The 57,671-nt window shown below is 35.0% G+C and carries 61 protein-coding genes and 3 pseudogenes (1 of these 64 running past the window's edge); 29 read left to right on the plus strand and 35 right to left on the minus strand.

The window, feature by feature from the left end; all coding sequences use genetic code 11:
* From C6H17_RS12895 to C6H17_RS05890, 5 genes are all read right to left on the minus strand, one after another.
* Nucleotides 1–854 (minus strand): HAMP domain-containing protein (locus C6H17_RS12895; RefSeq protein ID WP_233714098.1); only part of this gene is annotated, 854 nt, incomplete at its 3' end.
* Nucleotides 814–1,422 carry a cache domain-containing protein gene (locus tag C6H17_RS12900; RefSeq protein ID WP_104731376.1) on the minus strand — a complete coding sequence of 203 codons (609 nt, stop codon included), beginning with the start codon at nt 1,420–1,422 and terminating at the stop codon, nt 814–816. The genes C6H17_RS12895 and C6H17_RS12900, both read right to left, overlap by 41 nt.
* Before the next feature lie 231 nt (nt 1,423–1,653).
* Entirely contained in the window at nt 1,654–2,067 is a 414-nt protein-coding gene (locus C6H17_RS05880) for a hypothetical protein (protein ID WP_005217558.1), read from the minus strand.
* A 205-nt stretch (nt 2,068–2,272) separates the two neighbouring features.
* A complete protein-coding gene (locus tag C6H17_RS05885) occupies nt 2,273–3,571 on the minus strand; it encodes an RNA polymerase factor sigma-54 (protein WP_005217557.1) in 1,299 nt (432 codons plus the stop codon).
* 111 nt (nt 3,572–3,682) lie between these two features.
* Entirely contained in the window at nt 3,683–4,540 is an 858-nt protein-coding gene (locus C6H17_RS05890) for a flagellar hook-basal body protein (RefSeq protein WP_005217556.1), read from the minus strand.
* A 447-nt stretch (nt 4,541–4,987) separates the two neighbouring features.
* On the opposite strand from C6H17_RS05890, the gene C6H17_RS05895 reads away from it, so the two are divergent.
* The gene (locus C6H17_RS05895; RefSeq protein ID WP_005217554.1) at nt 4,988–5,374 is read left to right on the plus strand and encodes a tetratricopeptide repeat protein; all 387 of its coding nucleotides are present in this window, start codon (nt 4,988–4,990) and stop codon (nt 5,372–5,374) included.
* Between the two features lie 464 nt (nt 5,375–5,838).
* Here the strand turns inward: C6H17_RS05895 and C6H17_RS05900 are convergent, their stop codons facing one another.
* Complete coding sequence (locus tag C6H17_RS05900; protein WP_005217553.1) at nt 5,839–6,828, minus strand: sensor histidine kinase; 990 nt, start codon at nt 6,826–6,828, stop codon at nt 5,839–5,841.
* Entirely contained in the window at nt 6,822–7,505 is a 684-nt protein-coding gene (locus C6H17_RS05905; RefSeq protein ID WP_020995405.1) for a response regulator transcription factor, read from the minus strand. Before C6H17_RS05905 ends, C6H17_RS05900 begins: the two co-directional genes overlap by 7 nt.
* A 285-nt stretch (nt 7,506–7,790) precedes the next feature.
* Between C6H17_RS05905 and C6H17_RS05910 the strand changes: the two genes are divergently transcribed.
* From C6H17_RS05910 to C6H17_RS05940, 7 genes are all read left to right on the plus strand, one after another.
* Nucleotides 7,791–8,717, plus strand: coding sequence for a branched-chain amino acid transaminase (locus C6H17_RS05910; protein ID WP_005217551.1), 927 nt, complete (start codon nt 7,791–7,793; stop codon nt 8,715–8,717).
* A 102-nt stretch (nt 8,718–8,819) separates the two neighbouring features.
* Entirely contained in the window at nt 8,820–9,899 is a 1,080-nt protein-coding gene (locus C6H17_RS05915; protein WP_004084426.1) for a prohibitin family protein, read from the plus strand.
* 38 nt (nt 9,900–9,937) lie between these two features.
* Nucleotides 9,938–10,690 carry a bifunctional phosphoribosyl-AMP cyclohydrolase/phosphoribosyl-ATP diphosphatase HisIE gene (hisIE, locus tag C6H17_RS05920; protein ID WP_020995404.1) on the plus strand — a complete coding sequence of 251 codons (753 nt, stop codon included), beginning with the start codon at nt 9,938–9,940 and terminating at the stop codon, nt 10,688–10,690.
* Nucleotides 10,691–10,692: 2 nt separating this feature from the next.
* Nucleotides 10,693–11,667 (plus strand): DUF2393 family protein, encoded by a 975-nt coding sequence (locus tag C6H17_RS05925; RefSeq protein WP_005217548.1) that lies wholly within the window; start codon nt 10,693–10,695, stop codon nt 11,665–11,667.
* Nucleotides 11,668–11,861: 194 nt separating this feature from the next.
* Nucleotides 11,862–12,980: a hypothetical protein gene (locus C6H17_RS05930; RefSeq protein ID WP_005217547.1), complete on the plus strand. Its 1,119-nt coding sequence runs from the start codon at nt 11,862–11,864 to the stop codon at nt 12,978–12,980.
* Nucleotides 12,981–13,264: 284 nt separating this feature from the next.
* Nucleotides 13,265–13,978, plus strand: a complete 714-nt coding sequence (gene pyrH / locus C6H17_RS05935) for a UMP kinase (RefSeq protein WP_005217546.1) — start codon at nt 13,265–13,267, stop codon at nt 13,976–13,978.
* A gap of 140 nt (nt 13,979–14,118) precedes the next feature.
* Nucleotides 14,119–14,730 carry a GTP-binding protein gene (locus tag C6H17_RS05940; protein WP_005217545.1) on the plus strand — a complete coding sequence of 204 codons (612 nt, stop codon included), beginning with the start codon at nt 14,119–14,121 and terminating at the stop codon, nt 14,728–14,730.
* Nucleotides 14,731–15,300: 570 nt separating this feature from the next.
* On the opposite strand, the gene C6H17_RS05945 is transcribed toward C6H17_RS05940, so the two are convergent.
* Both C6H17_RS05945 and C6H17_RS05950 read right to left on the minus strand, forming a co-directional pair.
* On the minus strand, nt 15,301–15,963 hold the full coding sequence (locus tag C6H17_RS05945) for an AlwI family type II restriction endonuclease (protein ID WP_223808308.1): 663 nt from the start codon (nt 15,961–15,963) through the stop codon (nt 15,301–15,303).
* Nucleotides 15,964–16,299: 336 nt separating this feature from the next.
* Nucleotides 16,300–17,244 carry an aldo/keto reductase gene (locus C6H17_RS05950; RefSeq protein WP_020995403.1) on the minus strand — a complete coding sequence of 315 codons (945 nt, stop codon included), beginning with the start codon at nt 17,242–17,244 and terminating at the stop codon, nt 16,300–16,302.
* A gap of 156 nt (nt 17,245–17,400) precedes the next feature.
* Between C6H17_RS05950 and tgt the strand changes: the two genes are divergently transcribed.
* Nucleotides 17,401–18,525 (plus strand): tRNA guanosine(34) transglycosylase Tgt, encoded by a 1,125-nt coding sequence (gene tgt / locus C6H17_RS05955; protein ID WP_005217541.1) that lies wholly within the window; start codon nt 17,401–17,403, stop codon nt 18,523–18,525.
* Between the two features lie 75 nt (nt 18,526–18,600).
* Here the strand turns inward: tgt and C6H17_RS05960 are convergent, their stop codons facing one another.
* The 3 genes from C6H17_RS05960 to thyX are packed head-to-tail and all read right to left on the minus strand — an operon-like array spanning nt 18,601 to nt 21,720.
* Nucleotides 18,601–19,410, minus strand: a complete 810-nt coding sequence (locus tag C6H17_RS05960; RefSeq protein ID WP_020995402.1) for an outer membrane beta-barrel protein — start codon at nt 19,408–19,410, stop codon at nt 18,601–18,603.
* Nucleotides 19,391–20,992: a GspE/PulE family protein gene (locus C6H17_RS05965; RefSeq protein WP_005217537.1), complete on the minus strand. Its 1,602-nt coding sequence runs from the start codon at nt 20,990–20,992 to the stop codon at nt 19,391–19,393. The genes C6H17_RS05960 and C6H17_RS05965 overlap by 20 nt, the downstream gene beginning before the upstream one ends.
* Nucleotides 20,993–21,015: 23 nt before the next feature.
* Nucleotides 21,016–21,720 (minus strand): FAD-dependent thymidylate synthase, encoded by a 705-nt coding sequence (thyX, locus tag C6H17_RS05970; protein WP_005217536.1) that lies wholly within the window; start codon nt 21,718–21,720, stop codon nt 21,016–21,018.
* A 233-nt stretch (nt 21,721–21,953) separates the two neighbouring features.
* Here thyX and C6H17_RS05975 point away from each other — a divergent pair, with 233 nt between their 5' ends.
* The 6 genes from C6H17_RS05975 (at nt 21,954) to C6H17_RS06000 (ending at nt 26,595) form a co-directional block, all read left to right on the plus strand.
* Nucleotides 21,954–22,355 carry a hypothetical protein gene (locus tag C6H17_RS05975; protein WP_005217535.1) on the plus strand — a complete coding sequence of 134 codons (402 nt, stop codon included), beginning with the start codon at nt 21,954–21,956 and terminating at the stop codon, nt 22,353–22,355.
* A gap of 16 nt (nt 22,356–22,371) precedes the next feature.
* A complete protein-coding gene (gene coaD, locus C6H17_RS05980; protein ID WP_005217534.1) occupies nt 22,372–22,872 on the plus strand; it encodes a pantetheine-phosphate adenylyltransferase in 501 nt (166 codons plus the stop codon).
* Nucleotides 22,872–23,516, plus strand: a complete 645-nt coding sequence (gene tmk / locus C6H17_RS05985) for a dTMP kinase (protein WP_005217533.1) — start codon at nt 22,872–22,874, stop codon at nt 23,514–23,516. The genes coaD and tmk overlap by 1 nt, the downstream gene beginning before the upstream one ends.
* The gene (locus C6H17_RS05990; RefSeq protein WP_020995401.1) at nt 23,517–24,104 is read left to right on the plus strand and encodes a ComF family protein; all 588 of its coding nucleotides are present in this window, start codon (nt 23,517–23,519) and stop codon (nt 24,102–24,104) included.
* A gap of 81 nt (nt 24,105–24,185) precedes the next feature.
* A complete protein-coding gene (locus C6H17_RS05995; protein WP_020995400.1) occupies nt 24,186–25,718 on the plus strand; it encodes a sugar phosphate nucleotidyltransferase in 1,533 nt (510 codons plus the stop codon).
* Nucleotide 25,719: 1 nt separating this feature from the next.
* The gene (locus C6H17_RS06000) at nt 25,720–26,595 is read left to right on the plus strand and encodes a DMT family transporter (protein ID WP_020995399.1); all 876 of its coding nucleotides are present in this window, start codon (nt 25,720–25,722) and stop codon (nt 26,593–26,595) included.
* A gap of 94 nt (nt 26,596–26,689) precedes the next feature.
* On the opposite strand, the gene C6H17_RS06005 is transcribed toward C6H17_RS06000, so the two are convergent.
* Nucleotides 26,690–27,019 (minus strand): hypothetical protein, encoded by a 330-nt coding sequence (locus tag C6H17_RS06005; protein ID WP_004084473.1) that lies wholly within the window; start codon nt 27,017–27,019, stop codon nt 26,690–26,692.
* 160 nt (nt 27,020–27,179) lie between these two features.
* Between C6H17_RS06005 and flgA the strand changes: the two genes are divergently transcribed.
* From flgA to C6H17_RS06040, 5 genes and pseudogenes are all read left to right on the plus strand, one after another.
* Entirely contained in the window at nt 27,180–27,848 is a 669-nt protein-coding gene (flgA, locus tag C6H17_RS06010) for a flagellar basal body P-ring formation chaperone FlgA (RefSeq protein ID WP_020995398.1), read from the plus strand.
* A gap of 408 nt (nt 27,849–28,256) precedes the next feature.
* Nucleotides 28,257–29,426 (plus strand): annotated as a pseudogene (locus C6H17_RS06025) (thiolase family protein); the annotation flags it as partial.
* A 27-nt stretch (nt 29,427–29,453) separates the two neighbouring features.
* Nucleotides 29,454–30,146, plus strand: a complete 693-nt coding sequence (locus C6H17_RS06030; RefSeq protein WP_040462664.1) for a CoA transferase subunit A — start codon at nt 29,454–29,456, stop codon at nt 30,144–30,146.
* Nucleotides 30,146–30,784: pseudogene (locus C6H17_RS06035) on the plus strand (3-oxoacid CoA-transferase subunit B). Before C6H17_RS06030 ends, C6H17_RS06035 begins: the two are co-directional and overlap by 1 nt.
* A 1-nt stretch (nt 30,785) precedes the next feature.
* A complete protein-coding gene (locus C6H17_RS06040; protein ID WP_005217513.1) occupies nt 30,786–32,147 on the plus strand; it encodes a short-chain fatty acid transporter in 1,362 nt (453 codons plus the stop codon).
* A gap of 159 nt (nt 32,148–32,306) precedes the next feature.
* Here the strand turns inward: C6H17_RS06040 and C6H17_RS06045 are convergent, their stop codons facing one another.
* The 3 genes from C6H17_RS06045 to rpsT are packed head-to-tail and all read right to left on the minus strand — an operon-like array spanning nt 32,307 to nt 33,508.
* Entirely contained in the window at nt 32,307–32,831 is a 525-nt protein-coding gene (locus C6H17_RS06045; protein ID WP_020995396.1) for a hypothetical protein, read from the minus strand.
* Nucleotides 32,773–33,198: a class I SAM-dependent methyltransferase gene (locus tag C6H17_RS06050; protein WP_148374283.1), complete on the minus strand. Its 426-nt coding sequence runs from the start codon at nt 33,196–33,198 to the stop codon at nt 32,773–32,775. The genes C6H17_RS06045 and C6H17_RS06050 overlap by 59 nt, the downstream gene beginning before the upstream one ends.
* Nucleotides 33,199–33,235: 37 nt before the next feature.
* A complete protein-coding gene (gene rpsT / locus C6H17_RS06055; RefSeq protein ID WP_005217510.1) occupies nt 33,236–33,508 on the minus strand; it encodes a 30S ribosomal protein S20 in 273 nt (90 codons plus the stop codon).
* Between the two features lie 107 nt (nt 33,509–33,615).
* Between rpsT and glmM the strand changes: the two genes are divergently transcribed.
* From glmM to C6H17_RS06070, 3 genes are read left to right on the plus strand one after another with little or no spacing between them, the layout of a single operon-like run.
* Entirely contained in the window at nt 33,616–34,950 is a 1,335-nt protein-coding gene (glmM, locus tag C6H17_RS06060; protein ID WP_005217509.1) for a phosphoglucosamine mutase, read from the plus strand.
* 24 nt (nt 34,951–34,974) lie between these two features.
* Entirely contained in the window at nt 34,975–35,409 is a 435-nt protein-coding gene (locus C6H17_RS06065; RefSeq protein WP_020995395.1) for a hypothetical protein, read from the plus strand.
* A 10-nt stretch (nt 35,410–35,419) separates the two neighbouring features.
* Nucleotides 35,420–36,064 (plus strand): hypothetical protein, encoded by a 645-nt coding sequence (locus C6H17_RS06070; RefSeq protein WP_005217507.1) that lies wholly within the window; start codon nt 35,420–35,422, stop codon nt 36,062–36,064.
* A gap of 177 nt (nt 36,065–36,241) precedes the next feature.
* On the opposite strand, the gene C6H17_RS06075 is transcribed toward C6H17_RS06070, so the two are convergent.
* From C6H17_RS06075 to C6H17_RS06090, 5 genes are all read right to left on the minus strand, one after another.
* Complete coding sequence (locus tag C6H17_RS06075; protein ID WP_005217505.1) at nt 36,242–37,126, minus strand: bifunctional riboflavin kinase/FAD synthetase; 885 nt, start codon at nt 37,124–37,126, stop codon at nt 36,242–36,244.
* A complete protein-coding gene (locus tag C6H17_RS06080; protein ID WP_005217503.1) occupies nt 37,095–38,057 on the minus strand; it encodes an SAM-dependent methyltransferase in 963 nt (320 codons plus the stop codon). Before C6H17_RS06080 ends, C6H17_RS06075 begins: the two co-directional genes overlap by 32 nt.
* A 5-nt stretch (nt 38,058–38,062) precedes the next feature.
* Complete coding sequence (locus C6H17_RS06085) at nt 38,063–38,869, minus strand: EI24 domain-containing protein (protein WP_005217501.1); 807 nt, start codon at nt 38,867–38,869, stop codon at nt 38,063–38,065.
* Nucleotides 38,870–38,937: 68 nt separating this feature from the next.
* A complete protein-coding gene (locus C6H17_RS13280) occupies nt 38,938–39,060 on the minus strand; it encodes a hypothetical protein (RefSeq protein WP_004084506.1) in 123 nt (40 codons plus the stop codon).
* 11 nt (nt 39,061–39,071) lie between these two features.
* Entirely contained in the window at nt 39,072–39,281 is a 210-nt protein-coding gene (locus C6H17_RS06090) for a hypothetical protein (RefSeq protein ID WP_004084507.1), read from the minus strand.
* 114 nt (nt 39,282–39,395) lie between these two features.
* On the opposite strand from C6H17_RS06090, the gene C6H17_RS06095 reads away from it, so the two are divergent.
* From C6H17_RS06095 to ligA, 6 genes and pseudogenes are all read left to right on the plus strand, one after another.
* The gene (locus C6H17_RS06095) at nt 39,396–40,235 is read left to right on the plus strand and encodes a peptidylprolyl isomerase (protein ID WP_020995394.1); all 840 of its coding nucleotides are present in this window, start codon (nt 39,396–39,398) and stop codon (nt 40,233–40,235) included.
* 262 nt (nt 40,236–40,497) lie between these two features.
* Nucleotides 40,498–40,953 carry an SsrA-binding protein SmpB gene (smpB, locus tag C6H17_RS06100; protein WP_005217496.1) on the plus strand — a complete coding sequence of 152 codons (456 nt, stop codon included), beginning with the start codon at nt 40,498–40,500 and terminating at the stop codon, nt 40,951–40,953.
* Nucleotides 40,954–40,962: 9 nt separating this feature from the next.
* Nucleotides 40,963–41,394 (plus strand): annotated as a pseudogene (exbB, locus tag C6H17_RS06105) (TonB-system energizer ExbB); the annotation flags it as partial.
* Between the two features lie 193 nt (nt 41,395–41,587).
* Entirely contained in the window at nt 41,588–41,971 is a 384-nt protein-coding gene (locus tag C6H17_RS06110) for an ExbD/TolR family protein (RefSeq protein WP_005217492.1), read from the plus strand.
* A gap of 23 nt (nt 41,972–41,994) precedes the next feature.
* Entirely contained in the window at nt 41,995–43,281 is a 1,287-nt protein-coding gene (locus tag C6H17_RS06115) for an adenine-specific methyltransferase EcoRI family protein (RefSeq protein ID WP_020995393.1), read from the plus strand.
* 9 nt (nt 43,282–43,290) lie between these two features.
* A complete protein-coding gene (ligA, locus tag C6H17_RS06120; protein WP_005217486.1) occupies nt 43,291–45,351 on the plus strand; it encodes an NAD-dependent DNA ligase LigA in 2,061 nt (686 codons plus the stop codon).
* Between the two features lie 49 nt (nt 45,352–45,400).
* Here ligA and C6H17_RS12165 read toward each other — a convergent pair whose 3' ends face one another.
* The 14 genes from C6H17_RS12165 to C6H17_RS06190 all read right to left on the minus strand — a co-directional run.
* On the minus strand, nt 45,401–45,550 hold the full coding sequence (locus C6H17_RS12165; protein ID WP_005217484.1) for a hypothetical protein: 150 nt from the start codon (nt 45,548–45,550) through the stop codon (nt 45,401–45,403).
* 158 nt (nt 45,551–45,708) lie between these two features.
* A complete protein-coding gene (locus tag C6H17_RS06125) occupies nt 45,709–46,026 on the minus strand; it encodes a DMT family transporter (protein ID WP_005217483.1) in 318 nt (105 codons plus the stop codon).
* Nucleotides 46,026–46,535 (minus strand): DMT family transporter, encoded by a 510-nt coding sequence (locus tag C6H17_RS06130; RefSeq protein WP_005217482.1) that lies wholly within the window; start codon nt 46,533–46,535, stop codon nt 46,026–46,028. Before C6H17_RS06130 ends, C6H17_RS06125 begins: the two co-directional genes overlap by 1 nt.
* 13 nt (nt 46,536–46,548) lie before the next feature.
* Nucleotides 46,549–47,142, minus strand: coding sequence for a TetR/AcrR family transcriptional regulator (locus C6H17_RS06135; protein WP_020995392.1), 594 nt, complete (start codon nt 47,140–47,142; stop codon nt 46,549–46,551).
* A gap of 545 nt (nt 47,143–47,687) precedes the next feature.
* Nucleotides 47,688–48,944 carry a DUF2972 domain-containing protein gene (locus C6H17_RS06140; RefSeq protein ID WP_104731377.1) on the minus strand — a complete coding sequence of 419 codons (1,257 nt, stop codon included), beginning with the start codon at nt 48,942–48,944 and terminating at the stop codon, nt 47,688–47,690.
* Nucleotides 48,945–49,525: 581 nt separating this feature from the next.
* Nucleotides 49,526–50,362, minus strand: a complete 837-nt coding sequence (gene fliY / locus C6H17_RS06150; protein ID WP_020995391.1) for a flagellar motor switch protein FliY — start codon at nt 50,360–50,362, stop codon at nt 49,526–49,528.
* Entirely contained in the window at nt 50,355–51,425 is a 1,071-nt protein-coding gene (gene fliM / locus C6H17_RS06155) for a flagellar motor switch protein FliM (RefSeq protein WP_004084529.1), read from the minus strand. Before fliM ends, fliY begins: the two co-directional genes overlap by 8 nt.
* Nucleotides 51,418–52,140 (minus strand): RNA polymerase sigma factor FliA, encoded by a 723-nt coding sequence (locus tag C6H17_RS06160; protein ID WP_004084530.1) that lies wholly within the window; start codon nt 52,138–52,140, stop codon nt 51,418–51,420. Before C6H17_RS06160 ends, fliM begins: the two co-directional genes overlap by 8 nt.
* Before the next feature lie 26 nt (nt 52,141–52,166).
* On the minus strand, nt 52,167–52,481 hold the full coding sequence (locus C6H17_RS06165) for a hypothetical protein (RefSeq protein ID WP_004084531.1): 315 nt from the start codon (nt 52,479–52,481) through the stop codon (nt 52,167–52,169).
* A gap of 383 nt (nt 52,482–52,864) precedes the next feature.
* Nucleotides 52,865–53,602, minus strand: coding sequence for a hypothetical protein (locus C6H17_RS06170; protein ID WP_005217467.1), 738 nt, complete (start codon nt 53,600–53,602; stop codon nt 52,865–52,867).
* Nucleotides 53,603–53,610: 8 nt separating this feature from the next.
* On the minus strand, nt 53,611–54,363 hold the full coding sequence (locus C6H17_RS06175; RefSeq protein ID WP_005217466.1) for an ABC transporter ATP-binding protein: 753 nt from the start codon (nt 54,361–54,363) through the stop codon (nt 53,611–53,613).
* A gap of 265 nt (nt 54,364–54,628) precedes the next feature.
* Complete coding sequence (gene dnaK, locus C6H17_RS06180) at nt 54,629–56,533, minus strand: molecular chaperone DnaK (protein ID WP_005217458.1); 1,905 nt, start codon at nt 56,531–56,533, stop codon at nt 54,629–54,631.
* Nucleotides 56,534–56,553: 20 nt separating this feature from the next.
* Nucleotides 56,554–57,108, minus strand: a complete 555-nt coding sequence (gene grpE / locus C6H17_RS06185; RefSeq protein ID WP_004084537.1) for a nucleotide exchange factor GrpE — start codon at nt 57,106–57,108, stop codon at nt 56,554–56,556.
* A 66-nt stretch (nt 57,109–57,174) separates the two neighbouring features.
* Nucleotides 57,175–57,671 carry the 3' portion of a hypothetical protein gene (locus C6H17_RS06190; RefSeq protein ID WP_020995390.1) on the minus strand. 325 nt of this gene lie beyond the right edge of the window, so 497 of the gene's 822 nt are visible here — the last part of the coding sequence; the start codon falls outside the window, past its right edge; it ends in the stop codon at nt 57,175–57,177.

The raw sequence follows: 57,671 nt of genomic DNA on the forward strand, positions 1-57,671 counted from the left end.
TTTCTTATTTCTTCACCTAGAGTATTGGTTACTACTTCTACTCTACCATTTGCATCTCTTACTTCTGTAGTAAAGTCAAGATTGACATAGCTATCAAATACTCTTGCTATCTCATTTGTATCACTGCCTATCTTTTTCTCTAAATCATCTAGCATGTGATTTAATACATTTTTTAACTCATTTAATTGTGGATTATGTGGTGTTTCTGTGATTCTTGCTCTAAAATCACCTGCTTCTATTGTTTTAGCGGTTTCTACGGCTTGAGCTACTGCTTTAGAATCTTGCTCTAAACCTAGCTTTGTTTTTTCTATGTTTTCGTTTATGGCGTGAGCCATTACGCCTACTTCATCGTGTGAGTTAATGTTTAGTGGTTTTGGGGCAGTCTTGACTTCATGATTCAGATACCTAAAGAATGCCACTAAAGAATCTTTAATTGTATTAATAGGATTTGTAAAGAATCTAATAAGGAAGAAAATCGCCACAGCACCTAAGGCAATCATAGCAATTGCCAAGCCAATTGTCTGTATAAGACTTTCATTGATTGCTTCTGTATAGTCAGCCTTATCAGCAGTAGATACAACGGTCCAACCAAATGGAAATTGTTTATAATATCCAGACTTATCAACCACCTGCCCATTTTTCAGGGTTAAATCATAATCAATAAAGCCTTCTTTGCTTTTTGTAAGTGCATCTTTGAGTGCAACCTCCACATCTTTTGATAAACCGCTTCTCACAAAATCCATATCTTCATGTGAGAAAATCGCTCCACTTGAATCTGTTAAAAACACACTCATTGAGGGTAACTCTGGATTCTTATAAAGAACGGAATCTTTCTTGAAAATGATTAACGCCAATATCAAATCCTACAACACCGATAAATTTACCATTTTTGATTAAAGGCATTGTTGCGGTAGCAAACATTTCGCCTTTATATTTACCAACTTCACTTGCATATACAGGCGTAATGATTCCAGCTTGTTTTGCCTTTGTTTCTACATACCATGGGCGTTGCCGTAAATCTACATTACCTACATCTTCCCATTCTGATGAAAATTTCGCCGTTCCATTTGGATCATAATCTTGCAAAATCGCCTTGCCATCACTTTCATACACGATGAACATTAAAGGATACTTCACTAATGATGACGCTGAATTAAGAATAATTCTTTGCTGCACCACATTGTTTCTATCAGTATTAACAATATCCCTTGCTAATACCCTTAAATGCTCTTGGGCTTCATCACCCATTGTTATCATAATGCTACGATAGGCTGACTCTAGTGTTTGTGCTTGAATACCTTGATAGATGTCTGTTACATCATTCTTTGTCTTAATAAAGTTAAAAACGCTAATAATAACAATGATAACAGAAAATATTGCGACTGCACCGGCTGCGAGTTTTCCACTTAATGAACGAAACATTGCTAATTCCTTCTACATTCTTATCCAAAATCTTTTTATGTCATAAAAATAACATAAATCGTAAAATCCAGAATTATAACACAGATTCGTGTTAAATAGTGTGAATAAATAAGCATTATTATAATTAATTAGTGTAGATTCTAAGCATAAATCCATAATAACAATTGAGTTGTAAAGATTAATATATGAAAATTGGCAAAATATGGTTGTATCGATTTATAAAAATATCAATCATTTTGCGTGTTTTCTGTGATAGATTTTCCTGCAAAGATCATGCGATGGATTGCAGGTGATGACATAATGATTTGTGTTTGTTTGTCGTATTATCATATTGAGTTTCTTTTTGCCTATTTGTAAAACAAGGCGATTATTTTGCCATGTGAATGAGAAAAGATTTGTGTTTATTTGGGCGTTTTGTAGTAGTGAAGTTAGGGTTTGTTGATTTAGAATCTTTTTTTGCAGGAATGCGTAATAGGCTTGTTTGTTTATCTCTTGCTGCAAGGTTTGTATATGCAGGTTTGCTTGACGCAAGGCTAAAGAGTTTGTAGTATAGGGTTTTAGCATGAATATAGATAGGATTGATAGTAAAGCAAGGCTTAATAAAATCTCAAGTAAGCTAAACGCATGGGTATATTTTATCTGCATTTTATTCCTATTTTTATTTCTAGGGCTTTTTATCGTCCCTTATTATAGGATATTTTGTTTTGTTTGTGGAATCTTGATGGAATCTTTGGGTTATAGATTTTTGGATTTTTATTAAAGTATAGAATCTAAAATTAAAAGATTCTATAATGTGGATTCTGTATGGTGAGATTCTAAAGATTCTAAAAGATAGAATCCAAAAGCATATTTACATACTTATCGCATACATTCTTTTGCGTTCGCTTGAGCCTAAGATTCCAAGCTGTTTGCGGTATTTTGTGATTGTTCTACGCACCATTTTTAGCGCAAACTTTTTTTCTATGAGTTCAAGTATTTTTATATCTGATAGTGGCTTTTTCTTATCTTCATTGCGTATGAGTTCAAGCAAGAAGTCTTTAATACTCGCATTAGAAGTATCGCCATCAACTGCCGTTGTAAAAAAGCTTTTAATTGGAAATATACCGCGATTGCATTCTAAAAATTTATTGGCAATAGCACGCGATATGGTGCTTGGTGAGTGTCCAAACTCATCGGCTAAATCTTTTAGCTTCATGGGCTTTATCTCTCCGCCTGTGAAAAACTCATATTGATATTCAATGATCATAAGTCCTATTTTGCGTATAGTCGCCTTTCGCATGTCAAGGGCATCGACTAGATCTCTTGCTTCTTTGAGTTTGGTTTTAAAATATGAGTTCTCTTGTGCTTCTTTAAAATGGGGCTTTTCTATAATCATGCTTGGATAATATGAGTCATTAAGGCTTAGTTCAATGCTATTTTCTTCCTGTGTGATGATAATATCTGCAATAACCGCACTAGAATCTTCATGGAAGTCAAGGCTAGGCACTCGTCTAAAACCGCGAATGACTTGCATGACTTTTTCATAGTTTTTATGCTTTTTGTATTTTATGTGATTCTCAAGATTTTTTATAATCTCTAAGGCAAGATCATAATCTGCGTTATCTAGCTCACTTGCATCAAGCTGAAATATTAGGCTTTCTTGTAAATCTTTCGCACCTATTCCACCCGGCTCTAAATGACAGAATCTCTTCCTTACTCTCTCTATCTCATCAATATCAGTTTGGATTCCAACATGCTCTAAATCTGCAAGTAACTCATCTGTATCGCAGTCAAAAAAGCCCTCACTATTGAGATTATCAATAATAGCTAGGGCTATTTCTTGGCTTCTTTGTGTGGGGAAAAGCGGGGGATTAATCTGTTCTTGCAGTGTTTCAATAAGCCCTTTTTCATAGATAGTAAGAAGCTCTATTTTATCGCCCATTGAATTTTTAGTATTGTGCATACCTCTTTGTGGGGCTTTAAGCGGCGTGAGTTTTGTTTGTAAGCTTGAAGTGAGTGCTGATTGAATCTCTATGTAGGGATTATCTTCGCTAATTTTACCTAGTGTCTCTTCTAGCTCATTAATAGGGCTTTGAAGAATGGGTAACCAGCTTTTTAGCGTTGATGATAGTTTTGATTTAACAGCGACATTCTGTCTTAACTTTGCCATTACAACACACGCCTTTTTAGAATCTTAATGTGTAATTGTAGCAAAAAACTAGACTTTTCTAGCTAAAAATCACTTGAGTAAGGCTGTATGAAGACTAGATTATGAAATCACTTATCCCCTAGCAGCAAGTTTATTTATCGCTTCTGCGTTCAGCTCGTCCATATGCGTTTTCATCACGCGAGAATACATATCTACAAGCCTATTTGTCTCAATCATGCCTGTCATTTCTAGCACTGCATTGACATTACTTTTTTCTAAAAATCCTTGTGTAACTGCCCCGCTATTATAGACAAGATTTGCCCCTGCTAGACCTTCTGAGTCTGTATTATCTGGCTCTTTTCTCTCTTCGATATAAAGGCTACCACCGATTTTTTTCAAAAACTTTGGATTATCAAAAGTAACGATAGCTAAACTCCCACCAGCAATATTATCTGCCATGCCCTCATTACCAAGCTCTTTAAAGCTTACATTTCCATTTGTATCGACATTTATTTGCATGTTTGCATTCATTAAGATTCCGCCCTCATTGTCGATACCATCACGCGATAAAACATGGAATCCCTCTTGCGTTACAAGATAGCCATCATCGCTTATACTAAAGCTACCATTTCGCGTATAGGCAATGCCATTTGGAGTCTGCACGGCAAAGAATGTATTCGGTGCTTTCAAAGCAAAATCAAGCGTATTTTCAGTTTGCTCCATAGCACCAACGCTAAAGTCTGTATATTCTTCTGCGATTGTAGGCACACGAGTCATTGTGCGATTTATAAACTTTGCTGCTGCCTTTGTCTCATCGGGTATAGGCAGAGTGTCTTGATGTCCTTGCACCATACGCAAAAAATCGCCTATCACAACATCATCGCGTTTGAATCCATTTGTATTGAGATTTGCTAGATTATTTGAGATTACATCGAGTCGATTAAACTGCGTAATCATACCGCCTGTTGCACCATAATATCCTGTCTGCATAGTTCTATCCTTAGAATTGTTTTGTGATTATAAGCAAAAAACTTTCCATTTTTGTGTTGTTTGGGTTTATTTATAGAATCTTTTGTTTTTTGGGGTATATGTTGTGAATTCTGTTTTATTGGGGTTTGGTGTGTATTTTGAAAAGAGTTGGATTCTCAACCATTTGGGCGGGTGCAAAATAGCAAGAATTTAAATTTTATAACAAATTGTCATATTGAGCGTAGCGAAATATCTTTAGTCTTTATGATAGTTTGTAAAGCCACCATTATGAAAGCGAAGTATTTTAGAGATAGAATCTTTTGAGTATTTTATATGCAATCTTAGCAACCTCAAGTTTTTAAGTTAAATCTTTTTATATAAATTAGATAAAGTTTCAATAATTTAAGCGTGTTGTAATTATTATTTTATAATCGCTCATTTATGCTAACTTTAATTTAAGGATATTCTATGATACAGAAGCTATGTAGGCGTATTGTTTTGACATCCTGTGTGGGTATAAGTGTTGCATTTGCACTTGATGTAGTAAAAAATTTAGAGAAAGATTGTAATGGCGGTAATGCTGTTGCTTGTGTTGATCTTGGAAATATGTATGATTTTGGTTATCCTTTCAAGCAAGACTACAAAAAAGCGACAGAATTATATCAAAAAGCATGTAATAGTGGTAATGCTGGTGCTTGTTCTAATCTTGGCTTAATGTATGATTATGGTAAAGGTGTAAAACAAGATAAAAGTAAGGCAAAAAAGCTATTTGGCGATGCGTGTGATATGGGGTATCAAGGTGGCGTGATGATTATAGGGATTAAACGAAGCTGGTGTGCAGTAAGGACTAGATAATACTTTGTGATATTTTGTAGTTTATTATACTTGTTTTTATAATTGTTGAAATGAGACATTTATTATATTAAAAGGTGAATAGAAAGGACGGAATCAATTCTGCTGGAAATCTCATTATAAAGCAAATTGATGTTATTAATATTTTTGAAAACTTTAAAGCATATAAATCACGAATATTCGCTGATTCTAAACCTAAAAATCCGCACGCTCAAAGACGATATGACCTCCACACAAGCAAAAAGATTCTTTAGCAACTATAATTTTAGATGTTACCCCAGTTTGACGCAAAGAGCAATAAGCAGATTCAAGGCTTTCATATTTGTTTATTCCAAAATAAAATATAAACAATTTATCTCGTCACAAGAGGCAGTTGTGATGCTAGAGATTCTGTGGAAACTGGTTTTGGAATTTATTGACAAAAGGGCAAGTGCCACACAAGCCTACTGCGAAGATATGCTAAGGTTCTATATTTTAAAACACACACATAAGCCTTCTTTTTTTGTGCGTTTTGTGAAGAATTCTACCTTTGTGTTGTGAATCTTTGCAATTTCTTTGACAATAAAAAGTCCTAGTCCAAGTGAGTGGCTGCCCTGCTTTGTATTGCTGCCTTGATAGTATTTTTTTGTAAGATTTGCAAGTTCATTTTTTGCCACACCTAAGCCATCATCAATAACGGCGATATAACCATCATGTATTTGCACGATGACCTTTGTGTTTGCATATTTTAGTGCATTATAGATAAGATTGTTTAGGACTTGTTCTATTAAGATTCTATCAGCAAATATAAGGCGATTTTTGCCCTCTAACACAATCTTTTTATCTTGATATACCGCTTTTAAAAGATAATTATGGAATCCTTCTATGACCTCTTCACAAAGCAACAAAATATCAAATTGCTCCATTTTTATCGCAATGACATTGTGTTCTAAACTCTCGCTTAAAGTAAGCTTATTTAAAAGGGCATTAATCTTTTTACTATATATCATAATGCGATGCAAAAGCTTATTTCGCATTTCTTCTTCCATTTCCTTGTGAATCATAATGGTTTCAATGCTTGCTTGAATAATGCTTAGTGGATTTTTTATCTCATGTGAGATACTTGCTAGAAGTTGTGTTGTTTGGAGATTTTTTTCATGCAGTTTTCTTGTGCGTTTTTGGATTCTATTTTGTTGTTTTTGCATGGCTTCACTTAGGGCTTTTAACTCGCTAATATAGGGATTATTATCCTTTTTTAATGCCTTAAAATTAATATCTTGAAACTTCTTTTCTTTTAAATTGCAAAGGGCATTTTTTGTAGATTCTATAAGATAAGCGTCTTTATCTATATCTTTTTTGCGTAAAAAATGTGCTAATACAAGAAGTAAGCCAAGTAGATTACAAACTATGGCTATGCTTGTAAAATCAAGAAGGATTGCAAGAATGGATATTGCAAAGAAAGTCCCATAAACTAGCATAGTTTATAGCCCTCATTGCGTATGGATTTAATCTTTACTTCTTTAGTTTCTTTCTCTATTTTTTTACGCAATCTTTTTATGCCGACATTTACGCTATTTTCATGATAGCCATCTTTGTTTCCCCATGCGTGTTCAAGTAAGAAGTCTCTACTCAATGCCTTGCCTGCATGCTGTATGAAGCATTGCATAATGCGTGTTTCAAGTGGGCTTAATTGGATATTAATATCTTCAATGCTTAATTCCTTTGTATCCACTTCTAGCGTTATATTTTTATATTTCAGCACAGATCGCACAGAATCTTTTTTATATCGTCTAAGCACTGCTTGAATGCGCGCTACAAGCTCATCAAAGTTAAAAGGCTTTGTTACATAATCATCAGCATAATGTAGCCCCTTTACCCGCTCCATAGGCAAAGACAAGGCACTCACTACAATAAAGGGTATATCATAGCCCAAATCTTTTACTTCCTTAATAAAGTCTAGCCCATCTTCTGCCACGAGATTCCTATCTACTAAGATAAGGGCTACATGCTCTTTTTTTAGGAATCTTTTTGCCATATCAGTATTGAGACAACCCACAACCTCATAACCACTTGCGTTTAAAGCAGCATTTAGATTAAGCTCGATTAAATCAAGCAAATCTTCTTCATCATCAATACATAAAATCACTTCATTCACTAGCTATCCTTTGCTTTTGTTAGTTAGCAATACGCAATTTTGGATTCTACCTTTTTTTCAATAATATGTAACCAAATAATCCAAATCTATACGGCATAATTAGGCAATATAAGGCTATTTACATACAAAATATTTTGATACAGAATCTTAAAATTTATAGCAAAGATTACATAAAACATTTACAACTAGGTTTTGATCCCAATATATTATTTTTTGACAACTTTATGATAGAATGGCTACCTTTTAGTTATTTTGTAAATTTGTATCTAAGAGAAAGGGGCTAACATGAAAGAATCAACATATATTTGGAAAAATGGCAAACTTATCGCTTGGAATGAAGCAACCACGCATATTTTAAGCCATACTTTGCATTATGGTAATGCCGTGTTTGAAGGCACAAGGGCGTATATGACAAAAAAAGGGTTAGCGATATTTCGCCTTGATGACCATACAGAAAGGCTTCTTAATAGTGCAAAGATTCTATTAATTAAATGCCCTTATACAAAAGAAGAACTCAAACAAGCACAAATTGATTTATTAAAAGCAAATAGCAAGGATTTTAAGGGTAATGTCTATATCCGCCCGATTATTTATCTTGGCTATGGGGCTATGGGGGTTTATCATTTAAATTCGCCCGTTGAAACCGCAATAGCTGCATGGGAATGGGGTGCATATCTAGGCGAAGAGGCTTTGCAAAAAGGCATTCGCGTAAAAATTAGCTCTTTTGTAAGGAATAATGTAAAATCTACAATGGGTAAGGCAAAGGCGGCGGCGAATTATCTTAACTCACAAATGGCAAAGCATGAGGCTATTGCAAGTGGCTTTGAAGAGGCTTTATTGCTTGATGATAATGGTTTTGTAGCAGAGGGTAGCGGTGAGTGCTTTTTTATCGTTAGAAATGGGGTATTAATCACACCGCCTTATGATAACACACTAGAATCTATCACACAAAAAACGACTATTGAACTTGCAAAAGATTTGGGCATAAAAGTTGAGCAAAGACGCATTACACGAGATGAAGTGTATATTGCAGATGAAGCGTTTTTCACTGGGACTGCCGCAGAGATTACGCCTATTTGCGAAGTAGATTTCCGCACTATTGGTGCGGGTAGTCGTGGAGAGATAACAAAGAGATTGCAAGATGAATTCTTCAAAATCGTTATGGGGGAACATGAAAAATACAAGCATTTGCTGACATACATTAACGAATAATGTTTGCATTTTACATGAAGCTGTGATTGCAAACAATAGATTCTATAATATTGTGTTATAATCACGCTTTGACTATAATCTAGACCTATACAAAGGAACTCAATGCCAATAGATTTAAACGAACATAGACGCAAACAACAAAATAATACACCAAAGCAAACACCGCCAAATAATGAAAATAGAAATAATGGAAATGGCAATAATAATGGTAGAAACAATAAGGGCGGATTCAATATGGATTCTGTGCCGATGCCAAATATGCCAAGCGGCAAGTTTCTAACCTTTATCATATTTGCGGTTATCTTTATAGTGATTTTTGTGTTAGCACGACCATTTGTCATTATTAATTCTGGTGAAGTTGGAATCAAGGTCAATCTAGGTAAATATGATGATGTGCCTTTAACGCCGGGCTTACACTTTTTTGTGCCAATCATTCAGCAAGTCATCGTTGTAGATACTAGAATGAGAGTATTGCATTTCTCACGCAATGAAGATATGGGAAGTGTAGGAAGAGATGATCAGAGTGTATTGCGAAATGATGCGATTAGCGTTATGGATTCTCGTGGTTTGCCTGTGTCTATTGAGCTTACCGTGCAGTATAGACTAGACCCCGATAAAGTCCCAGAGACTATTAAAAATTACCGCGTATCATGGGAACAAAAAATCATTAATCCAGTTATAAGAGATGTTGTGCGAAGTGTTGTTGGTAATTACCCAGCAGAAGATTTACCAAATAAACGCGATGAGATAGCAGGACTTATCACTTCAAGTTTTGAGACCAAATTGCAGGCTACACCAAATCAACCTGTTATTTTTGATTCTATTCAGTTAAGAGAGATTGTATTGCCACCTATGGTAAAAGAGAGAATTGAGCAAGTCCAAGCTGCAAAACAAGAAGCAGATAGAGCAAAACAAGAAGCAAATGCCTTGAGAGAGAGAGCGCAAGGTAGAGCCGATGCAGCAATTATTGAGGCAAAAGGTCAAGCACAAGCAAACCAGCTTTTAAGCGAGAGCTTATCACAACGATTGCTTGACTTGCGTCAAATAGAAGTGCAAGGTAAGTTTAATGAAGCATTGAAAGAGAACAAAGATGCACAAATATTCCTTACACCGGGTGGTTCTGTGCCAAACATTTGGGTAGATTCTAAGTCGAAACAACGCACAACAATTAGCAATCATTAATATTTGGGGCATTGTATGAATCTTGTAGAGACAATATTATGAAGCGAGTGGATAATATGAAATGCTTACATATTGCTTGGGATAATAAAGGATTAATCCCTTGCATAACACAAGATTCTATAAGTAATGAAGTGCTTATGCTTGCCTATATGAATGAAGAAGCGCTAAATCTTACTTTACAAACAGGGATAGCACACTATTTTTCACGCTCAAAACAAAGGATTTGGAAAAAGGGGGAGCAAAGTGGTAATATACAAGAAGTGTGTGAAATAAAGCTTGATTGTGATAGCGATTCTATCTTACTTCGTGTGAATCAAAAAGGTGTGGCATGTCATACGGGTGAGTTTTCATGCTTTTTTAAGAATATTGATTCTATAAATAAAGATTGCGCTACTACTAGGCAAGAGAGCCTAGAGACTACAAAAGATTCTCTAACACATAGCCTAAATACTTATGATACACTAGATACACTTTATCATACGCTTTTAGAGCGTAAGAATGCAGATAGCACGACTTCTTATACTGCCTCACTTTTTGCAAAAGGCACAAATGCTATTGCAAAAAAGATTATTGAAGAAGCAGGGGAATTTTGCTTTGCATTAAAAGATAGAGATTCTAAAGAGATTATTTATGAATGTGCTGATGTGTTTTATCATATTTTAGTGGGACTTGCGAGTGAGAATATCCACCCAGATAGAATCTATCAAGAGCTTATAAAACGCATGGGTGTGAGTGGGATTGCAGAAAAACAAAGCAGAATACAAACATGCAATGAAGTAAAGGATAAGTAAGCATGAAAGAGCAAATACTCAATTTTATCTCATATTTTCATTTGTATGATTTGATTTTATTTGCGTCATTTGCATTGATTGCTATGTGCTTTGTATTTTTATCTTTTATTTCATTTCGCAGAAAAATTATTTCTATTCCCCTATTTTTGTTAGGATTTTGTCTTATTATCGCTATTCCTTTTGCAATGCGTTATTTTATGGAAGAAAGATTCTACAAGATAGAAAAAGAGATTGCTTACGATCGCACTTATAATTATTCTGATGTGTATCAATATATCGCGACAATTACGAATGTTGGTAAAAGAAATATTGCTGGTTGCGTGTTTTCACATCAGATTCTTTATGATACAGATAACGAGCAGGGGATAACAAAATACAAGCACAAGATACTGAATCTCGTAAAGCCCAAAAAAGTTTATAATAGAGATATTCCTATGGATTTAAAGGTGGGGCAAAGCATAAAGATTTCAGAAGTTATGGAGAATTACGCACATAAAGGGGAAAAATATATCACAAAAATAGAGTGTTATGGTAAAGCTAGACATAAAGAGAACGCAAAAGTTTTACAAGGATTCTATAAAGACAATAGCAAAACAGAAGATAGTGAAAATACAGATTCTAAAAAAGTGGCAGATGATGCAGGAAAAGATGATATGAGTGCATATACCGATGAGATAAAAAAGCTAGATGATGATAAAAAAGCTAAAAATATAGCCTCACAAACCCAAAAGGTAAGCATAGAAAAGCAATCACAAAATATCAATATAAATACACAAAATACAGAATCTGCAAACCTAGATTCTAAAGATAATCAAACACAAGATAGCATGAATACACCGCCAAAAACAGACACGCCGCAATCACAAGGCATACCACCACAAATCATGCTGCCACCACAAGAAGAAACATTAGCACCAAATTGGCGTGAAGAAAGGGATAAATTTAACCCACCATTGCTAAAAGAAATGCCTAGATAGAATCTTTGTGGATTTTTTACTGAGATTCATATATTTGTTATATGTGAGATGGCTATTAAATTATGCGATTTCATTGTGCGTTTTAACTAGGAATTTTGCATATTTTGAATGAATTATTTTAAAACAATAAAAATCATGTTATAATAAACTATTTTTACATTGAAAATAAGTTAATACCAAATGGGAGATACAATATGGCTGTGAAACTATTATGCCTATCATCTGCAAACACAAGTCCATTCGCCAAAGCCTTTTTGCAATATATCGCTAAGCATGATTCAATCGAGTATGATTACGCAGAGATTGAGCCTTATGTGCTTGCTAAGATTCCATTCACAAAGCTTTTAACGCATTTTTGCTCCCAAACACCAGATTATGTCATGTCTTTTGATGGACATTATCGCTATATTAAAAATGACCCAAAAATCCCTTTTATTGAAATGAGTAATTCTGTAGCAGGACCCATTCGGACTAATCGCCCCTTTATCAAAACCCCTGTAGAATGGGAAAATAAAGTAGTCAAAGTAGAACCAGCATGGTATAACAAGGTATTGCCGATTGAAGATAAAACGATTTATAGCATGCTTGATTCCTATCGTTATGTATATTTACGCTATCTCGTTGCAGAATCAAAGAAGAATCCAGCAAGAAAAGAACCGCCATTTGCCTTTTATATCCCCGATTGGAACACGCACACAGATGATATACTGAACAATATTTATCGCTATTTGGATTTTTGCAGAGAAGATCGTTGCGGTTTGCATGTCGCATTGTCAAAAGCTGTGTTAGATCCAACTGATATGAGTTTGGAAGAAAAGTATAAAATGAAGCGAAAAAGCATTGACACTACACTAAAGATTATCCATGATGAGATCGATAAGTTTAATAAGGAATATGAAGAAGAGGGGCTTATCGGCAGAGTTGTAGAGAATACTAACTATGAAAAAGACTTATTGAAGTATGATATTCGTCTATTATCTATAGAGCCAAGTAGCACAACATGGCTAGAAGCACTCTATATGCTTAAAGTAAAAGGAGTGCAATGCAATAAGATTCGACTTGTTTTTGCAAGCGGACGCAGATTCCCGGGCACAGACGACTTTGATAAGATGTTGCCTGATGTTGAGAAATATTTTAAAGAGAATCTTATGCGTAGAGATAAAACGCAGATGCTTGGGTATATCTACACGACAACAGACAGATTCTATCATTTCTTAGATTTTCAAGAGAATTTTGCGTTACACATGGATTTTAATAAAATTGCTGATATTATCGCAAGTGGTGGAAATATACAACAGCAAGAAGCACAATAAGATTCTAAATATTTAGTCTAACTTGTGCTTTTTTATATCCCTTCTTAAAACATTAAAGGCTTTTAGCCTTTTGTTATAATCTTAAGCCATACTTCGTATTTTCATATCTACTAACAAATTATTCTCAATTATTATAAAGATTTTTATTTATAAGAAGTGGCAAGTAACACAATGCGAAATTCATACTATTTCAAAATATTTTCCCTTTATTGTTAAAGTCCTATATACATAAATTATTTATAATGCGATTTTATATGTTTATGTTACTTTTATGAGGGTTTATTATGCAAAAGAAAAAACGCGTTCTGATTAAATTTTCTGGTGAAGCTTTAGCTGGGGCTGGTGGATTTGGTATTGATTTAGATATTTTAAAGTTTATTGCAAAAGAGATTAAGAATCTCTATGAGTGCGGATTGGAAATTGGCATTGTTGTTGGTGGTGGCAATATCATTCGCGGTGTGAATGCAGCCCAAGGTGGGCTTATCAAACGCACAAGTGGGGATTATATGGGTATGCTTGCGACTATTATTAACGCCGTAGCAATACAAGAAGCTTTGGAGAGTTTGGGGCTTGATGTGAGAGTGCAAAGCGGCATTGATGTAACAGAAGTTTGTGAGAGCTATATCCATAGACGCGCTTTACGACATTTGGAAAAAGGGCGGATTGTAATCTTTGGTGCTGGCACTGGGAATCCATACTTTACAACCGACACTGCAGCGGTATTGCGTGCTATTGAGATTGAATCTGCTGTGATTGTGAAAGCTACAAAAGTAAATGGCGTTTATGATAAAGATCCCAATAAATATAATGATGCGACACTTCTGCCTACTCTAACTTACGATGAAGCACTAAGAGATCATATTAAAGTTATGGACGATACTGCGATAGCTCTTGCTAAAGACAATAAATTGCCAATTCTAGTATGCAATATGTTTAAACCCAACAATCTTATTGATGTATTGGTCCATGAAATTGGTGAATTTTCGCTTGTGAAGTAATTTTACACAAAGCAAAAAGTATAGAATCTATGCCGCCACACATTCAGCCAAACACTCACATTAAGGTCTTGCAATCGCATTTTATGCAATCAGCCCAGACAATAAAAGATTGCCCACCGCAAAACTGCACTGAGATAGCCATGCTAGGACGAAGCAATGTAGGCAAAAGCTCGATTATAAATCTTTTACTCAATCACAAACTTGCAAAAAGCTCAAGCACACCGGGCAAAACAAAGCTCATTAATTTTTTTAGCACCACTTGGGAGCTAACTACTAACAAAGACTCTATGCCCAACACACATGAAAGCATTGCAATGCAATGCAAAACAGATTCCATGCAAAATAATCAAGATTTACTACAAACAGAATCTATGCGAATCCCACTTATATTTATCGACTTTCCGGGCTTTGGATATGCAAAAGTGAGCAAAGATACAAAGAAAGTGTGGGATAAGCATTTGACTGATTTTATCTACAAGCGGCAGAGCATTAAATTATTTTGCCATTTAATCGATTCCCGTCATACAAATCTAGCGATAGATACAGAGATTGAAAGATTTTTGCAAAAGATTGTAGAATCTAGACAAGATTGCAAACTTCTGCAAATTTACACAAAAGCCGATAAGTTAAACAAGAGCGACTACCACAAGCTAAAAACTCAAAACAAACTCACAATATCTACACTCAAAAAAACCCCACAAGCCACACAGCAACTCTATCATGCAATTTTACATGCAAGCCTTAATTGGTAGTTCATGTTGCTTTCACGCAAATACACTTTTTCTTTTAGTATGACATACAATCTCTCTGTAATAAAATTACGAAAAATAAATATATAAAATCCCTAAATGGTAAGATTTGAAAATTTCATACACAAAGAATACCCTTAAACACATTAGCACATAAAAGCCTTATATAAAGGGGTTTTATAACAAGCTACTTTATAATTGTTGTAATTCTTTTTTTTTACTTCTACACATGTATTTTTGAATGTATTCTAAAAAAGGATACACAAAACATTACTACATGTTAAAGCATGTTTTATGCGCTAAGAAAGCATATACAACTACATGTTGAAACCTATCAAATACCATTAAGCAGAGAGAATGTAAAAACTAAAATATTTTTTGCTTACCCTACATTGTTGTGTTTTATATCAAAGCATTAATAAGTCTGTAACACCTTAAAAGTAATTTTATGTCAAGTATGATACGCATTTTGTAGTTTTGTATAAGTAATATTTGTATCTGTGAAAACATGTATAAGCATTAATTTTATTATGTATTTTTAGTATGCAAACTAAGCAAAACAATATGTTTAATTTAATAAATTTTAGAATCTTCATAAATCTTTGGAGCGATAAAAATGGCAAAATAGCAAAGCTTGGTAGGGGAATCTTTCAATGATTCTATCATTTCTTTTAAATGCCTTGTAATCGGCAAAAGCTCATTATTTACCTGCCCCCTGCCACAAATTAAACTCACTTCAATAATGCTTTCACTCTCTTTATCCTTGCAAATAATATCAGGCTTATTTCCACCTGCAAAGCACTTTGGCAAACCCTCATCATCAATGCTATAATTTGGCATAACTTCTAAGTCCCCAAAATGCTGTTTTAAAGCAATGGCGGTTAGAAATTCAAATCTTACAGGCTCTGGGATAAATCTTAGAATCTCATCTTTGCTTGTCTTGTTTTTGCTAGTTAAAACGCTTAATTCGTGGTAAATTTGCTCTTTGCTATATTGGGCGGCAAAAGATTCAAGCATTTTTTGCTTTAAGCTCTCTTTGTTTGTGTCAATTTGCTCTTTTAGCTCTAGTGTATGAGAATCTATTTCGCCCATATATGCAAAATAAGCCTTTTTGTCATCAAATTTTTTATAATGTGAATAATGCTTTAACACATAATCAATCTTTGATATTTCAAAAGTGTTAAAGTCTATAAACCTACCATTTCCACGCAGTGAAATAATCCCTGTAATTCTCATCTTTCTAATATATTCATCTATGGATTCTTTGCAAACTTGTGAAAATTTAAAGTGTTTTGTGTTGCTAATTTCTAAAGGCTTTAAACATTTTTCATGATATTTGCGATCTTTTGGGTGTGGGAGCATGAGATAAAAATTAAATTGACTTCGCCTACTTGACCACAAAGTATCATTTTAAACTGCAAACAAAAACTTTTTTGATGCCATATTAGGGCGTATTGCGCCTAACAGCGATAAGTAACATGTAGAAACCAACCACTGTTCTGAGCTTAATGCGGTGTTGGGGAGGGGCTATGTAGAATCTCATTTCATTCTACATATGGGCAATAGAAAACTTTATTTCTTCATTTTCTCATGCACACGAGATATAGCTTTCATATCTCTTGCATCAAGTTTAAAGTTAAAAATATCAGCATACTCTTTTGCTTGTTCTACGCTACTTGCTGGTGGTAATGTGATAAAGCCACTTTGCAAACTCCAACGCAAAGCAACTTGAGCACCTGTTTTATTATGTTTTTGTGCTACTTTTTGCAAGATTGGATCATACACAGAACCTTCAAAGTCCCCAAGTGCTGTTGTCGTGCTTACAGCAATCTTTCTATTTTGGAATCTCTCTATTAATACTTTATTTGCATGATTCAGTGTAAATGGGCTGATATTGAGCTGACTCACCATAGGCTTAATCTCGCATGATTCCATAAACTCATCAAATTGTTCTGCTTTAAGGTTTGCAATGCCGATGGATCGCACTCTCTTTTGCTTATATAGATTCTCAACCGCACGCCACACTTCTCTTGTAATCTCTAGCCATGAAGCCCTACCTTTTGCCTCTGCAACCTCAACAATGACTAGGTCAAGATAATCTGTCTTCATCTTTGCAAGTCCCTCGTTGAAAGCATCTAGCACTTCACTTTCTGTTGAAATGCCCTTTGGCAATTGCAATGATAAAAATACATCTTGTCGTGGAAGCTGACTAAGCACATATCCATCTCCAGCCTCACTTGTCGCACCATGTGCTTCTATGTATTTGAAACCAGCTCTTAAAGCCTCTAATATAACTTGTCCGCCTTCTTTTGTGCCACCTAAAGCATGTGCACATGAGTCAATCCCATAGCGTGGAATCTCTACGCCATTAGATAACTTTTGTGTGCTAAAAAAACCTTGTATATCAACACGGGGTGCAGCAAATGCTATATTCAATAGGCTTTGTCCAAGTAGCATTGCACCACCAGCTATACCTGCGATCTTTACAAATTCTCGTCTTGTCATTGTGTTTTGCATATATTCTCCTTTACTTTCGGTAAGCCAAAATTATACAACATAACCTATGTATTTGCAAGGATTTTACAAGCTTTTACTCAAAAGATTCTCATTTTTTTATTAGAATCTCACTTTTATAATTCCATAATAATATTTAGGAATCACAAGGGGGATTTTATGCGGTTTCAAATCCAAGCAAAAGTTGGCAAGGCAAGGGCATGCAGCTTTACTCTAACGCACGGCAAGGTAGAGACGCCCATTTTCATGCCTGTTGGCACACAAGGCGTGATTAAGGGGCTAAACTCCCTTGATATTAAAAATATCTTGCAAACAAATCTCATTCTTGCAAACACCTATCATCTTTATCTTAGACCGGGCATAGAGACACTAAAAAAGGCGGGCGGGATACATAATTTTGCAAATTTTCATGGTAATTATTTGACCGATAGCGGTGGATTCCAAGCGTTTAGTTTGGGCGAAAATGTTAGACATGATGATTGCGGTATCGCTTTTAAATCACATATTGATGGAAGCAAGCATTTTTTTACCCCTGAAAAAGTGCTTGATATAGAATATGCGATAAACTCTGATATTATGATGATTTTAGATGATCTCGTGGGCTTACCAGCGACAAAAGAGCGACTTCTAGATTCTGTAAAACGCACGACAAAATGGGCGAAGCAGAGCATTCAATATCACAATATGCAGAAAGAAAAACATGATTTAAAGAATAAAATCTTTGCGATTATGCAAGGTGGCACAGATTATGAAATGCGTAAAAGAAGTGCAGCAGAGCTTACAGAACTTGGCTTTGATGGCTATGCAATAGGTGGCTTAGCCGTTGGTGAAAGTAGTCAAGAAATGTATGAATGCCTTGATTATGCCTGTGATTTTTTACCAGAGACAAAGCCTCGTTATCTTATGGGGGTTGGCACACCAGAGAATCTTTTGGAGGGCATTGATAGAGGAGTGGATATGTTTGATTGTGTTATGCCTACGCGTAATGCTAGAAATGCGAGTATTTTTACAAATCAAGGCAGACTAAATATCAAAAAAGCATGTTATAAGAATGATTTCACACCGCTTGATTCTAAGTGTCATTGCCTTACTTGTTTAAATTTTACACGGGCGTATTTACATCATTTATTCCGTGCAAATGAGATTACTTATCACAGCCTTGCAAGTATCCACAACCTGCATTTTTACATTACGCTTTTAAAAGATTCACGACAAGCAATAATAAATCAAACATGGCAGGAATTTAAAAAACAAAAATTAAGTGATTTTGGGCAGGTGGATTAGTTTGTAAATCTAATCTTAATTTGTGTAAATATAAACAATTAAAATCCAAATCATCTTTTTACACAAGTTCAACACCTAAAACTTATAACTATACGCAATGTAAGGGTTATAGTCTGCTACCAAGCCATCTTGCTCTACGCGTAACGATTGAGTTGGTAGGAATTTTACGCCGATTTCTATCCTATGATGATAGGCGATTAATGCACTAAATCCGCCTTGCACCATTACATTACCACTTGCTTTAAAGTTGCTTACTTCTTGTGATGATGGCGTAATAATGGGCGTTTGCATATCAAAATAGATAAATGCCCCAGCCCCAATACCAGCAAAAAATCCTAGTGTATTTTTATAATTTTTATCAATGAAAAAATCCACCATAATATCTAGCCCAAGACTTGCCATAAGAAAAGTGCCATCATAGGCATTTGCATCTGTGCGTATGGGCGAAAGATTGTCATTTGTAAAATCTAGGGCGAAATATCCACGCATACCTATGTATTCATCAAGGTAGCTGATAACTCCACCTCTAACGCCCATTCCCATGCTAAACACATAAGAGGGCTTATTATTCAGCAATCTTTGAGTGGGTATCATATTGAGTGCAACCATGACATACATGCCATTTCTCTCTTTATTTGCTTGTTTGAGTAGTGAGAGCTGTTTTGGCGTTTTTTCTGGTAAGCTAGTCTCTCTTTGCACAGAAATATTTGTTTGTTGTTGGGCGGTGCTTAGTGGTTGCAAATAATTAGCAGTATTATCTTTTGGAAAAGCATTAAAATCATTAGCACAGCATATACTAAAACTAAGGCAATATAATAGCTTTTTTATAGAATCCATTCTCTTACAAACCTTATACAAACGCATATTAAAGCAAACTTTCTTCATAGCTAATAATTCCATCTTTGAATAATTTTTGACTTTGTTTCTCTAGTGTCGGTATGCCTTGATAAAGAGATTCTATAAAGCTTTCATCTTCAAGCATCAAAGTTTTAGAATCTAACTTTTTATGAATGCTAAAATCAAATACTTCTTGCAATAAGATTCTCTTCCCATAGCCCTGTCCATAGCACTCATGACAGCCTTGTGCGTGAAATTTCCCTTGTATTTCTTCCTTACATGCAGGACAGAGTGTTTGTATTAATCTTTGAGAGATTATAAGCTTTAGTGTGGTTTGCAAAATGTATTCCTTTGCACCAAGATCATATAATCTAGCAAGGCTACTTTTACAATCACTTGAGTGGATACTTGCCATGACTAAATGCCCTGTCAAAGCCGCTCTCAAAGCAATATCTAATGTCGCATTGTCGCGTATTTCGCCTATCATAATAATATCTGGGTCTTGACGCAATATGTATTTTAATGCCTTTGCAAAGTCAAATGATAGCTCTTCATTGACTTGCGTTTGTGTGATGCCTTGTATTTCTTGCTCGATGGGGTCTTCTATTGTTATAATCTTTTTTGTGCCATTATGTAGGAATCTAAGGCAATTATAAAGCAGCGTGCTTTTGCCACTTCCTGTTGGACCGCTAATAAGGATAAGTCCGCTTTTTGTAAGCAAAGCTTTTTTTAGAATCTCCAAAATCTCTACTGATAATCCTAAAGTATCTAAGCTTTCAAATCGTTTATTTGCATGTGGGATACGCAATACAATGCTTTCACCTCGTAATGTCGGCATAAAAGATAATCGCACATCACAATCTCTCTTATCGTTTTTATAGATAAGATTCTCTAGCTTTAGATGTCCATCTTGTGGTAATCTCATTTCATTAATATCAAGTTTGCATAAAAGCTTTAGTTTCTGTGAGATTTTTGCAAATAATGTAGTATTTATATCCAAAAAATGCACCAAGATTCCATCAATGCGTAATAGACAGAAGGCTTTAGAATCTTGCAGGAATAAGTGAATATCGCTTGCCTGCATAGTAAGCCCAAAGCTAACTAAAGATTCTACAAAATTGCTTTGCAATTCATCTTTTTGACAATATTGTTGTAATTGTAAAGCAAGGCTTATTTCTTTTAGAAAGTCTTGTTTGCATAGATAAAAGATTAATTCTTCTTTATAGCTTTGTTGCAGTTTTTTTGTAAGTGTATCTCTATAACTCGCACTAAAAGGCTCATAAGGCAATACACCAAGTCTATATACAGAATCTGTGCTTTTATGCTTATCATAAAAAATTATATTTGGGAGATAGCTTTGTGGTATTTGTAAGGTTGCATGGATAATATGATAGCTACTTGATAATAGAGATAAATATCTATCGCTCAAGTCTTTTTGCATAAGATAAGATTCAAAGTAGGGGTGAGATTCTATAAATTTAGAAAAGATTATTGCTTTTTGCGTGGTGAGTAATGTATAAAGAGATTCTAAAAAATCTTTTTTGGCATTAGAATCTAGTGTATTAAAATAGTCTTGTGATTGAATATAGGGATTGGTGTGTAAAGATTCTGTGATAAGAGATTGTGTCATAACATTTGCCTATATTGCTTCTTTTAATTCTTATTTACAGATTCCATAAATAAAGGGTCTTTACATAAAAATTCTTCAAATAGATATTTATGCTCTTCTGGCAAAGCTTTAAAAATGGTATAGGCTAACTCTCGAATCTCTTTTAGTGCAGCCTTTGCAGTCCTTAGCTCTAAAAAGTTTTGCAAACTTCTAGCATTAATACTCCATGCTAATTCGCTCTTATAGCATTCAGGGATTAAATACTTTGCTACATCATTAGCAATGCCATCTTTTACTGCTAAACGCAGATTTTCTAAGGCTTTTATACTTTGGTCTTTTACTCTTTCATTGCTTGAAAGCATGATATATTTTTCTGCTCTTTTATAGTTTTCTTCACATAAGGGTAAAAAGCTTTCTTCTTTATTGAGTTCTTTTAGCGTATATCTTGTGCTTTTCACTGACAAGCTTGCTATTCTATGACGAGCTAATTCTTGCAGACATGCCCTTGTTATACCTTTAATCTCAAAGTTATAATATAAATGCTCTAGCGTAGATTTATGCTTATTTACATTTCCTACACGATATATTAAGCCTTTATCAATATCACCACCATTATCGCTTTTATTATGACTATCCCAACAGGTTCGTATCGCCCTGCTACAAACACTTAAAGGGGTAAAGTGTAGCAATGTTACTTGTATATTAGTTTGTGTGTGAATCTCTTTTGTTTCTAAACTCTCTTGTGCCATTACCACCCTTTTTTGTTGTCTTTTATCATGCTGTATTGATTATGTTTTAGAATATGATTTTAATGCGTTAAATTTTGTAAAAATCAGCGAAATTATAGCAAAAAATTGCCAAAAATAATGCGTTCATATTCTTGCTAGATTCTCACATTTGTGAGAAAAATTTCTAAAAGAAATTATTTTTTAAGTATAATCAAGCTTTATATTTAAACTATATTTGGACTAGAGGGCTTTGTATGTATTCGCATTTGTTTTATATCATCATGTGGGCAGTTTGCTTTGTGCTTGTTATACCTGTGCTTATTGTGGGCGTTATCTATGTATTTATGAGTAATAAGCCACCAAAGAAAGTTGAAAATACAATGCAAATCATGTTTAATATCATAAAAGGCGCACAGACAAAAGCCGCATTTACCGCTTCACTGGAGCAGTTTAAGGGCAAATATGGTGTGTTAGCTGATGAGAAAAACTTTGATTTATGGATTCAGTGTATTAAAGAATTAGCAAATTCAACACATTGGGATACAGATGCGATAGCAAAGTTTGGACAAGAATTAGAAGATAAAAATGCAGCACATGCAAAGAAAATAGCCGTAGCCATAGCCACAGTGCTTAAAACAAAAGATCAGAAAAAATAAGATTCTAAGAGTAGATATGAATAAACTAGCAATTTATCCGGGGACATTTGACCCACTTACAAACGGACATTTAGATATTATCAAACGCAGTAGCAAAATGTTTCAACAAGTAGTAGTCGCAGTAGCAAGCTCTGAAAGCAAGAATCCGCTTTATAGCTTAGAGCAAAGAGAGAAAATGATAAACCTTGCATTAGAAGAACACAAAGATGAGATTCCAAATGTAAGCTGCATTACCTTTAGTAATCTACTTGCAAGTTTAGCTGCTGATATGAAAGCAAAGGTGATTATAAGGGGATTACGCGTAGTGAGTGATTTTGAGTATGAATTGCAAATGGGCTATGCAAATGCCTCGCTGAATGACTCGCTTGATACAATATATTTTATGCCAACATTGCAGAATGCTTTCATTAGCTCATCAATTGTGCGTAGCATTATCGTGCATGGTGGTAAGTTTAGCCATCTTGTGCCAGAAAGCATTCATTCCTATATACAGCAATTACACACAAAAGAGTTATAATGAAGTATTATGTAATTGAGGGCATTGATACAAGTGGCAAAACAACACAATGTAATCTCATAAAGCAAAACTACCCTTGCGTGAGTTTAGAAAACTATAAAGATTCCATAAAAGATTCTATCATCGTATTAAATGAGCCCGGCAGCACATATCTTGGGAATCTTGTAAGAAAGATTCTACTAGATAGCCAAACACAGATAAATGAAAAAAGCTCATTTTTACTCTTTTTAGCTCAAAGGGCTGAACTCTTTTTGCAACTAAAAAATATATCAAATACAATCATTGCTGATAGAAGCCTTATCTCTGGTGTAGCCTATGCTAGAGCGATTGATATGCGTGAAGCATTGAATCTTAATCTCTTTGCAACGGGGGGAATCCTGCCACAAAAAATAGTCTTTTTAGAAACTTCAAAAGACACGCTAAAAAGCCGCCTTAATGCAAAAAGCCTTGATAATATAGAGCAAAAAGGCATACAATACCTACTTGACACGCAAAGCTACTTTAAAGAGATATTAGCGTATTTACAAGATGAAAACTTTATAGAATCTAACCCCAACATAAAAAAGCCAGATATTTTAACACTAGATTCTGCCATGCCTAAAGAAGATATACACAAAAGAATTTGCAGCTTTTTTGGAATCTAGATGTATTGCTCAATGTGTGGAAAGCTTACATGGCACATTATATGCAAAGAGTGTTTAAAACATTTAGAATACATAGATTCTAAGCGAGTGCTTGATAATGGAGTAAAAGTTTTTAGTAGCTTTGCTTTTAGTGAGTTAAAACTACTACTAGCAAGTAAGAATAACATTATTGGTAGTAGAATTTTCAAACGACTAGGTGTTTATGCGTTATCAAATTTTTTTGAAAGATATAAAGATTTAGCCAAATTAAAGAAGCAAGAAGTAGCCATTCTATCTATACGCAATAAGACTATTGGTATGTATTCTCATAGTGCGATTTTAGCACAATGTTTTAAAACATACGGATTCAAAGTCTTTCATAACGCCTTAATTATAGGTAATAATAGCCATTTCTCTCATCTTACAAAAGAAGAGAGACGGACGCTTGGTAGAAACTTTTCATTTCATTTTAAGCATGATTATTTAGCTGTGATTCTAGTTGATGATATTATAACCACAGGGCAAACTCTACTTGAAGCAAGTGATATTGTTAAGCAAAATAGCTACACACCACTCTTTGCATGGACACTTTGTGATTCTAGGTATTAGATCATAGATTTAACTTTGATATTAAAATATTGTATAATAACTTTTACACATAAAAACTAGAGTAATTGCAAAAGGATATGTATGCAAGCCATCGTTTTAGCAGCAGGGTTTGGCTCAAGACTTAAGCCAATGACCCTAAATAAGCCCAAACCGCTTTTAGAGATCCGCGGGAAAAGCATTTTAGAAAATATGATTTCTATCTTAAGAAAAGGTGGGGTGCAAGATATTATCGTTGTAACAGGCTATAAGAATCATTTGTTTGATTCTCTATCAAAAAAGCTTAATTTTGAAAAAGTCGTATTTGATGACTATGCGACTTGTAATAGCTCTCAATCGCTTTTATATGTAAAGCATAGAATCCAAAAAGGCACAATCATCTTAAATGGTGATTTATATATTACAGAGGATTTTTGCAGATTCTTTAAAAGTGGGGTATCGCAATTTTTAGCACAAAAGATTCCAGATAATACGACTGCGTGGGGCTATATTGTTGATGAAAATTATAGAATCTTAGATATTGATACAAATGCGACAAGTGGCTATGGAGATGGTATTGCATATTTTGATAATACGCAGGATATTGAAGTTTTTAAAGAAAAATTAGAGCAATGCGATAGTGATGAATATTGGGAATATGCGGTGTTAAGAAGTTTAGATTCTATAAATTATTATGCCTTTCCTTGTGATACTTTATACACAGAGATTGATAGCTTTGCTGATGCGCTTTATCACAAACTTTTAACGCCAGAAGAGATTGCGATTCAGTGTGCTGACGATAAAAAGGCAGTGCGTTTAGCAGGTATTACAAATATTAATTATCTCATTACATTTCAAGGCAAACAAAAAGTGATAAGAATCCCGGGCAGTGGGACAGAAAATGTGATTGACAGACAAGGTGAGCGAAGCATTTTAGAGCTTATAGAAAATCTAGATATTACACCTAAGAGTGAATTTTATGGTAGTGGCATAAAAATGAGTGATTTTTTATGCGATTATAAAAGCTTAGAAAAAGCCCAAATCACAGAAAAAGTATTAGAAAAACTCCTTGATTCACTCTTAAAACTTCACAGCATACCACACAAAGATAATACAGAGTATAAGTCCATAAAACTCTACAATGAGATTCTAAAATATGAGAAATTAGCAAAAATCGCACTCACAACGCCAAAAGAGCATAAATATGTCATCGAAGTGGCAAGAAAGCTTGACAATGGGGGGGGGGGGGTCTTATGCCATAGAGATTTGCAATTACCCAATATCCTTTTTAATGGAAGTGAGATAAAACTCATTGATTTTGAATATGCTGGCTTTAGCTGCATTGAATGGGAGTTTGGGAATCTAGTCGCAGAGTTAGAACTCACTCAAGCACAAATAGAGCATATCATACACTACTACAATAAAAATAACTGCAATAAAAACAACTCCAATAAAAATAGTTTGCAAACACTTACCTTTCAAAGTGTGATTGAAGGCTCACTTATGGCAAACTATATCTGGGCGTTATGGGGGTGGATTTATAATCGCATTGATTTAGGAAGAGATTATCTTTTTAGATTCCAAAACAATCTTACTTTATTACAGAATCTTGCGAAAAATAAGTCTTTGGGAGTATGATATGGGGAGAATAAGCGGACATATTTTAGCTTTTAGTAGCGTGTTTTTTTGGTCAGCCCTTTATGTTTCTGTGAAGATTCTACTAGATTATTTATCGCCTTTTGAATTGCTTATTTTACAATTTGTATTTGGCTATATTATGCTATTTATGATGAAGCCGACTTTTCTTAGAATCTCACTCAAAGAAGAAGTAATGTTTGCCATTGCGGGCTTATGTGGCATTAGTATTTATAATCTATTTTTAAATCTTGCCATAGAGCAAACCTATGCTTCAAATGTGAGTGTCATCATCGCTACCGCCCCACTTTTCACAGGTATTTTTGCCTTTATGCTTAGGATTGAAAAGCCTTATAGAAATTTTTTTATAGGCTTTATGCTGTGTATCATAGGCATTATTTTGCTTAGTTATGGCGATGGTGAAGCGGTAGGATTTAATCCATTTGGCGATATGTTGGCTTTAATCTCGGCTATTGGCTGGGGTGCGTATTCTGTGGCGATTGTTAGCATTATGGATAGGGGATATAATATCATCATTGCGACAAGAAAGATAGTGTTTTATGGAATCTTATTTTTAATCCCGGGCTTTTTTATATTTGATTTTAAGCCGCAATGGCACGAACTTTTAGAACCTATGGTAGCATTTAATTTCATTTTTATTGTGCTTTTTCCATCAGCCCTTTGCTTTTTAATGTGGAACAAGGCGACTTTGCTTATCGGTGCGATTAAGACAAATATTTATGTGTATCTTACGCCCATTATTACGATTATCGTGGCGATGATAGCCATTGATGAGCGACTTGGATTCTATGGAATCATAGGGGTTATTTTAACGCTTTGCGGTGTTATTATTGGTGAGTGTAGGAATAAGAGAGTATAGTGTATTCTAATTTCAAGCATTTGATTGAATCTAAAACTACATGCTTACATACAAGCTAAACTTAAAGCATTTTAGCAGATTGCTACAATGCTTTCTAACCTTTCAACTTTTGCTGGTCTTTAAGGTAATTAAAAAGTAATTCGCTATATCCAAAGCTACCACTCAAATTCTCTGAAAGCTGCTCTTTAAACATAGCATTATAAATATCACTACCGGGTTGTTTAGGATACAATGGATTATCAAGGTTTAATGCTGTATCAAGCAGGGTTTTAATAAAGATTGCCTCAAATTTATCAGTTTGTTCTCGCAATGCCTTATCACTCTCAAGCGTCTTGCCATCAACCTTTGCTTTTAAATCCTTGATTAAGCCACTCTCTTTTGATTGTGCTAATGAACTCATAGTGCTAGTCGTATCAAGTTTCATAATGTCTCCTTACATTTAATGTAAATAAAGTCAAGCAAAATAGATTCCCAAACCACACAACACAATCATTGTAGCAAAAAATAAAAAAGATAAAACACAAAAGTTTTATTTTTGTATTTATTGCATTATAATTGTGTAAAAGTTTAGACAAGGAAGTAGAATGCTGCAAAAGATTCTCATATTTTTTTATATTGCCTTTTCTCTTCATGCTTTTGCTAATGATAATGTTTCTATACTAAAAAGCTATATTGCTAGTGAATATAAACGCATATATCCAGAACTCACCATAGAATCTATATCGCTTGTTACTCGAAATACACTCGATCTTTATGCAGTGAGCATTGTATCAAAACAGCTAAATACAACAAAAAGTGCGAATGGCTATCTCACTTTGCAGTATAGACAGAATGGAAAAGTCTTGCAAGATTCTATACGCTATAGTATAAATGGTTCTATACAGATTCACACCGCCACAGAGAGTATTCGAGCAGGTAGCAACATAACCACAAATAGCTTTATGACTAAAACGCAGGACTTCTCATCACTCGCCCTAATCCCTGCTAGTAGATATGAGATACTGCAGTCAAGTGCAAAAGTCTATATCCCAGTCAATACCATAATCTATCGTAATAAACTTGCTAAAAGAATGCTTGTGTCTAAAGATTCTAATGTCAAAATTATATTCCGTGATAATGGCATTGAAGCAAGTGCAAGCGGCAGAGCATTAGAAAATGGCGTGCAAGGCGATACTATTAAGATTGAAAATCTTGAAAGCAAACGCACAATCAATGCAAAAGTCATAGCTGAAAATGTCGTGCAGATATATTAGTCTTTTGGCAATACACAAAGCCCTGCGTCAAGATTCTTACAAGCTATTAATAGCATAATGTTTGCGTGTTGTGAAACAATAATGAAACTACGCATTACATAACCCCATATAAGCACATATTTTATGAAATATCACACAAAAATCAAATTATTATAGCTTTTAGCGACTATTTTACACCCTGTAAGTCAGCACTCCAACTATAAGATCTAGATTTAAGAATCTTATATTTATTTCCACTTAACTACAAGCATTCTGCATACGAAACACCTATGAGAATATCCATTACACATAAAAAATATAACATTATGGAAAAAATGAAATATATTCTATGGATTACTTTTTTAAAACGCAAATGTTATTAACTTTATTTTTTTGTTGTAGAAACAGATTAGTATTTAAAGGAAAAATATGCGAGAAATTGTGGTAGTGGCAGCTAAAAGGACTGCTATTGGTTCATTTTTAGGCACACTGAAAAACACTTCTGCAAGGGATATGGCGACTACACTTTGCAAGGCTTTGATTAAAGATTTAAACATAGAGCATAGCCATATAGATGAGCTGATTTTAGGCAATGTTTTGCAAGCGCACAAGGGCAGAATCTAGCAAGGCAGGTGCTTTTAAATAGTGGCATTCCACTTGATAAAACCGCTTTTGTTGTCAATATGGTTTGTGGGTCTGGATTAAAGGCTATCCAGCTAGGATAGGATTCTATAAAGCTTGGATATTCAAATATGATTCTTAGCGGTGGTGTTGAGAACATGTCTTTATCGCCATTTTTATTAGAAAATGTAAGAAATGGTTATAGAATGGGGCATCAGCAAACAAGTGATAGCATGATAAAAGATGGGCTTTGGTGTGCTATTAACGACTATCGCATGGGGATTACTGCGGAAAATTTAGCTAAGAAATATAATATCTCAAGGTAGGAGCAAGATGAATATGCTCTGCAATCGCAATTAAGGGCAGCTAAGGCTATCAGTGAGGGAAGATTTAAAGATGAGATTCTGCCCTTAAATGTGTATGATAGAAAAAAAAGAGATAATCTTCAGTGAAGATGAATTTGTGCGAAAAGATTGTAATATAGAATCTTTGTCAAAGTTAAAACCCGCATTTGATAAAAATGGTAGCGTTACAGCGGGTAATTCATCAGGTATTAATGATGCTGGGGCTATGCTTGTATTATGCGAAAAAGAGAGAGCAAAAGAGTTAAATCTGCCTATATTAGCGAATATAAAAGGCTTTGCAAGTGTAGGTGTAGATTCTACAATTATGGGTATAGGTGCGGCTTTTGCGGCTAAAAAAGTCCTGCAACAACAAAAACTTACTATCAATGATATGGATATTATTGAAGCAAATGAAGCCTTTGCAGCACAAAGCCTAGCAACAACGAAAGAGTTAAACGCGGATATAAATAAAGTAAATATTAATGGTGGTGCAATCGCATTAGGACATCCAATAGGTGCGAGTGGGGCTAGAATCTTAATTAGCCTTATTTATGCGTTAAGAGCAAATAAGAAGAATTTAGGATTAGCTACCTTATGTATCGGCGGTGGACAGGGCATTGCATGTGTGGTTGAGATAGTATGGTGGATATGGGAGAATGTAATGAATAAAATAATTGATAACCTAGATATAGCATTTAAGCAGCTTAAAGATGGCGATACACTTTTAGTCGGTGGTTTTGGATTATGTGGCATACCAGAATATAGCATCGCAAAGATAAAAGAGTTAGGGATAAAAAATCTTGTCGTTGTGAGTAATAATTGCGGTGTTGATGATTTTGGTTTAGGTATATTACTGCATGATAGACAGATTAAAACTATTATTGCTTCTTATGTTGGTGAGAATAAAACTTTTGAAAAGCAATTTATAAGTGGTGAGCTAGAAGTGATACTCACCCCGCAAGGCACTTTAGCAGAACAGCTTAGGGCAGGTGGAGCAGGTATTGCCGCATTCTATACCCCAACAGGTGTTGGCACTTTAGTAGCGGAAAATAAAGAGCATAAAGACTTTAATGGTAAAACCTATATATTAGAGCATGCTATCACGGGGGATTTTGCCTTAGTAAAAGCACAAAAGGCAGATAAATATGGGAATCTAATCTTTAATAAAACCGCTAGAAATTTTAATCCTTTATGTGCTATGGCGGGTAAAACTACAATAGCAGAAGTAGAAGAAATAGTCGATGAGATTAGCCCAGATAGCATACATTTAAGCGGTATTTATGTAGATTTTGTTTATAAGGGAAATAATTTTGAAAAAAGAATGGAAAAAGTTATTACAAGAAAGGATTCATAATGTCAAAAGAAATCATTGTAAAAAGAGCGGCAAAAGAAGTTAAAGATGGTATGTATATTAACCTTGGCATAGGTATCCCCACACTTATTGCTGATGAGATAGAAAAAATGGAATTAGAAGTTTTTTACAATCAGAAAATGGGCTTTTGGGTATTGGAGCATATCCTACAATAGATGAAGTTTGTGCGGATTTGATTAATGCGGGAAAAGAGACTGTTACAGCAGTAAAAGGGGCTAGCTTCTTTGGATAGTGCAGAGAGTTTTGCCATGATACACGGAGGGCATATTGACTTAGCAATTCTAGGTGCTATGGAAGTATCTCAAAATGGAGATTTAGCAAATTACATGATACCGGGTAAATTGGTAAAAGGTATGTGTGGGGCTATGGATTTAGTCAGCGGGGCAAAAAGCATCGTTGTTGTTATGGAGCATACAAATAAATATGGCGAAAGTAAGCTTAAAAAAGCATGCACGCTGCCCTTAACTGGTAAAAATGTAGTCAATAAACTTATTACAGAACTTGGCGTATTTGAGTTTAAAAATGGGAGTATGAAGCTTGTTGAATTAATGGAAGGCGTAAGTTTAGGAGAAGTCAAAGAAAAGACTGAAGCTAGTTTTGAAGTGTGCCTAGGAGGTTAATATGCTAAGAGATTTTACTAAATTTTGTGTAAATCTTGCATCGCGTTGGTTGCCTGATTCCTTTGTGCTTGTTGCTATACTCACTGTGTTTGCTTTCTTAGCTGTGCTAGGATTTACAGAGCAGACTTCTTTACGCATTATTCAAAATTGGGGGAATGGCGTGTGGAGTTTGCTTGCATTTTCTATGCAAATGGCATTAATTTTAGTGCTAGGACAAGCCTTAGCGAGTGCAAAAATCATTTCAAATATTTTGCAAAGATTAGCAGATATTCCAAAAAACTATTTTAGTGCGATTGTTATGGTGAGTTTGCTTGGTATGTTAGCAAATATCATAAATTGGGGTTTTGGATTGGTCATTTCGGCAATTTTTGCTAAAGAGATTGCAAAAAAGGTTGATAATGTAGATTATAGATTGCTTATTGCAGCGGCTTATTCTGGCTTTGTGGTATGGCATGGTGGATTATCTGGGTCTATTCCTTTGACCTTAGCAAGTGGTGGGGAGGCATTAGCAAAAAGTACTGCTGGAATCTTAACAGAAAGCATTCCTACTTCAATGACTATTTTTTCAACATACAATCTTATTATACTGGGAATTGTTATTTGCGTTTTGCCATTTTTACTTGCGACTATTCATCTCGCAAAAAATGAAGTCATAGTGATAGATAAAAAGCTTTTAGAAAAAGAAAATAAAGAAGTGGAAATGATAGACCATAAGCATGATAAAACACTTGCTGTATATCTTGAGAATAGCTTTTTAGTGAGTTTATCTATTAGCCTTATTGGGTTTATCTATATTGCTAATCATTTTGCAAAAGGCGGTGGTTTAAGCCTTGATATTTTAAATATGATTTTTCTGTTTCTTGGAATCTTATTACATAAAAAGCCATCTTCCTATATAAAAGCGATTAATGAATCAGCAAAAAACGCAGCTGGTATTTTACTGCAATTTCCATTTTATGCCGGAATTATCGGCATGATGGTAGGGACCGCAGAGAATGGCGGACAAAGCCTCGCTAGTATGCTATCTCACTTTTTTATTAGCATTGCTAACGCAGATACTTTTGCAGTGTTTTCTTTCTTAAGTGCCGGATTTGTAAATATCCTTGTGCCATCTGGTGGTGGACAATGGGCTGTCCAAGCCCCAGTTATGATACCTGCTGGGCTGAAACTAGGCATCGATCCTTCAGTTACTGCTATGGCTATCGCATGGGGTGATGCATGGACTAATATGATACAACCTTTTTGGGCATTACCTGCTCTTGCTATTGCCGGACTTGGTGCAAAAGACATTATGGGATATTGTGTTATAACTCTCTCATTTACAGGCGTGGTCATTAGTTGTGGATTTTTCTTTTTGACTTAGATTTAGTCGAACATTTTGCATTGTCTTGTAGGCAATATGCTTTAAAACTTTATGGAGACTATTTTCTGGCTAGAGTCTCTGGTGTGGAAAAAATATGGTGAGTAATACACGCTTGAAAATATATCCATAGAGAAATCAATTTTATCTGTTAATTATGAATTATAATTTTCCTCTTAGTTTTTTAGACAACCTATTTAATCGTCTAAAAAATGTTTTATTTAACTTCTTATTTAATCTCTCGATCTCTAGCTGACAATCGCTCATGTATCCATAAATGAAAGGATGGACCAAGTGCATCGGCTTTGGCGTGATTTTATAGCCTAATGCCTCAAAGATTTCTGCTTTACCCTTATGAACATACAACATTATGTTTTGTCTATACCAATGTGCAATTTTTGTATTTTCCCACACCTTTGGACGCACAATATCGAAACATACATAGTCATATTTTTTAAAAATGTCTGCCCAATAGGCTGGTGGTTGCTCATTGACATGATGTGTGCCACCTTGATGGGGAATTGCTGCGGAAAAAAGAATAATATCAGATAGGGAAGTTAGAGTACGAACAAAATTTTCTGCATATTCTGCGTATAAATGCTCGGCAACCTCTAAGGATTGTGCGATACTAAAGGGTTTGCCCCCCCCCCCCCATTGTCTCATCAAGCGTATCGCTATTTGTGTCATTTGTATTTTGCGTATTAGTTTTAATATCTGCATTTTTACAATGCTCTAAAACCTCGCTTACTATCGCATTAGAATCTGCAGTCAAATCTATTCTATGAAAAAAATTGTATGGAATGAAAAAGCGTTCGCCCTCCACACTATTGCCATCAATACCACAAATGCTAATATTGCCATATTTTTCCTGCCATGCCCTAAGCCATGTGCCAACACCACAACCAACATCAATGACACTCGTTACACCATCGCTTAAGTTCGGCAATAACTCTGCAATAGAATCAAGTGTTGCTTTTGCAGATTTGTAACTCTCATTTCCTTGATCGCCATACCACTCTGCATTATAGGTTGCCATCATCTCGACACTACTCATTTTGTTATCCATATTCTTTTCCCCTAATAAATACGCGTTACGCTGCTTGGCTAAGCTTTTTTACCGCACTATTTAGTCGGCTTACTTTTCGTGCGGCTGTGTTTTTCTTTAAGATTCCCTTGCTTACAAACTTGTGGATCTCTTTGTTTGCGATTTTGAAAGCTTCATTTGCTTTGTCAAGGTCTTTACTTGCTACTGCTTCACGCACTGCTTTTGTGATGTTTTTAAGTCGTGTGCGATAATATCTATTGCGTTCTGTCCTTTTCTCTGTTTGACGAATGCGTTTTTCTGCTGACTTATGATTTGCCATGTTTTTCCTTTTAAATAAAATAACAAAAATTAAAAGCCTTAATTTTAACATAAAATCTTTAAAGTATGTTAAAATTTTATGATTTATTGCATTAAGGAAAGAAGTATATGAAGATTTTTGGCACAGATGGCGTGAGGGGTAAGGCTGGTGTGGATATTACCGCTATGGTTGCGTTGCGGCTTGGCATTGCTGCTGGATTGTATTTCCAAAGAGATTCTATTGGGAATAGAATCCTTGTTGGCAAGGATACAAGGCGAAGCGGCTATATGGTTGAAAATGCGCTTGTATCCGGGCTTACTGCCGTTGGTATGGATGTGATACAAGTAGGTCCTATGCCAACACCCGCTATTGCGTTTTTGACTGAAGATATGCGTTGTGATGCGGGCATTATGATTAGTGCTAGTCATAATCCCTACTTTGATAATGGCATTAAATTCTTTGATAAATATGGCTTTAAACTCGATGAGACAAAAGAACAAGAGATAGAATCTTTATATCATAGCAAGGACTTAGAGAGACATTATAAAATCGGCACAGAGATTGGTGCAAGCAAAAGGATTGATGATGTAATCGGTCGCTATATCGTGCATATTAAAAACTCTTTTCCTAAGCATTTAACTTTGCAAGGGGTAAGAATCGTGCTTGATTGTGCGAATGGTGCGGCATATAAGGTCGCTCCTAGCGTGTTTGAAGAGCTTGGTGCTGATGTGATTGTGCTAAGTGATTCTCCAAATGGCTCAAATATTAATGAAAACTGCGGGGCAATGCACCCAAATGTATTAGCCGATGAGGTAAAAAGGCTTCGTGCGGATATTGGCTTTGGGCTTGATGGTGATGCGGATAGATTGATAGTGATTGATAATGAAGGTAATTTAGTCGATGGAGATAAGCTAATCGGGGCATTAGCTCTCTATCAAAAAAAGAAAAAGTTGCTACATAATAATGGCATAGTAGCGACACTTATGAGTAATATCGCGCTAGAGACTTTCTTAAGAGTGCATGATATTAAGCTAGAGCGATGCAATGTCGGCGATAAATATGTATTACAAGCAATGCTTAAATGTGGCTTTAACTTTGGTGGGGAACAAAGCGGACATATCATCTTTTCAGACTTTGCAAAAACGGGCGATGGCTTAGTCTCTGCCCTGCAAGTAGCAGCCCTTGTGCTAGAGAGTAATAAGACAAGCAAAGATGCACTAAATCCTTTCGCCCTTGCACCACAAAAGCAAAGTAATCTTCAAATAAAGCAAAAATTACCACTAGATTCCATACAAGGCTTAAATGAGATTCTAAAAGAGATAGAATCTCATAAAATCCGCCATCTAGTCCGCTACTCTGGCACAGAGAATAAAATCCGCATTCTACTTGAGGGCAATGATGAAGCAAAACTTGAATCTTATAATGCTAAGTTGCAAGAACTTTTTTTAAAAACTCTATGCTAAAGCATGTCAAAACAAGGAAGCATAATGTCTAGGCTTTTAATATCTCTATTTTTTACATTTTTTTCTATTGCACTAGCCGCTACAAAAGACAATAAACTTGCAACAGATTCTACTAACTTAGCCTGTTTTAAGGAACAATGCAAAGGCGGTATTTGTATCTATATATGTAATATTAGCGACATTGATTTTAATCGTTATATTATAGAATCTAGCGAGATTGAATACGCTTATGCTACATGGCTAGAGCTTACAAAAATGGAGTATTTACCGCAGACTTTACCAAATGAAAACTATGAATATATAGACGAACAAACCACTATAAAATACGCTTGGAAAACTAAAGATAGACTAGAGATTGGCTTTTATGAAAGAGAGAATCTTGTAGGCAGTCTGCATATCTATAAAAGTGATAAATTTATTGTAATTGATGATGGATTGCACTCTATCATAAATTATTAGGGAATCTTATATGCTTAAAACACCGCTTGTTATCATGCCACACTCTCTCACACAATATACAAATATGTCTTATGATACATATAGCGGAAATATCACGCATGAAGATATAGAATCTATCAAGCATTTTTTAGAGACTGATACAAAAGAGCTATTAATTTTTATCGGTGGATTCTGTGATACTTATTATAAAGTGGTGTGGAGGGCATTTTGTGAGAGCTTGTTTTCACAAAGAAAAAAAGAGAAGCAATATAGTATGCTTTATATGAGTTTTAATTGCTATGCGTTTTTGCTTGATTTTCTACCAAAGCTAAGTGGGGCAGGATACAATATCTCTGTGATAGCACATAGCTGGGGTGCGAAAAATATCTTGCGTTGCTGTTTAGATTCTAATGCGATTTATTTAAAGAATCTTATAACACTTGATTGTGTAGGACACTTTAAAATCACTCATCGTCCAAAACATATAGAATCTTGGGAAAATATCTATATCGCTAATCATTTCGAACACTACAATCGTGCAAATATCGCCGCTATAATCGGTGGTGCAAAACAAGAAATCATCTATGCAGATATAAACACAGGTATAGCCCCACCAGCCCATCATGCAAGCGTGCCTACAATGCTACATAATGCCAAACTTATAAGGTTGTGGTGATGATTGCTCTCAAACATATTACTTAAGCTAGAAACTAAGTCATGAACGCAGACTGCATTTGCTTACACTCACAAAAACTTAGCAAGAAATCTAATTTCTAAGCCTTATTAGCGGATACAATACAAGCAACAGAATCTAGTTTATTACCACCTTAGATTCTATACCATACACAACACGCTATTTACAATATGTCCTATCATGTGTGCTTAGTTTTTCTTTTGCATCTGTTATATCAGATTCTATTTGTATTTTTAGATCGTTAAGGTTTAAAAACTTTTTATTATCACGCAAATAGGCTACAAAAAAGATCGTAATTACTTCATTATGCTTTGTGTTTATAGTTTCATTAATAATATGGGTTTCAATACAGAATCTCTCATCAGTGCTGAAGCGATTGCCAACAAATGATACTGCGTTATAAAGCATGCCATTATAATAAGCAAAGGTGGCATATACGCCATGTTTTGGCACGAAATAAAGCGTATTTTTCATATTAATAGTAGGATAGAGTTCCTTGCTGCCTATGCCTTGCCCCTTTATAATGCGTCCTTTGATATGATAGAATCGCTCAAGCATAGCATTTGCGTTTTGTATCTCGCCTTGTTTTAAAAGGTCTTTAATAATGCTTGTATGCAATGGTATATTGAGATAAGTTTGTGGGGCTATAATCTTTATTTGGACTTCAGCTTTACCCATGCGTTTTAATAGTCCATATAAATCACTTGCATGACTCATTCTATCCTTGCCAAAGTGAAAATCATAGCCTATGACAATACACTTCAAATGTGGCATAACCATAAAAAGTAATTGCAAAAACTGCATAGAATCCCATGACTTAATACTCTCAAATCGAAGACGAAAAAAGGGGATATGCGTATATTTTGTCCGCTCTTTTGGCGGGGTTATAAATGGGGGCTTGACTGAAGCAATGCTTAGGGCACAGCCATTTGTCCCCACAAGTCCTAGTAGATATTTATGTGCTTTGTGCATACCATCAAATTTGCCAATAGCTACCCGCTCATAAGGTAGCTTAGAATTGACAAAAGATAAAAAACTCTTCATTACCTTCCTTTCCTGCTAAGAGTGATTTCTCTACAAAAATATAGAGTGCGTTTTTAGCTTTTAGTAATGCTAGAAAAGATTCTAAACATACTAAGATTATTTTCGTGTCTTTGATTACACCTTTTTTATTGCGTTTTGCTTGTATGCCGACTTCATATTGTGGTTTGTATAAAAGTAGCATGGTTTTTGAGAGATTAAGAAGGGATTCTAAAATATTCTCTAGCGAGATAAAGCTCACATCGCATACTAAAAAATCAAATAGATTCTCTTTCAAGGCTCTATGTTTAGAATCTTTTATGCGTTCTAGAATCTTTTCTTTATAGATATGAAAATCTTGTGAAAAGATTCTAATATCTACATTTTCAATCGATACAATTTCATCTCTTTTGGATAGATTAGAATCTAGTTGTAAGCTACCAATATCTTGTGCGACTATAAGCTTTGGCTTATAAGTGAGTAGCACTTGACTAAATCCCCCAGCACTTGCTCCAACATCAAGGATAATAGAATCTTTTATGAGTAAAGGAAGTATTTCTTTTAGGCTTGTTGTGATATGAGTTTTTAGGCTAGATTCCATATTGTGTTTTATAGAATCATGGGCTTTTTGCCATATAACTAAATCTTTTGTGAAATGAGATAGAAAGCTATTTTCTTTTGTTAAAAGCAGGGGGTTATAGAATACAGAATAATAGGCTTGAGATTGCGTATTATGTAAAAATCTTTGCAGTTTTAATGCTGCCCTACTACAAAAAATCTCACTTTCTATAAAAAAGTCCTGCTTTATGCTTATAGAATCTGTATCGCTTATATTAAAAGCTGGTTTTAAGATAATTTTGCCATTTATGCTAACTTGGGCTTGTTTTATAAGCTCGAGAGCTTTTTGCCTTGTGATATGCGTATATTTTTGTGTGATAAAGCAATCAAGTCGCATAAAATCTACTCAACAATAACCGCATCTTCAATATATGCGTTTGCTTCATCACTATGATTTTCACCATACCAAGCAAACATATAATGCGTTAATACAAGCATTTGCCATGTCGCAATAAAGCAATTTAGCACAGGTATATAAAGCGGGATAAAGATAAAAATATTTATAGCAATAAGCGGCAGTCTATTTGTCTGTAAAAATAGCTTATAAGAATCTTTTGACATAATGCTAATGCCAATATCATGATTTAGATTCTTGCAATAAAACTGAAAATATACAAAAATGCCAAGTATTAAGCCAATAAAACCTAAACCGATAAATGAAAGCAAATAGCACCCAAGTGAAAAGATGATAAATTTTAGCAAGGTTTTTAAAAGTAACATAGAGCTTAAACGAAGAGATTCCATAAAATTTGGTGCATTTAGCCGTATATAAGGATAATAAGTCTTATGCACGAATTGCACTACAAGCGGGGCTAAAAACGCATTTATAATACTCATGCAAATACCTACTAAAACCACACCGCATAGCACTAAAGAAATAGTCGCAAAAAATATGAGTAGATAATATGAGATTTTAGGCAAGATTCCTTCACTCAAAGCGTAATTAATCCAAATGCTAGGAAACTGGTGTAAAAACCAATCAAAATGCGTAATACTTAAAGTAATCACAACTACCCATAGCAAAATAGAGCAGCAAAATGGTAAAAAGCTTAAAAGCAATATGTATCTATACCGCAAACTATGCCATGCTTGTTTAAAGCATTGTGTGATTATAGTCCTTGCATAATTGGGCTTAATATTAATTTTCATCTACGCTTTCCTTATATCATTTAGAATCATTTAGCATGATGAAAGCTTTTTATGTATATATTCATATTTTAATCCTTTTTTATTGTTGCTTTTTTGTCTTTTTTGCTTCTATAAATCACATATAGCCCGGATACTACGGGCAAAAGTCCAACCATTGATAACATAATTAACGCTAAAATTTCATGTTTCATAACTAACCCCTTTAATCTCTCAAATTTTCAGCAATATTAAAGAAAATAATACCAACAAAAATAAGACAAATAAACACAATCCCTATGCCATAAATAGTATATTCATTATTATTTGTGAAAAAATACCCAATTAATCCAAGTTCTGCTACAAACAAAGCGGTAATGATGTTTTTGAGCAAATCTATAACAACCTTATAGTATTCCTTATCTCCATTCAACATGCTTAAATCCTTTATTATGTGTTTCAAATGTGATATTAGGGTATTTATAAGCGAATTTACAATTAATCGCTATAATTATAGCTTATTTTTGACATTCTAAGTTTAGGAGTAGTGATGAAAAGTTTTGTTTTAAAGCGTGTAGCACAAGTGGCGGCGATTTCTAGTCTTTGCCTTATGCCTATGGCGTTGAATGCAAAGGTTCTTGTTAATGTTGATGGGATTGAGATTTCTGATTCTATCTTTTCAGCATTAAAGCAGCAAAATCCAAGTTTTAATTATGACGCATTGCCTGAAGCACAAAAAAAGCAATTATTAGATGAAATCATTGATGGTGTAGTTACAGCGAATGCAGCAAAAAAAGAAGGGCTTGATAAAAGTGAAGAATACAGAATGGCAAATTTGCAAATGCTATCTGGCTTATGGCTTAAAAAACAAGTTGATAGCCTTTCAAAAACCATTAATGTAAGCGTTGCGGATGCAAAGAAATTTTATGATGCAAACCCAAAAGCATTTGTAACGCAAAATGCTGAGGTAAGACATATCCTAGTGCAAAAAGAACAAGATGCAAAAAACATTATCGCAGAGATTAATAAAGTGCCTAAAGCAAAAACTGAAAGTAAGTTTGAAGAACTCGCTAAAAAACTCTCAATCGATCCGGGTTCAAAGGACAATGGTGGTCTTATGAAATTGCCTATCAATAGCCCAGCAATCGCACCAGAATTCGCACAAGAAGTGCTAAAAATGAGTGCAGGAACTTATACAAAAAATCCTGTAAAAACTCGTTATGGTTATCACATAATCTATCTTAAAAAGCTTGATAAGCCAGCAACACAAACTTTTGATTCTGTAAAAGGACAGCTTGTTGAGCTTTTAAAACAACAAAAAATGGAAGAAGTGCTAAAAGAAAAAGTGAAAAAAATGCGTGATAGTGCAAAAATCACTTATGGGAAATAGTATATACAAAGTTTTTAGACACATATAGCACAAACTCACAGAACAAAGATAGAAAATCTAGCCAAGATTCTCAAGACTAGTTTTCTATGGTTTGCCATGCGTAATAGATATAATAGAATGTATTAGGTGTTTGTGTAATCACACAGAATCTTTTTCTATCAATTTTGCATTGTCTTATGTCTATATAACAAAGCAAAGTGCGTTTGACATAATGCACAAAGTGCTTTCAAAGGAGCTACTTTAAGAATCTAAAGGAGTTATCGTGAGTAGTATTATCCGCAATAAAAAAGCATATCATGATTACTTTATATTAGAGCAAATTGAAGCAGGGCTTGTATTAGCAGGGAGTGAAGTTAAATCTTTGCGTAATGGCAGGGCGAATCTTAAAGACAGCTTTGTGCGTATTATAAATAATGAAGCCTTTGTATTTGGTATGCACCTAACCTATCATCACACTACAAATCCCTATTTTAAGCCAGATGAAAAGCGTCCAAGAAAGCTGCTTTTACATAAAAAGCAAATTGATAAACTCTTTGGGCAAGTCAGTCAAAAGGGTTTAGCCATCGTGCCGCTACAAGTGCATTTTAATAAAAAAGGCTATGCAAAAATGCTTATCGCGCTTGCAAAAGGGAAAAAAGAATACGACAAAAGAGAGACTATAAAAAGAAAAGAGCTAGATAGAGAAGCTAGAGCAAATATGAAAAATCATACATATTAAAGGGTTATTATGGAAAAGGTAGCAGATTATGCGCTGTATATAGATTATGGAATCTTTGGTTTTTTAGTGTTTTTGAGTTTGCTTGTTATTGCCATTGGGATTGAGAGACTTTGGTTTTATTCAATCATTCGGCTTGATGATTATAGCGATAAAAGGGAGTTGGAGCTTGATTTACACAAGCGGCTTACACTCGTTGCTACGATTGGCTCAAACGCACCTTATGTTGGTTTGCTTGGCACTGTTATTGGCATTATGCTAACTTTTACTAGCATTGGGGCAAATAGTATGCTTGATACAAAGGGCATTATGGTAGGACTTGCTATGGCATTAAGGGCTACTGCATTGGGACTTGTTGTAGCGATACCTAGCATTGTGTTTTATAACCTTTTAGTGCGAAAAGCAGAAGTGATTCTAACAAATTGGGATATTTTCACAAATCCAAACACAAATACAAAGAATAATCCACGACTTGATTACAGAGAAGATTTAACAAGCAATCAATTAAGAGAAGATAAAAGACCAAAGCCATATAGCTATACAACAGATTCTAATCTCAAAGACCGCATACACAAAGCAAAGCGACTAGAGATGAAAGATATAGTATCTAGAACAACAACAGACAAAAAGGACTAGCATGAAAAAGATAGATTCACTAAACCTTGTGCCTTTCATTGATATTATGCTTGTATTGCTTGTGATTGTTTTAATGTCAGCTTCTTTTAGCGTCTCATCTCAACTCCCCATTCAAATACCCCAAGTTGATGAAGGTGCACAAAATAGCTTAGAATCTAAACGCATTCATATTGCATTAGATAAAGACGGCAGGATATTTATCAACACACAGCAGGTTGATAAGGTAGCAATGCAGGGCTATTTACGCAGCTTAGATTCTAAAACTAGCGTGATTATTAAAGCGGATAAAGATGCAAATGTGCAGCAGTTTGTAGAAATCATGGCAGCATTACAATATTTTGGTTTAACAAATGTCTTTACAGAAGTAGAGCAGACTAACCCTTAAAAGCTTTCAATAAAGGCAAATCTATGAAACAATATCTCTATATTATTCAAGCAAGTAAAGAGCCAAGCAAATGCAAGATTGGAATCACAAATGATTTAGAGCGGAGATTGAAAGAATATAACAGCATTACAGGCATATCACTGGATAATACATATAGCTATCTTTTTACTTGTGAAGTGAGCGATATGCGTCAAATCGAGCAAGATATAAAAAATCAATTTCCGCATTTGCGTGAGTATCGCAGCCGAGAAATTTACTTTTTTAATCAAAGTTTGTTTGATATGTATGTAGATTTTATTCAATCACACCCTTGCTTTCTTACAAAGTCAAACACCAAAGAATCTAAAAAGCAAACAATTATAAAGCCTGCTAATACGCCCACGATGAAAGAGCGGGGCGTTACACGCAAAACCCTGCTAGATAAAGCTAGAAAAATAAAAGATGATGAGTTTTATACACGCATGGAAGATGTAGAGAAAGAACTCTCAATGTATCCTACTAAAATATGGAAAGATAAAGTTGTATTTTGTAATTGCGATGATGCGATAGGCAGTAATAGAGATTATACAGACTCTTCAGCCTTTTCACTTTATTTTATAAAACATTTTTTTAGACTAAAGCTTAAAAAGCTTATATGCACTCATTATGGAAGTAGAGCGGATTTATTTAACGCAGGGACACAAGGCTATATCTTTACAAAAGAAGGGGCAAGAGAACTATTAAATACACCAAAAGGTTATAATGGTGGTTTTGAAGAAGCAGAATCTCTTAGGATTCTAAACGAAGAGGCAGATATTGTTTGCACCAATCCGCCATTTTCAAGGGCAATAGAGTATTGGGATATTTTGATAAAAAGCAAGAAAAAGTTTATTATTATCTCAAATATTACAAATTGTGTAACAACTGCCTTTATCCATTATTTTATGGTTAAAAAAGTATGGGCGGGATATACCCGTGTAGATTGGTATCTAAATCCTAAAAGAGTCCCAGTCCAAGCAGCAGGGCATTTTTTTACAAATTTTCCTATAAAAGATCGCCCCACTAAAAGTCGTTTAAAGTTTATGCCCCTAATTGAGATTCCAGATGTGTATAAAAGATTTGATGATGATGGGATTTTATCGGTGGATAATAATTATATCCCCAGCGATTATGATGAGCCTTTTGCGGTTTCTGCTAGGCAGATTCTTAATGGCGTGCTAGAGTGTGGTTTTAAAGTAGCTAGAAAAACAAAATATATGCCACATATTGATGGGCAAGAAAAATTCGCAAGAGTGTTGATACAAAAGATACAAGACCAAGATGAGAAATAAAGGGCAACTATGCAAGAGATTAAAAGCCATGAAGAATATTTAGAATCTATTAAAACGCTAAACCTTTATGCGAAGCATTATTACGAGCTAGATGACCCTATTGCTAGTGATTTTGAATATGATATGCTATATAAGGCAGTGAAACTTTATGAAGAAAATAATATTGACAAAATCGCAAAAGATTCCCCAACGCAAAGAATAGGCGATAAGATTCTAAAAGATTTTAGTAAAAATAAGCATAAAAAGCGTATGTGGAGTTTAGAAGATATTTTTAACCCAAGCGACTTAGATGAGTGGCTTACAAAGCTATCAAATGCGATAGCTAGAGTCCAAAAGACTACATTAAGTCCAACGCTTTTTGATACAGAAACACAAATAGATTCTATAAACAATCTAGCCTTTTGTATCTCACCAAAATATGATGGCATGAGTCTTAATCTCTTATATGAAAATGGAATCTTGCAAAGTGCAACTACAAGGGGCGATGGCGAGATAGGCGAAGTCGTTACGCAAAATGCAAAGACCCTGCATTCTCTCCCGCATACAATCCCCTTTAAAGGCAGCATAGAGATAAGGGGCGAAGTCGTGCTATCTAAAGAGAATTTTGCGAGACTAAACAAAGAGCAAGAAAGGAATAATAAAGCCCTTTTTGCAAATCCACGCAATGCTGCCGCAGGGAGTATGAGACAATTAGATTCTAATCTCACAAGAGAGAGAAATCTAAGCTTTGTAGCATGGGGTATAGGCAGTGTTGATATGAAAGAGCTAGAGAAATATGCGAAAAGATCTAATTTGGGCTTTTATGATATGCTTATGCTATTACCAGAGTTTGGCTTTAGCCCCTTTAGATATTTAGAAAGAGTGAATGCAGAATCTATTGAGCGTGAATATCAAAAGATTCTAAATGATAGGGATAACTATCCTTTTATGCTTGATGGCTTTGTGATTGTGCTAGATGATTTAGCCTTGCAAGATAAATTAGGCTTTACACAGAAAGCCCCAAGGTTTGCTTGTGCGTATAAATTCCCCGCAACAGAAGTGGTAATAAATATAGAATCTATTACACCACAAGTTGGCAGGACTGGTATCATTACACCCGTTGCAAACTTTAAGCCCACACCGCTAGATGGGGCATTTATCAGTCGAGCGACACTGCATAACTACAAAGAGATAGACCAAAAAGACATACGCATACGCGATTATTGTCTGCTTGTTAGAAGTGGCGATGTGATTCCAAAGATTACAAAGGTATTGCATGAAAGAAGAAAGGGTGATGAGATAAAGATAGCAAAGCCTACACATTGTCCTATATGCAGTCATGAGTTAAGCTATGAAGATATTTATATCTATTGCACAAATCCAAATTGTGATGCGATAATCAAAGCAAAGTTAATACATTTTGCCTCAAAAAAATGTATGGATATTGATGGGCTAGGCAGTAGCATTATCGAGCTTTTAGTTGATAATGGCGTGATTAAAGAGTGTAAAGACATTTATAGCTTAAAGGAAGAAGACTTTTTAAGGTTTGAAGGATTCAAAGAGAAAAAGGCACAAAATCTTATCAATGCGATTAAAGATAGCATAGAAAATAGGGAATTTTGGCGATTTATCCACGCACTTGGGATCTTACACATAGGCGAAGTAGCGAGTAAAAAACTCGCAAGCTATGGCTATGAAATCTTTGATTATGATATAGAAAAATTACAAGAGATTGAGGGCTTTGGCAAGGATATGGCACAAAGCTTTTATGACTTTTGTATCCATAATAAAGATTTTATCAACGAAATGCAAGAGATACTAAAGCCACAATTACAAGTAAAAACTACACAGATAAACACAGATTCTATTTTCTATCAAAAAACTTGCGTTATTACCGGCACTTTTGCTTTAAGCAGAGATTCTATAAAAGCAAAGCTAGAATCACTTGGGGCAAAAGTCTCAAGCAGTATTAGCACTAAAACAGACTTTCTAATCGCAGGTGAAAAAGCTGGATCAAAACTCACCAAAGCACAAGAATTAGGCATTAAGATTATAGAATCTAGCGAACTCATGCAGATTTTGGAAATGTAGGGATTGTTTTGGCGTGTTGAGTGTAAAGGAATGGGGTTAAATCTCTTTACTAGTGAATCTTATAAATGCTGATTTTGGAATCTAGCAACCGCCACACCAAAGCATTAGCCACAATATCCCATTGAGAGCAAAGATAGGTTTGAAATCTGCTTAGAATCTCATTTAAGATTCTTAAGCAAGTCTTTATTCTTAGAACCATAAATATGTGAAAATGAAATTGTGTTTTTATGGGTATATTTATATAATCTAAGTTTGTGAGATTCCCAAGAAAAACATATAAAAGGCTTAAATTAGGGCTTGATATTTTAATATATAGAATCTAAACTTCTCTACAGCACACTTCAAACATTTAAGAATCTAACCTAACGCCTTTAATCCCACGCTAGAAGCAATAATCACACATACGCAAAAAAGCTTCAAAAATGACTTATCCTCTTTAAAAAACACAATCCCCACAAGCACCCCACCAGCCGCACCAATGCCCGTCCAAATCGCATACGCCACGCCCATAGAAATCTCTCGCATAGCAATAGATAGGCAGGTAAAACTCCCTGCAAAAATCAGCGCAAGACATAAGATATAGATTTTATTTTTCGTATCAATGAGCTTTTTCATCGTCCATACACCAGCGATTTCAAACACCCCAGCAATAAAAAGTAAAATCCAATGTAGCATTATTTATCCTTTGTGGAATCTGTATTAGAAGCCCTAGATTCAGCTTTTTTTGAACCATTTTTAGAATCTTGCTTAATATTGTGTTGAAAATCCTGCGTATCGCTAGATTCTATAAACAAAGATTCTAGCTCCTCAGGCAAATGGTCGTGTATGTCTTGTGCGGTTTTACTCTCTTTGACACTACATTTTAGCCCCAACACTCCAAGCATAAGCGTTGAAATAAGAGCGATTTTTATGAGTGATGCCTCCTCGCCAAATAGCACAATTTCAGCCACCACCACACCACCCGTGCCAATGCCAACAAACACACTATACACAATGCTAACCTCTAGCCTTTTCATCGCTAACACCGCACAAGTGAAAGAACAGGCAATGCCAACACCGGTCAAAGCTTTTAGCGGTAGTGTGTCGGCATACTTTAGCCCACTCACCCACGCCACTTCACAAATCCCACCAATTAGGATTAAAAGCCACGCTAGATTTTTGCTTATGATGATTTTTTGAATCATTTTTGCACCTTTTTTATATTTTAGAATCTTTTTGCCTTACAAACACACATAGCGACTGAATGAGATGTTTTACCTCAACATTTTTTTCTTCCCAAGTTTTACCCATTACGCTTTGTAGTAACCAAAAGCCATCAATCCCGAGTGATAAAAACTCACTTAAATCACGCATTTTTCCCTTTTTTGCCTTGCTTATTTGTGTGCTTTCAATGCTTTGTAAGATAAGGTAGTGCGTGTGTTCTTTGAGATTTTGTATATAACGCATAAAAAGCGTATTTTGAGATGTGATGGCATACAAAAACATATCCTCATAAAACTTGCAAAGCTGCCTATTATACGCATTATCCACACAATACACTTCAAAGATTTTACACATTTTAGATTCTAGAGATTTTAGAGTATAGAGTTCTCTTTCTGTTTTGTAGCGGTAGTTTTGATTATCCTTGCAGAGAGCTTCATACACGAGCGTATCTTTATCGTTGAAAAAGTGGTAAAACGAGCCTTTGGAAATATGATGAACCTGCAAAAACTCATTGAGTGAAAAGCACAAAATACCCTTTTGATACAGCATGGGAATGGCAACTTGCAAAATATCATCTTTTGTCATCATTTGTGTTTTCCGTTGTAATTTAGAATACTTTTATCTTGCTTTTCTAACAATCAAAATCCCAACCCATAAAGAATCCTGTGTTAAATAATCTGTTATTCTCACAAACTTTCATAAAATTCAATAAGATCTTATCGGTGCTTTTGTGTTTTTTAAATGCTTGTGCATTGCTTGGGTATAAATTAATTATGCTTAATAATTTAGTCAAAAATTCTAACATAGTTTCCTTAATAAAAATAAACCTATGGTCTAATTTATTGAAAGATTTAAAATCTTTTTTATTTGTTTTAGTCGAATAATAATTATGACATACTGCTAAGCAACGAAAGGTCTCATGAGTTTTCTTTGTGTAATAGATTAAGGAAATACAGAAAAACTTCATAACAACATATCTGCTCTGCTATTTATCACACAGCTATTTCTGGCATTTTAGATTCTCTATGATAGAGACAGATAAATTAAAAAATTGGTTAGAATCTATCATGCAATCTCGAAACAATTTCAACCAGCAAATAAGCCATACCAAATGTGTAAAACACAATAATATATTAATTAATCCCATGTTCTTCTATACATATTCTCTCAAACTCTTGGTAGTATTTCCACGAGGCAATAATATCTGGTCTATGTGCTTTTATATGAATGAGTTCTTTATCAAGCATAGCTTTAAATTCTCTGCACAATTCTCTATCGCCCCTAAATATCTCCAACACATCATTTTCATGCTTGTTGTTTCTTTGTATATAATCTATACGCTTTTTTAGTTCATCTAGGAATCTCACCATATATGCCTTCACTTTACCTAGTGTTTCTTTGTCATCTTGCAAGGCTTTCAAATCATCTTCACTCATACTGAAAGCAACTTGGTCTAGCAAAGGGTGGGGTGTGTCAAATATAGTATTATTTGCACTCAAAAAATCACTATTTTTCTCATATAAAGATGTGATATGTAATGCGATTTTTTGTGTATGATTTATAGGAATAATGCACGCTAAAGGCAGGATATACGATGTTTTATCAAATCGTATTGCACGATAGAATTCTCTGTCTTTTTCGTTAGGTAGTGTAAAGTTAAATTGTTTAGCAAGTTTTGTCATAGTGTCAAATGCCCTTTCTGGCATAATCTCCTGCATATCAACATAGGTTATGATTTGATGTAAAGCCAACTTAGATACAACAGAGCTATAATCAAACGACCATGTAGAAAAGAAGAACGACAACAAGCCATTTGTAACGAAAGGGCTATTGGAAGTAAATTTATAATGCTCATTATGATATCCTTTTCTATTAACAACATCATAGGGGTCTTCTTGCATAGTAAAGCTATGATCTAAGTTGTGTATATGTTTGACATACCAACCATGATTTACAAGCGTTTTTAGTCGCGATATAGGATCTCTTGCAAGTAAAATAATAGTGTCTTGTGTTTTCAAACAATACAGCTTTTTATTGTCTTGCATGGCTTCGTATGTGTGGAAATGTTGTATATCAAAATAAGTGTTTTTATGTATAGCGCTTTTACTTTTTAAGAAATCAATATATTCACATGGATATACATTACATCGCTCAAAAAATCTTTGCAACGCAAGACTACCTGATAAACTATAACGCACAAACACAAACTTATATGGCACTGCGGGTGGCAAACGCAATTCTAATGCTATCTTAGAATCTATTGTAGAATAGTCTATGCTTTCTGGTTGTAATAAAGGTGGATAAAATTGATAACTATCTTTATATGTTGGAGTAGATGAAGCATTTGATTCTAAACCGCTAGATTCTTCATTGCATTGAGTTTGACACAATGGGGGGGGGGGGGNNTGGGGGGGGGGGGGTAAATGTATTTATTTTAGAATCTTCTTGTATAGAAAACGAAGTTGCACCTATTGTATTTTTGCTAATATTTTCTAGATTCTCAACATCGCCATATTGGTTTTTAAATATATCAGATTCTAACCAAGCAATATGTTTTTTAAGATTTTTTATAAAAAATGATGGACTAATAGCAATGATATTTCTATAATTTTCTTCAAAATGTTGATAAGCTAGCTTGAAAGTTTTAAACTGATTTTTATTCAAAACTATTTTGGGATAGAATTGCAACAACACAAAAATAGATCGTCTATTGAGTGATTTTATGCTTTTATGCAGACAATGCGACATGAAAGGCTTTATCCCATACTCCTTCAATATTCTCACACTTTTAGAATCTTTAAATCCCATATAAATCCTTAATACAATAGCACAAATCCCTCTTTCAGAGTGAAGATTAATCCAACAAAATGTGGCAATATACCCATTCCATTACGACAAATTCTTTAACAGCATTAAAAAGATTTCATGTAGTTTTTGAGACCAACATAAAACGACCAAGAACAAAAGCCAATTAACCTCTCAAACTCTCTAATCTCTCTTTCTTTGTGCCAATCTCTGTGATTTGTATAGCAAAGTTACCATCTACGACAACGACTTCGCCCTTTCCTATGATTTTATCATTGACTAAGATTTCTAGCGGATCGCTTGCGAGTTGATTAAGCTCCACAACGCTACCAATATCCATTGAAATAACATCTTTTAAAAGCATTCTTTTCTGCCCAATGCGAACCTTTACACTCAGTCCAATATCTAGCAACATGCCGATATTTCGCATTTCTTTATCACTCAAACTCACATCTTTATTTCCACTAGCTGTGCTAGCTGGTGCTTTTAAATCTTTTGGGACATGTGTTAAAAGATCATTTTTTGTAAGCATGATAAGCTCTGATTTTACAGAATCTATACCCACATCAAAGCGACTTGCAGTATCAAAATCACTTAAACTCCCTTCACTCTCAACATTACTCACATCGGCGATAGCAAAAGAGAAATGCGGCAGCTTCTCATGTCCGCCAAGTGCGGTAGCAAGTGCTCCTGTGATAGATTGAAACACTTCTTTTAAGCCGTCTTTATCATCATCATCCATCATATCTTTGCCAGTATCGCCCTCTCCACCCATCATTAAATCAGGCAGGGCAGTGGCAAGATTCTCTGGCATGATAAAGCAAAGTGTGCTAACTTGTGAAGCCCCAAGCGATACATTTACCACAACTTTTCCAAATGGCGTGCCAAGCAAACTATCGCTTACTTCTGTATCTCCAGTGTGTGTAACGACTGCAGTTCTACCCATCATGCCATCGATAGTGGCTACCATTTCTTGTATAAAGAGTTCAATAAAATCATTCATTGCCAAATCCTTCATCTTGTAGGTCTGTTACCTTGCTCTTTCTTTGTGCTTCAAGCATTTCAATCATTTCTTTGACTTGATCTTTTTCTGTTTTAATCTCATCTAGAATCTGTATTGTTTTTCTAAATCTTTGTAAGCCAATCTTTGCACGATATTTATCCCTGCCATCAATGCTAACATGCACGGTATCATCGGCTACTCTATCAAGCATGATTACATCGCCAACCTTTAGCTCCAAAATCTCTTTAAAGCTTAGCTGCGTCCCACCAAGCATAGCGGCAATATGCACATCTGCACCACCGATTAAGGCTTGCAATTCTCTATTCCTTGACTTTTTACCGCTTGTCTCACTCATCATTAAATCGCGACTTGCTAAACGGCTAAGGATTGTCTCAAGTGAGATAACAGGATAGCAGATATTCATCATACCGCTACTATGCCCGATTACAATCTCCATAACAACCATAACGACAACTTCGTTTTGTGCCACGATTTGCACGACATTTGGGCTTGATTCCTTCGCATCAATGCTAGGGAAAATCTCTGCGACTGCCGCCCATGATTCCTTTAAATTCTGCATGATTTGCCGTAAGATTGTATCAAGCAGGTTTAGCTCAATATTTGAAAACTCCCTTGTATCATCATATTGATCGCCCCTACCGCCTAAAAGTCTATCAATCATAGGGAAAGCAATGCTAGGGTTAATCTCTAAAACTCCCGCACCATCCATAGGCTTCATAGAAAACACATTGAAGCTTGTAGGTGTAGGCAAACTCATCAAAAACTCACCATAAGTCATTTGATCCACACTATGTAACTGAATCTCAACAATAGATCTCATAATCGCTGAAATCTGATTAGAAAGATTCCTTGCCATTTTATCATGGATAGATCTAAAACTTCTTAGCTGCTCTCTACTCACACGATTAGGTCGTCTAAAGTCATAGACTACAATCTGCTTTTCAGTAACTATCTCTGACTGCTCTGCCTCATCGACCGCACCTTCTTCATCGACAACATTTAAAAGGGAGTCAATTTCTTCTTGACTTAGAATCTTAGCCATTTGCTTCTCCTATCTCTCTGCGGATTTTTTTAATCACTTCCTTTGATATCTGTGAAATCCTAGATTCTGTAATATCTAAAACTTCACTAATCTCACTCAAACTTAACTCTTCTAAGTAATAAAGCTGGATAATAAGCTGCTCTCGCTCTGTCAGCTTTGCTAAGACTTTTTGGATAATCTCCATTAATTCCTTTTGCTCACAATACTGCAAAATATCGCCATCTTCTAGTGCGTTAAACTGCTCATCAAGCGGGACAACCGCATAAATATCGCTTGCAAGTCTTGCTTGATGAATCTTCTCAATATCTTCATTTAGCACCTTTGCAAGATACTCATTACTAGGCTCTTCCTCAAACTCATTAAAATAGCGTGAAACTTCTGCCTCAATCGCTTTAATAAGCTTTCTTGAGGACCTTGAAACAATATCAAGTGTCCGCAAATAATCAAGCATTGCACCATTAACGCGCGTCTTTGCATAACCCCAAAAGGAATCATTCTTATTAGAATCATATCGTCTAGCAAGTTTGATAAGCTCTTCAGTCCCAATAGAAACTAAATCATTCATATCAACAGAGCTTGGCAATCTCTCTTTCAAGCGAAACGCCATAGCCTTAACTGCAGGCAAGTATTGCAAAGCAAGCTCATCTTGCGTATTTTTTAAATACTGATTATACGCATCTTGACCTCTTGCTGCCGCACTGAAAGCTTGTTGCATACCTTATCCTTTTTATTATCTTAGCTTTAACTCTCTGAACCTTGCAACCCTTTAATAAAGTTGCGAATGTTTTGTGCCTCTTGCTCTTTCTTATCAAACTCTTTGCGGTAATGCTCAAGACTTTCTTCTAAACGCTCTTTATGAAGTTTTGTGCCATGAGAATCCATAAACAAATAATACGCCGATATACACACCGTCGTAATAAGGTAAATCCCCATTGTAGCAAGTATCGTCCAAAGCACCATAAGCTCTGGTTCATCAAACTTTGCGATACCAAACATTAATCCAAGAAAAAACCCTACTACGATAGCAAAACTCAAATAATTCTCTTGCTTCAACATACTCAATCCTTTGAATCTCTGTCGTCTTTAGGCAACTAGACATAAATGAAGCTACCCACAACACACTTGATTTAAAGCATAATTTGTTCCATAAATTGCGTATTATATCTTAAAAATGAAGATTCCTAGCTTATTTAAGATAGCCAAAAAGTTAGCATTTTGTTGTTTTTTTATATCTTATTGGCGATTCACATGTTATTTATTTTTACAAGGTTGTAAGCAAACATTTAACATATAGGTTTCTATCTTGTATCCTAAAATAGCACACTCCATTCGAGTTTAGACTGAAAATCTAGTTTTTGATTATACGATTAGGCTTCTCGCATCACTTCTTTATGTATGTATAAAACCTAAAAACAACGCTGACTTATTATCACGAAAAATTAAAGTGCTAATTTATACTTAATGATTCTATGGCATATAAAGTAAAACAAGCAAAGCAATACAATATTATAAAGATAGAGTAATAATAAAATTGTATTCTCTTCTATGTTATCTGGCATTAAATTAGATAATATTCCAAAAAGTATGAGTAATAGCACTTTGATTCCAAAATAAGTCAAAATGCCAATAAATAAAGTGTAAGTTTTTTTACGATGGACTAAGGCTACCACCATAAATATAAACACAATCTCTTGTAAAACAGATAGTATAAAAAGTGGAATAAGTCTCCATATAAAATCTAGCGTCTTTTTAAAAAATACTAAAAGCTCTTGTATCGATGATATGCCACTTGTGCCTGCATAAAGGGCAAATATGAAAGCTGCAAAAATCACTAAAAACCATAAGAAATAAATGAGAATCTTTGCGCCAATAATGCTCTCAATACTCACAGGCAAAGCATGTGTTAAATAGGCGTGTTTCCCAAAGACACCTTGATAAAAGCTTATAGCCGCACTTAGCACATAGGTGATGCTACATATAAAAAACGCAAAATATTGAATCCCTATCAAAATGAAAAATGTAGCAGAATGCGGATCATTATTGATAAATATAAGCAGATTTATCGCCATGATAATACATACGATAATAAGCAAGATTCTAGACATGAGAAACTCATGCTTACATATTTTTAGGGCGTGTGAGATATGCGTTTTTAATGGGGTTTTTGCTATTTGCATGATATTCCTTACTCTTTAGATTCTGTATTTTCAAGTTGTTTTAAAGGCTTTATAGTGCTATCACTCGCATAATATCTAAAGCTATCTTCAAGGCTATTAAAATCTATTAATAACTCCTCCTTACTACCATAAGCCATAGCCTTTTTATTCAAAAACAAGGCTTTAGTGAGAATGGCTTCTACACTAGAGATTAAATGCGTAGCAATGATAGTCGCCCCACTCTTACAATATGTAGCAATCAGCTTAAAAATCTCATCACGGCTAATCACATCAGCCCCAGCTAAAGGCTCATCAAAAAGATAGAGTTTTGCCTCCCTTGCAAGCATGAGTGATAGGGCTAACTTTTCTGCTTGTCCCTTTGACATTGTGCTAATTTTTTGTGTCGGCACTACATCTAATAGCTGAAAAATCTCTAAAGCCTTCTTATCATTAAAATCACTGAAAAAATCCTTGAAAAATGCAATGCTTTGCAAGCCATTCATGTGTGAGTATAAAAAATCTCTATCAGGCAAATAGGCAATATGCTGCTTAAAAAAGATGAGATTCTTTTTATCCCTTAGATTATGTCCTAAAAACTCAATGTCGCCAGTAAAATCTGTAAGCATTGAAGTAATGATTTTAATCATTGTGGTTTTACCACCGCCATTTCGCCCTAAAAGCCCGAAAATATCGCCACTATTTAGCGTAAAGCTAATATTATCAAGAGCTATTATTCCATCATAATGTTTGCTGACATTGTGTAGGTTTAGTATCGTTTCCAAAAAGTAGTCCTTAAATAAAAAGTAGAGATTATAACAAAACATTGTGTATTGTTGAGTATCTGATGACATTGTAAAATTGACTGCTTTATAAGCTAAATTAAAATTATAAAGTTATAAATGAGAGAGATTATAAAAAGTTTTATTGTAGATCAGCTAGTAACCTAACCCTTGTGTAATAAAGGAATATACCAACTAGCTTTAAAAATCTAAGATCAATTTAAATAAATCAATCTTAGATTCAAGGGGTTAATAGGCTCAAAAGATTTTACTTCTCATCGACAACTTCGGCATCAATGACATCATCATCTTTTTTCTTTGTGTCTTGTGTGTTGGCATTTGGGTTTGCTCCAGCGTTTGTGCTTTGAGCTGCTGCGAGTTTTGCAAAGACTTCGTTTAACTCTTTGATTTTAGATTCTATATCTGCCTTACTTGCTGCTTCATTTTTTAGAATCTCTTTGAGTGAGTCTTTCACGCTTTCAGCTTGAGCTAATACGCTTTCATCAACCTTGCCTTTATTCTCATCTTTACGCATTTCTTCAAGGCTTTTTTCCACTTGATAGACGAGATTGTCGCCTTGATTTCTTGCTTCTATCGTTTCTTTGCGTTTAGAATCTTCTTCTTTATGCAATTCTGCATCTTTTACCATTTTTTCGATTTCTTCATCAGATAGACCACTTGAGCCTGTGATTTTAATCTCTTGTGATTTACCTGTGTTTTTATCTTTAGCTGAAACGGTTAAGATACCATTTGCGTCAATATCAAGTGTTACTTCAATTTGTGGCACACCTCTTGGGGCTGGGGCAATGCCTTGTAAATCAAAGTTTCCAAGCTTTTTATTATCCCTTGCAAGCTCTCTTTCACCTTGAAAAATCTGTATAGACACTGCTGGTTGATTATCTTCAGCAGTAGAGAAAGTTTGTGATTTTTTCGCAGGGATTGTTGTGCCTTTCTCAATGATTTTTGACATTACACCACCTAGAGTTTCGATACCAAGACTTAAAGGCGTTACATCAAGTAAAAGCACATCTTTTACATCACCTTTTAATACACCACCTTGAATAGCCGCACCGACTGCTACAACCTCATCTGGATTCACAGATTTATTCAGCTCTTTGCCGATAAATCTTTTTACCTCTTCTTGCACTTTTGGGATTCTTGTAGAGCCACCTACCATGACGACTTCGCTAATCTCGCTTTTATCAAGTCCCGCATCTTTGATAACAGAATCTATCTTTTTAATCGTATCATCAATAAGACTGCTAATAAGTGTCTCAAATTTCGCTCTTGTAAGCTTTTTAACTAAATGCTTTGGACCACTTGCGTCTGCCGTAATAAAGGGGAGATTAATCTCTGTTTCAGTCGCACTGCTTAGCTCTTTTTTCGCATTTTCTGCAGAATCTTTAAGCCTTTGTAATGCCATAACATCGCTTTTTAAATCAATGCCTTCATCATTTTTAAACTCTTCGCTTACCCAATCAATGATTTTATTATCAAAATCATCACCACCTAAAAACGCATCACCACCTGTTGCTAAAACTTCTACGACATTATCGCCTGTTTCAAGCACGGTAACATCAAATGTCCCACCGCCTAGGTCATATACCATGATTTTTTCAGAATCTTTTTTGTCTAAACCATAGGCAAGGGCAGCAGAAGTTGGCTCATTAATGATCCTTAACACATTTAGCCCCGCGATTGTCCCTGCTTCTTTTGTCGCTTTTCTTTGTGCGTCATTGAAATATGCTGGCACGGTTATGACTGCTTCTGTAACGCTCTCGCCAAGATAGCTTTCTGCATCTTCTTTGATTTTCATTAGAATCTTTGCAGAAATTTCTTGTGGTGTATAGATTTTATCAGCGATCTCTACCGCACAAGCCCCATTTCTATCAATGATTTTATAGGGCAGTCTTTTTTCTGCCTCTTTTGCCTTATCTTCATCAAACATAAGTCCCATAATCCTTTTAATAGAATAAATGGTTTTTTGTGGGTTTGTGATGGCTTGTCTTTTTGCTGGTTCGCCAACTAATATCTCGCCTTTATCCGTAAATGCAACGATTGAAGGGGTTGTATTTTTGCCTTCTTTGTTTGCAATGATTTTACCTTCATTTCCTTCAAACACTGCCATAGCCGAATTTGTTGTGCCTAAATCAATTCCTATAACTTTACTCATATTTTATCCTTTCAACAAAGTTAATTCTTTACAATGCTTACCATCGCTGGTCGCAATGTGCGTTCTTTATACTTATAGCCTTTTTGCAATACTTGCTTTATTGCACCATCTTCTTTTTCATCATCTTTTACTTGCATGATAGCTTCATGTAGGTTTGGGTCAAAGCCATCTTCTGTATTGATAGCCTCTACTCCATGCTTACCTAAGACTTTGCTAAAATTACCAAGCACAAGATTTAATCCCTCTGCAATCTTATCGCCGCTAGGCAATGCGTTTGCAGATTCCAAAGCTTTTTCAAGCGTGTCAATTATAGGCAACAAGTCCTTTAAGATATTTTGGTTTGCATACTCAAGGGCTTGTGCCTTTTCCTTTTCAAGTCGCTTTTTTACATTCTCAAAATCTGCGTGTGTGCGTAAATATTGATCTTGTAAATCTTTTATCTTTTGTTCTAATAAACTCTCATCTTGCTCAAACTTTGCGATCTCTTCGGAATCTTGTGTAGATTCTAAAGTGTCTGCTTCATCATCTGCTTGAGTAGATTCTAAGTCATTAGATACTTCTTCATTTTTATCCATGTATGCTCCTTTCTCTTTTTAAAGATTCTAAGCTACTTTCATTATGAAAAACAACTTAAAGAATCTTTATGCAAAATTACTAAATCCTAATTCTGCATAAAAACTCTTATAATCACATAGCAAATCGCCGATACACATCATTCTAGCTTGATATGTGCTTTGTGTCTTTGCATTCATATACAACACATCGTGAATGATTGCTAAATGCCCGTTTGATACTATGCCCTCAAAGTAGATTCCGTTACTACATGATAAAAGCGTCCTGCCTTGTATCGCATTAAGATATTGTGTAGCATTGCTTTGTGCGATAGTGCTTATATACTCACTCCCACACTGAAAGCAATGCTCTTCAGAATCTACCTGCAATAACGCCATAAGTTTCCGCTTCAACTCACCCGCACCAACTTCATTTGCAACCTTTAAAATATCATGTATATCTGCTAACATAAAAGATTCTAAAAAACGACTTAATGCTTCAGAATATTGTATCAATGTCTCGCCACGACTAAATTGTAAGATAAGATAGCCATGAGTGTTGATTACAGATTCTAAGCGATTATCAT

Origin of the sequence: Helicobacter rappini, assembly GCF_900198625.1 — a bacterium.
Lineage (GTDB): Bacteria > Campylobacterota > Campylobacteria > Campylobacterales > Helicobacteraceae > Helicobacter_A > Helicobacter_A rappini.

Excerpts from the sequence above, each read along its gene's own strand:
- C6H17_RS12900 (WP_104731376.1), bottom strand. The coding sequence starts at position 1,422 with ATGTTTCGTTCATTAAGTGGAAAACTCGCAGCCGGTGCAGTCGCAATA.
- C6H17_RS05880 (WP_005217558.1), bottom strand. The coding sequence starts at position 2,067 with ATGCAGATAAAATATACCCATGCGTTTAGCTTACTTGAGATTTTATTA.
- C6H17_RS05885 (WP_005217557.1), bottom strand. The coding sequence starts at position 3,571 with ATGGCAAAGTTAAGACAGAATGTCGCTGTTAAATCAAAACTATCATCA.
- C6H17_RS05890 (WP_005217556.1), bottom strand. The coding sequence starts at position 4,540 with ATGCAGACAGGATATTATGGTGCAACAGGCGGTATGATTACGCAGTTT.
- C6H17_RS05895 (WP_005217554.1), top strand. The coding sequence starts at position 4,988 with ATGATACAGAAGCTATGTAGGCGTATTGTTTTGACATCCTGTGTGGGT.
- C6H17_RS05900 (WP_005217553.1), bottom strand. The coding sequence starts at position 6,828 with ATGCTAGTTTATGGGACTTTCTTTGCAATATCCATTCTTGCAATCCTT.
- C6H17_RS05910 (WP_005217551.1), top strand. The coding sequence starts at position 7,791 with ATGAAAGAATCAACATATATTTGGAAAAATGGCAAACTTATCGCTTGG.
- C6H17_RS05915 (WP_004084426.1), top strand. The coding sequence starts at position 8,820 with ATGCCAATAGATTTAAACGAACATAGACGCAAACAACAAAATAATACA.
- hisIE (WP_020995404.1), top strand. The coding sequence starts at position 9,938 with ATGAAGCGAGTGGATAATATGAAATGCTTACATATTGCTTGGGATAAT.
- C6H17_RS05925 (WP_005217548.1), top strand. The coding sequence starts at position 10,693 with ATGAAAGAGCAAATACTCAATTTTATCTCATATTTTCATTTGTATGAT.
- C6H17_RS05930 (WP_005217547.1), top strand. The coding sequence starts at position 11,862 with ATGGCTGTGAAACTATTATGCCTATCATCTGCAAACACAAGTCCATTC.
- pyrH (WP_005217546.1), top strand. The coding sequence starts at position 13,265 with ATGCAAAAGAAAAAACGCGTTCTGATTAAATTTTCTGGTGAAGCTTTA.
- C6H17_RS05940 (WP_005217545.1), top strand. The coding sequence starts at position 14,119 with ATGCTAGGACGAAGCAATGTAGGCAAAAGCTCGATTATAAATCTTTTA.
- C6H17_RS05945 (WP_223808308.1), bottom strand. The coding sequence starts at position 15,963 with ATGAGAATTACAGGGATTATTTCACTGCGTGGAAATGGTAGGTTTATA.
- C6H17_RS05950 (WP_020995403.1), bottom strand. The coding sequence starts at position 17,244 with ATGCAAAACACAATGACAAGACGAGAATTTGTAAAGATCGCAGGTATA.
- tgt (WP_005217541.1), top strand. The coding sequence starts at position 17,401 with ATGCGGTTTCAAATCCAAGCAAAAGTTGGCAAGGCAAGGGCATGCAGC.
- C6H17_RS05960 (WP_020995402.1), bottom strand. The coding sequence starts at position 19,410 with ATGAAGAAAGTTTGCTTTAATATGCGTTTGTATAAGGTTTGTAAGAGA.
- C6H17_RS05965 (WP_005217537.1), bottom strand. The coding sequence starts at position 20,992 with ATGACACAATCTCTTATCACAGAATCTTTACACACCAATCCCTATATT.
- thyX (WP_005217536.1), bottom strand. The coding sequence starts at position 21,720 with ATGGCACAAGAGAGTTTAGAAACAAAAGAGATTCACACACAAACTAAT.
- C6H17_RS05975 (WP_005217535.1), top strand. The coding sequence starts at position 21,954 with ATGTATTCGCATTTGTTTTATATCATCATGTGGGCAGTTTGCTTTGTG.
- coaD (WP_005217534.1), top strand. The coding sequence starts at position 22,372 with ATGAATAAACTAGCAATTTATCCGGGGACATTTGACCCACTTACAAAC.
- tmk (WP_005217533.1), top strand. The coding sequence starts at position 22,872 with ATGAAGTATTATGTAATTGAGGGCATTGATACAAGTGGCAAAACAACA.
- C6H17_RS05990 (WP_020995401.1), top strand. The coding sequence starts at position 23,517 with ATGTATTGCTCAATGTGTGGAAAGCTTACATGGCACATTATATGCAAA.
- C6H17_RS05995 (WP_020995400.1), top strand. The coding sequence starts at position 24,186 with ATGCAAGCCATCGTTTTAGCAGCAGGGTTTGGCTCAAGACTTAAGCCA.
- C6H17_RS06000 (WP_020995399.1), top strand. The coding sequence starts at position 25,720 with ATGGGGAGAATAAGCGGACATATTTTAGCTTTTAGTAGCGTGTTTTTT.
- C6H17_RS06005 (WP_004084473.1), bottom strand. The coding sequence starts at position 27,019 with ATGAAACTTGATACGACTAGCACTATGAGTTCATTAGCACAATCAAAA.
- flgA (WP_020995398.1), top strand. The coding sequence starts at position 27,180 with ATGCTGCAAAAGATTCTCATATTTTTTTATATTGCCTTTTCTCTTCAT.
- C6H17_RS06030 (WP_040462664.1), top strand. The coding sequence starts at position 29,454 with ATGAATAAAATAATTGATAACCTAGATATAGCATTTAAGCAGCTTAAA.
- C6H17_RS06040 (WP_005217513.1), top strand. The coding sequence starts at position 30,786 with ATGCTAAGAGATTTTACTAAATTTTGTGTAAATCTTGCATCGCGTTGG.
- C6H17_RS06045 (WP_020995396.1), bottom strand. The coding sequence starts at position 32,831 with ATGACACAAATAGCGATACGCTTGATGAGACAATGGGGGGGGGGGGGC.
- C6H17_RS06050 (WP_148374283.1), bottom strand. The coding sequence starts at position 33,198 with ATGAGTAGTGTCGAGATGATGGCAACCTATAATGCAGAGTGGTATGGC.
- rpsT (WP_005217510.1), bottom strand. The coding sequence starts at position 33,508 with ATGGCAAATCATAAGTCAGCAGAAAAACGCATTCGTCAAACAGAGAAA.
- glmM (WP_005217509.1), top strand. The coding sequence starts at position 33,616 with ATGAAGATTTTTGGCACAGATGGCGTGAGGGGTAAGGCTGGTGTGGAT.
- C6H17_RS06065 (WP_020995395.1), top strand. The coding sequence starts at position 34,975 with ATGTCTAGGCTTTTAATATCTCTATTTTTTACATTTTTTTCTATTGCA.
- C6H17_RS06070 (WP_005217507.1), top strand. The coding sequence starts at position 35,420 with ATGCTTAAAACACCGCTTGTTATCATGCCACACTCTCTCACACAATAT.
- C6H17_RS06075 (WP_005217505.1), bottom strand. The coding sequence starts at position 37,126 with ATGAAGAGTTTTTTATCTTTTGTCAATTCTAAGCTACCTTATGAGCGG.
- C6H17_RS06080 (WP_005217503.1), bottom strand. The coding sequence starts at position 38,057 with ATGCGACTTGATTGCTTTATCACACAAAAATATACGCATATCACAAGG.
- C6H17_RS06085 (WP_005217501.1), bottom strand. The coding sequence starts at position 38,869 with ATGAAAATTAATATTAAGCCCAATTATGCAAGGACTATAATCACACAA.
- C6H17_RS13280 (WP_004084506.1), bottom strand. The coding sequence starts at position 39,060 with ATGAAACATGAAATTTTAGCGTTAATTATGTTATCAATGGTTGGACTT.
- C6H17_RS06090 (WP_004084507.1), bottom strand. The coding sequence starts at position 39,281 with ATGTTGAATGGAGATAAGGAATACTATAAGGTTGTTATAGATTTGCTC.
- C6H17_RS06095 (WP_020995394.1), top strand. The coding sequence starts at position 39,396 with ATGAAAAGTTTTGTTTTAAAGCGTGTAGCACAAGTGGCGGCGATTTCT.
- C6H17_RS06110 (WP_005217492.1), top strand. The coding sequence starts at position 41,588 with ATGAAAAAGATAGATTCACTAAACCTTGTGCCTTTCATTGATATTATG.
- C6H17_RS06115 (WP_020995393.1), top strand. The coding sequence starts at position 41,995 with ATGAAACAATATCTCTATATTATTCAAGCAAGTAAAGAGCCAAGCAAA.
- ligA (WP_005217486.1), top strand. The coding sequence starts at position 43,291 with ATGCAAGAGATTAAAAGCCATGAAGAATATTTAGAATCTATTAAAACG.
- C6H17_RS12165 (WP_005217484.1), bottom strand. The coding sequence starts at position 45,550 with ATGGTTCTAAGAATAAAGACTTGCTTAAGAATCTTAAATGAGATTCTA.
- C6H17_RS06125 (WP_005217483.1), bottom strand. The coding sequence starts at position 46,026 with ATGCTACATTGGATTTTACTTTTTATTGCTGGGGTGTTTGAAATCGCT.
- C6H17_RS06130 (WP_005217482.1), bottom strand. The coding sequence starts at position 46,535 with ATGATTCAAAAAATCATCATAAGCAAAAATCTAGCGTGGCTTTTAATC.
- C6H17_RS06135 (WP_020995392.1), bottom strand. The coding sequence starts at position 47,142 with ATGATGACAAAAGATGATATTTTGCAAGTTGCCATTCCCATGCTGTAT.
- fliY (WP_020995391.1), bottom strand. The coding sequence starts at position 50,362 with ATGAATGATTTTATTGAACTCTTTATACAAGAAATGGTAGCCACTATC.
- fliM (WP_004084529.1), bottom strand. The coding sequence starts at position 51,425 with ATGGCTAAGATTCTAAGTCAAGAAGAAATTGACTCCCTTTTAAATGTT.
- C6H17_RS06160 (WP_004084530.1), bottom strand. The coding sequence starts at position 52,140 with ATGCAACAAGCTTTCAGTGCGGCAGCAAGAGGTCAAGATGCGTATAAT.
- C6H17_RS06165 (WP_004084531.1), bottom strand. The coding sequence starts at position 52,481 with ATGTTGAAGCAAGAGAATTATTTGAGTTTTGCTATCGTAGTAGGGTTT.
- C6H17_RS06170 (WP_005217467.1), bottom strand. The coding sequence starts at position 53,602 with ATGCAAATAGCAAAAACCCCATTAAAAACGCATATCTCACACGCCCTA.
- dnaK (WP_005217458.1), bottom strand. The coding sequence starts at position 56,533 with ATGAGTAAAGTTATAGGAATTGATTTAGGCACAACAAATTCGGCTATG.
- grpE (WP_004084537.1), bottom strand. The coding sequence starts at position 57,108 with ATGGATAAAAATGAAGAAGTATCTAATGACTTAGAATCTACTCAAGCA.